At 63.6% G+C, this 49,740-nt stretch carries 38 protein-coding genes and 3 pseudogenes (1 of these 41 only partly in view); 18 read left to right on the top strand and 23 right to left on the bottom strand.

Going from position 1 to position 49,740, the window contains the following annotated elements; translation table 11 throughout:
• Window positions 1-254 precede the first annotated feature (254 nt).
• Window positions 255-2,024, bottom strand: coding sequence for a BCCT family transporter (locus C448_RS12630; protein ID WP_004055376.1), 1,770 nt, complete (start codon window positions 2,022-2,024; stop codon window positions 255-257).
• Between the two features lie 442 nt (window positions 2,025-2,466).
• Window positions 2,467-3,111 (bottom strand): helix-turn-helix domain-containing protein, encoded by a 645-nt coding sequence (locus C448_RS12625; protein WP_004055375.1) that lies wholly within the window; start codon window positions 3,109-3,111, stop codon window positions 2,467-2,469.
• 271 nt (window positions 3,112-3,382) lie between these two features.
• Here C448_RS12625 and C448_RS12620 point away from each other — a divergent pair, with 271 nt between their 5' ends.
• Entirely contained in the window at window positions 3,383-4,396 is a 1,014-nt protein-coding gene (locus C448_RS12620; protein ID WP_004055374.1) for a daunorubicin resistance protein DrrA family ABC transporter ATP-binding protein, read from the top strand.
• Window positions 4,393-5,163, top strand: a complete 771-nt coding sequence (locus C448_RS12615) for an ABC transporter permease (RefSeq protein ID WP_004055373.1) — start codon at window positions 4,393-4,395, stop codon at window positions 5,161-5,163. Before C448_RS12620 ends, C448_RS12615 begins: the two co-directional genes overlap by 4 nt.
• A 43-nt stretch (window positions 5,164-5,206) precedes the next feature.
• Here C448_RS12615 and C448_RS12610 read toward each other — a convergent pair whose 3' ends face one another.
• On the bottom strand, window positions 5,207-7,117 hold the full coding sequence (locus C448_RS12610) for an ABC transporter ATP-binding protein (RefSeq protein WP_004055372.1): 1,911 nt from the start codon (window positions 7,115-7,117) through the stop codon (window positions 5,207-5,209).
• 228 nt (window positions 7,118-7,345) lie between these two features.
• Between C448_RS12610 and C448_RS12605 the strand changes: the two genes are divergently transcribed.
• Window positions 7,346-7,771 carry a helix-turn-helix domain-containing protein gene (locus tag C448_RS12605; RefSeq protein WP_004055371.1) on the top strand — a complete coding sequence of 142 codons (426 nt, stop codon included), beginning with the start codon at window positions 7,346-7,348 and terminating at the stop codon, window positions 7,769-7,771.
• Window positions 7,772-8,002: 231 nt separating this feature from the next.
• Here the strand turns inward: C448_RS12605 and C448_RS12600 are convergent, their stop codons facing one another.
• Window positions 8,003-9,955: an archaea-specific SMC-related protein gene (locus tag C448_RS12600; RefSeq protein WP_004055370.1), complete on the bottom strand. Its 1,953-nt coding sequence runs from the start codon at window positions 9,953-9,955 to the stop codon at window positions 8,003-8,005.
• Between the two features lie 178 nt (window positions 9,956-10,133).
• Window positions 10,134-10,784, bottom strand: a complete 651-nt coding sequence (gene rdfA, locus C448_RS12595; protein ID WP_004055369.1) for a rod-determining factor RdfA — start codon at window positions 10,782-10,784, stop codon at window positions 10,134-10,136.
• A 337-nt stretch (window positions 10,785-11,121) separates the two neighbouring features.
• Between rdfA and C448_RS12590 the strand changes: the two genes are divergently transcribed.
• Window positions 11,122-11,889, top strand: a complete 768-nt coding sequence (locus tag C448_RS12590; protein ID WP_004055367.1) for an IclR family transcriptional regulator — start codon at window positions 11,122-11,124, stop codon at window positions 11,887-11,889.
• A 170-nt stretch (window positions 11,890-12,059) separates the two neighbouring features.
• Here the strand turns inward: C448_RS12590 and C448_RS12585 are convergent, their stop codons facing one another.
• Window positions 12,060-13,400: a glycerate kinase type-2 family protein gene (locus tag C448_RS12585; RefSeq protein ID WP_004055364.1), complete on the bottom strand. Its 1,341-nt coding sequence runs from the start codon at window positions 13,398-13,400 to the stop codon at window positions 12,060-12,062.
• Window positions 13,401-13,614: 214 nt separating this feature from the next.
• A complete protein-coding gene (locus C448_RS12580; protein WP_049916325.1) occupies window positions 13,615-15,213 on the bottom strand; it encodes a thiamine pyrophosphate-requiring protein in 1,599 nt (532 codons plus the stop codon).
• A 146-nt stretch (window positions 15,214-15,359) separates the two neighbouring features.
• Between C448_RS12580 and ddh the strand changes: the two genes are divergently transcribed.
• A complete protein-coding gene (ddh, locus tag C448_RS12575; protein WP_049916332.1) occupies window positions 15,360-16,298 on the top strand; it encodes a D-2-hydroxyacid dehydrogenase in 939 nt (312 codons plus the stop codon).
• A 135-nt stretch (window positions 16,299-16,433) separates the two neighbouring features.
• Here the strand turns inward: ddh and C448_RS12570 are convergent, their stop codons facing one another.
• The gene (locus C448_RS12570) at window positions 16,434-17,498 is read right to left on the bottom strand and encodes an isocitrate/isopropylmalate dehydrogenase family protein (RefSeq protein WP_004055358.1); all 1,065 of its coding nucleotides are present in this window, start codon (window positions 17,496-17,498) and stop codon (window positions 16,434-16,436) included.
• A 351-nt stretch (window positions 17,499-17,849) separates the two neighbouring features.
• Window positions 17,850-20,181 (bottom strand): annotated as a pseudogene (locus C448_RS12565) (NADP-dependent malic enzyme).
• A gap of 181 nt (window positions 20,182-20,362) precedes the next feature.
• Here C448_RS12565 and C448_RS12560 point away from each other — a divergent pair.
• The 3 genes from C448_RS12560 to pyk are packed head-to-tail and all read left to right on the top strand — an operon-like array spanning window position 20,363 to window position 25,016.
• Window positions 20,363-22,258 (top strand): 2-oxoacid:acceptor oxidoreductase subunit alpha, encoded by a 1,896-nt coding sequence (locus tag C448_RS12560; protein ID WP_004055352.1) that lies wholly within the window; start codon window positions 20,363-20,365, stop codon window positions 22,256-22,258.
• A 3-nt stretch (window positions 22,259-22,261) separates the two neighbouring features.
• The gene (locus C448_RS12555; protein ID WP_004055350.1) at window positions 22,262-23,209 is read left to right on the top strand and encodes a thiamine pyrophosphate-dependent enzyme; all 948 of its coding nucleotides are present in this window, start codon (window positions 22,262-22,264) and stop codon (window positions 23,207-23,209) included.
• 52 nt (window positions 23,210-23,261) lie between these two features.
• A complete protein-coding gene (gene pyk, locus C448_RS12550; RefSeq protein ID WP_004055348.1) occupies window positions 23,262-25,016 on the top strand; it encodes a pyruvate kinase in 1,755 nt (584 codons plus the stop codon).
• Between the two features lie 110 nt (window positions 25,017-25,126).
• Here pyk and C448_RS12545 read toward each other — a convergent pair whose 3' ends face one another.
• On the bottom strand, window positions 25,127-26,056 hold the full coding sequence (locus C448_RS12545) for an NAD(P)-dependent oxidoreductase (protein WP_080503206.1): 930 nt from the start codon (window positions 26,054-26,056) through the stop codon (window positions 25,127-25,129).
• Between the two features lie 135 nt (window positions 26,057-26,191).
• On the opposite strand from C448_RS12545, the gene C448_RS12540 reads away from it, so the two are divergent.
• From C448_RS12540 to C448_RS16940, 3 genes are all read left to right on the top strand, one after another.
• A complete protein-coding gene (locus tag C448_RS12540; protein WP_004055345.1) occupies window positions 26,192-27,364 on the top strand; it encodes a glycosyltransferase family 2 protein in 1,173 nt (390 codons plus the stop codon).
• A 32-nt stretch (window positions 27,365-27,396) separates the two neighbouring features.
• Window positions 27,397-27,843 carry a peroxiredoxin gene (locus C448_RS12535; protein WP_004055344.1) on the top strand — a complete coding sequence of 149 codons (447 nt, stop codon included), beginning with the start codon at window positions 27,397-27,399 and terminating at the stop codon, window positions 27,841-27,843.
• Between the two features lie 172 nt (window positions 27,844-28,015).
• Window positions 28,016-28,147 carry a hypothetical protein gene (locus C448_RS16940; RefSeq protein ID WP_275039132.1) on the top strand — a complete coding sequence of 44 codons (132 nt, stop codon included), beginning with the start codon at window positions 28,016-28,018 and terminating at the stop codon, window positions 28,145-28,147.
• A 60-nt stretch (window positions 28,148-28,207) separates the two neighbouring features.
• On the opposite strand, the gene C448_RS12530 is transcribed toward C448_RS16940, so the two are convergent.
• Both C448_RS12530 and C448_RS12525 read right to left on the bottom strand, forming a co-directional pair.
• Window positions 28,208-29,485: a M20 family metallo-hydrolase gene (locus tag C448_RS12530; RefSeq protein ID WP_004055341.1), complete on the bottom strand. Its 1,278-nt coding sequence runs from the start codon at window positions 29,483-29,485 to the stop codon at window positions 28,208-28,210.
• Between the two features lie 119 nt (window positions 29,486-29,604).
• A complete protein-coding gene (locus C448_RS12525; protein WP_004055339.1) occupies window positions 29,605-30,969 on the bottom strand; it encodes a cytosine permease in 1,365 nt (454 codons plus the stop codon).
• Window positions 30,970-31,160: 191 nt separating this feature from the next.
• On the opposite strand from C448_RS12525, the gene C448_RS12520 reads away from it, so the two are divergent.
• Entirely contained in the window at window positions 31,161-32,537 is a 1,377-nt protein-coding gene (locus C448_RS12520; protein WP_004055328.1) for a dihydroorotase, read from the top strand.
• Between the two features lie 152 nt (window positions 32,538-32,689).
• Here C448_RS12520 and C448_RS12515 read toward each other — a convergent pair whose 3' ends face one another.
• Window positions 32,690-33,106, bottom strand: coding sequence for a DUF3830 family protein (locus C448_RS12515; RefSeq protein ID WP_004055326.1), 417 nt, complete (start codon window positions 33,104-33,106; stop codon window positions 32,690-32,692).
• A 220-nt stretch (window positions 33,107-33,326) separates the two neighbouring features.
• On the opposite strand from C448_RS12515, the pseudogene C448_RS12510 reads away from it, so the two are divergent.
• Window positions 33,327-34,820 (top strand): annotated as a pseudogene (locus C448_RS12510) (malate synthase).
• Between the two features lie 135 nt (window positions 34,821-34,955).
• Here C448_RS12510 and C448_RS12505 read toward each other — a convergent pair.
• The 6 genes from C448_RS12505 to C448_RS12480 all read right to left on the bottom strand — a co-directional run bounded on the left by C448_RS12505 (window position 34,956) and on the right by C448_RS12480 (window position 40,786).
• Window positions 34,956-35,402 (bottom strand): universal stress protein, encoded by a 447-nt coding sequence (locus C448_RS12505; protein ID WP_004055325.1) that lies wholly within the window; start codon window positions 35,400-35,402, stop codon window positions 34,956-34,958.
• 95 nt (window positions 35,403-35,497) lie between these two features.
• Window positions 35,498-36,868: a uracil-xanthine permease family protein gene (locus C448_RS12500; protein WP_049916323.1), complete on the bottom strand. Its 1,371-nt coding sequence runs from the start codon at window positions 36,866-36,868 to the stop codon at window positions 35,498-35,500.
• Window positions 36,869-37,081: 213 nt separating this feature from the next.
• Window positions 37,082-37,432, bottom strand: coding sequence for a hydroxyisourate hydrolase (gene uraH / locus C448_RS12495; RefSeq protein ID WP_004055321.1), 351 nt, complete (start codon window positions 37,430-37,432; stop codon window positions 37,082-37,084).
• Between the two features lie 4 nt (window positions 37,433-37,436).
• Window positions 37,437-38,417 carry a factor-independent urate hydroxylase gene (gene pucL, locus C448_RS12490; RefSeq protein ID WP_004055319.1) on the bottom strand — a complete coding sequence of 327 codons (981 nt, stop codon included), beginning with the start codon at window positions 38,415-38,417 and terminating at the stop codon, window positions 37,437-37,439.
• Between the two features lie 262 nt (window positions 38,418-38,679).
• Window positions 38,680-39,183: a 2-oxo-4-hydroxy-4-carboxy-5-ureidoimidazoline decarboxylase gene (gene uraD / locus C448_RS12485; protein WP_004055317.1), complete on the bottom strand. Its 504-nt coding sequence runs from the start codon at window positions 39,181-39,183 to the stop codon at window positions 38,680-38,682.
• Between the two features lie 844 nt (window positions 39,184-40,027).
• Window positions 40,028-40,786, bottom strand: a complete 759-nt coding sequence (locus tag C448_RS12480) for an IclR family transcriptional regulator (RefSeq protein WP_004055316.1) — start codon at window positions 40,784-40,786, stop codon at window positions 40,028-40,030.
• 299 nt (window positions 40,787-41,085) lie between these two features.
• Here C448_RS12480 and C448_RS12475 point away from each other — a divergent pair, with 299 nt between their 5' ends.
• Window positions 41,086-42,786, top strand: coding sequence for a thiamine pyrophosphate-binding protein (locus C448_RS12475; protein ID WP_004055314.1), 1,701 nt, complete (start codon window positions 41,086-41,088; stop codon window positions 42,784-42,786).
• A gap of 48 nt (window positions 42,787-42,834) precedes the next feature.
• The gene (locus tag C448_RS12470; protein WP_004055313.1) at window positions 42,835-43,806 is read left to right on the top strand and encodes an NAD-dependent epimerase/dehydratase family protein; all 972 of its coding nucleotides are present in this window, start codon (window positions 42,835-42,837) and stop codon (window positions 43,804-43,806) included.
• A gap of 18 nt (window positions 43,807-43,824) precedes the next feature.
• Here the strand turns inward: C448_RS12470 and C448_RS12465 are convergent, their stop codons facing one another.
• Window positions 43,825-44,424, bottom strand: a complete 600-nt coding sequence (locus tag C448_RS12465) for an HD domain-containing protein (protein ID WP_004055311.1) — start codon at window positions 44,422-44,424, stop codon at window positions 43,825-43,827.
• Window position 44,425: 1 nt separating this feature from the next.
• Window positions 44,426-45,157 (bottom strand): EthD domain-containing protein, encoded by a 732-nt coding sequence (locus C448_RS12460; RefSeq protein ID WP_049916330.1) that lies wholly within the window; start codon window positions 45,155-45,157, stop codon window positions 44,426-44,428.
• 145 nt (window positions 45,158-45,302) lie between these two features.
• Here C448_RS12460 and C448_RS12455 point away from each other — a divergent pair, with 145 nt between their 5' ends.
• On the top strand, window positions 45,303-46,571 hold the full coding sequence (locus C448_RS12455; protein ID WP_049916329.1) for a M24 family metallopeptidase: 1,269 nt from the start codon (window positions 45,303-45,305) through the stop codon (window positions 46,569-46,571).
• Here C448_RS12455 and C448_RS12450 read toward each other — a convergent pair.
• Window positions 46,565-47,251, bottom strand: a complete 687-nt coding sequence (locus C448_RS12450; RefSeq protein WP_004055305.1) for a DNA methyltransferase — start codon at window positions 47,249-47,251, stop codon at window positions 46,565-46,567. The two genes, C448_RS12455 and C448_RS12450, sit on opposite strands and share 7 nt — an antisense overlap.
• Window positions 47,252-47,351: 100 nt before the next feature.
• On the opposite strand from C448_RS12450, the gene C448_RS12445 reads away from it, so the two are divergent.
• Complete coding sequence (locus tag C448_RS12445) at window positions 47,352-48,356, top strand: LLM class flavin-dependent oxidoreductase (RefSeq protein WP_004055303.1); 1,005 nt, start codon at window positions 47,352-47,354, stop codon at window positions 48,354-48,356.
• Window positions 48,357-49,453: 1,097 nt separating this feature from the next.
• A complete protein-coding gene (locus C448_RS12440) occupies window positions 49,454-49,669 on the top strand; it encodes a hypothetical protein (protein ID WP_004055301.1) in 216 nt (71 codons plus the stop codon).
• Here the strand turns inward: C448_RS12440 and C448_RS12435 are convergent.
• Window positions 49,666-49,740 (bottom strand): annotated as a pseudogene (locus C448_RS12435) (IS1595 family transposase) (it continues 817 nt past the right edge of the window). The gene C448_RS12440 and the pseudogene C448_RS12435 overlap by 4 nt on opposite strands.

Genomic DNA, 49,740 nt, shown 5'->3' with positions numbered 1-49,740 from the left:
CCCAGCCGATGTCGCCGTCGACCGTCGTGGTCTGGGTTTCGGGGATCGACAGCGTGAAGTTCTTCAGCTCGTCGTCGGCCCGAAGCGGCTCGATCAGCTGATGGCCGACCCATCTGACCGTATCGACGGCGGTTCGCGCGATGTTCCTGGCCATTGTCGTCGATGATCATATGGTAGCACGAACCAATAGGTTGACGTTCGAGGCGAATCGTGTGAATCGGTTGGCCCCGCGAAACGGAACGAATCGGTGGTGTTCAGTCGTCCGTCGTCGTGTCACTGCCGTCCGAGACACCCGTCACGACGTCGCCACCGGCGGAGTCAACCGCGACGTCCTCGCGGTCGCTGATCTCCTCGATGTGGTCCCTGAACTCCTCCGATTCCAGGATCTCGTACTCGTTTTGGAGCCCGAGATAGACGGTGTAGCACATCAACAGCAGGATGACCGCGAAGGGGAGCCCCGTCGAGACGGAGGCGGTCCGCAACGCGTCGAGACCGCCGCCGATGAGCAGCAGTGCCGCGACGCCACCCTCGGTGAGCGCCCAGAAGATGCGCTGGGTTCGCGGTACGTCGTGCTTGCCACCCGAGGTCAGGTGATCGATGACCAGCGACCCCGAGTCGGAGGACGTGACGAAGAACGTGATCACGAGCAGTGTGGCGAGGATCGACGCGATCGCACCGAGGGGGTATTGCGACAGCATCGAGAACATGGCGATCGTCTGTCCCTGGCTGTTGAGCGCGCCGACGATGCCGGCACCGCCGAGCTGGGCCGAGAGCGCACTCCCGCCGAACGACGAGAGCCAGACGAACGAGAACAGCGCCGGCAGGATGAGCACGCCGAGGACGAACTGTCTGATCGTCCGCCCCTTCGAGATGCGTGCGATGAACATCCCGACGAACGGCGACCACGAGATCCACCAGCCCCAGTAGAAGATCGTCCACGTCCCGAGGAACTCCTTTGCACCCCCGCCGGCGAACGCGGCCGAGAAGAAGCTCAACCCGGGGAAGTTGACGAGATACGTACCGAGCCCGCTGACGAGGCCGTCGAAGATGTACAGCGTCGGGCCGACGATGATCAGGAAGCCAAGCATGATGAACATGAGATAGAGATTGAGCGTACTCAGCCGCTTGACGCCGCCGTCGAGGCCCGCGGCCACCGACGCGGTGGCGATGAGCGTGATGCCGACGATGAGCGCGACCTGGGGCCATACCCCGACCGGCACGCCCGCGCCGAGCAGTTCACCCGCCACGACGTCGAGACCCTGGTTCACCTGCGCGACGCCGAGACCGAGCGAGGTCGACAGGCCGAACAGCGTCGCGAACACCGTCACGAGGTCGATGACGTGCCCCGGCCAGCCGTAGATGCGCTCGCCGAGCAGCGGCCAGAAGATCGACCGGAACGTGAGCGGCAGTCCGCGGTTGAACGAGAAGAAGGCGAGTCCGAGCCCGACGAGTGCGTAGACCGCCCACGGGTGGACGCCCCAGTGGAAGAACGTCTGTGCGAGCGCCGGGCCGGCCGCAGCGGCCGTGTTCGCCTGTGCGTCACCAGCGAAGAAGGGGGGAACGCCGTCGAAGAACGTCATCGGCTCGGCGACGCTGAAGAACATGAGTCCGATGCCCATGCCCGCGCTGAACAGCATCGCCATCCACGAGAAGGTGCTGAACTCCGTTTCGGCCTCGACGCCGCCGATCCTGATCTTGCCGTACTTACCGATCGCGAAATAGAGGACGGTAACGATGAAGACGTTCATCGCGAGGATGTAAAACCAGCCGAAGTAGGTGTTGATGGCGTTGAAGATGTCCGTATAGATGACGGCAGCTTGATCGCCGAGAAGGATCGTCGCCGCGACGAACAGGACGATCAGCGCCAGCGCGACCGGGAAGACGATCGGATGGACGTCGAATCGACCACCCAGTAGCTGCTTGTTGGTGTCGCCCGGCTCCCGTTCGGAGTCGGGATGGAACAGTTCGACCTGCAACCCTTCCGACATCTCGCCCGTCGCTTCGTCGTGTTCGGCGTCAGCCATCTTCGGTCTCCGGACGATGCTCGTAGTCGGTTCGGTTCGATTCGCATCCGTGTACTGTCATCATATTGTTGTGATCCGCTCGTCGGTGGCTGTGTTCGGTTCGTCCGGCGTGCGCCCCGCCGGCGGTCGAGCGGTCCGCCGACGCGGCCCGCTTCCGTGACTGCCGACTACACTGTGCTATCGGATCGCATAGCTGTTCTTCGCAAGCTACCGTATAAACCTTTCCTCCCATAGTCGGCCATTATTATAACGAACGTTCGTATCAGAGCCTGTCGCCTGCATCGAAGCCGGGGCGGCCGACGACGAATGCGCCCGTTGCGAACTCTCTCCGATTCTCCCCAAGAGCTATGTTATCACGAGCCTATGGCGACTTCGTTTCGTTCCTTGGTAGCTGTATCGATCGATGAACGATCGGTTTCGCTCCCGGTGCGAATCGGGTCGATCACTCCTCGGCGAGTGTGGTTTCGATGAGTGCGGCCGTCCCACGGCGGATGCGACCGCCGACGGCCGTCGGCGAGATGTCGAGCCGGTTGGCCAGCTCTTCGAGCGAACTCGTGCGCGGTTCCTCGAAGTAGCCCTCCTCGTAGGCCGTCACCAGCGCGTCGAGCTGTGGGTCGGTCAGCGCCGTCAGCTCCGCGTCGACCCAGGATTGGTCGCGGAACAGTCGTTGGAGCTCGAACGTGATCCCTGCTTCCTGACAGTACTCCCAGAGCTGCGAGAGCGCCTCGCGATCCTCGAACTGGAGACGGACGGTCCAGCCGGTGCCGTCGCTGGTCGCATCGCGCATCAGCCCGCCGAGTTCGATCGTCTTCGGCGACAGCAGTAGCGTCTCCGGGGTGTGCTCCAGCCGATAGACGGTCCCGGAATCGGCGTCGTTCACCTGCATCCACTCGACGACGGTGTGGTCGCGTTCGATGGCCGCCTCGAACGCTTGCCCGCCGTTCTCGACGTAGAAGAAGAACAGTCCCGTGTCGGGATCCGTCACCGACTGTGACATAACCCGGATCCCCACGTCGGGGCACTCGCGGATCGTCGGCGACAGCGCGAGATCCTCGTGGGCGATGTGGACGATGGCGATGAGACTCATCGGTTCACATCCGGTGAGTCGGGTCGGCCTCGGCGTACCATTCGTGTACGTGGATAGCGGTCACACGGAAGTTAAATATGTGGGTCGATAACACCCAAACCGATCGTCGAGATCGCCCGGCCAGCGGTGGTCGTCCGTTCGCTCGTCGGCTCGTTCTCGGCGGATGAGGGAACGAGAGAACACGAGAAGACGGCCATCGATGGCCTTTCGACGACGCAGCGGATCGAGACAACAGTCTTATACGAACTGAACGGTCAGTTAATGGCGATCGATGGATGCAATACGAGTCGAGGGGTTGACGAAGGAGTTCGACGCGGTCACGGCGGTCGACGGACTGTCGTTCGCCGTCGAGCAGGGCGAGATATTCGGACTGCTCGGCCCGAACGGCGCGGGGAAGTCGACGCTGATCAACATGCTCGTGACGCTGCTCGATTCGACGTCGGGCACCGCACGCGTCAACGGGTACGATATCAACGACGAGACCGGCGACGTGCGCGACAGTCTCGGGATCGTCTTCCAGGAACCGGCGGTCGACGAGGAGCTGACTGGTGCCGAGAACCTCGCCTTTCACGCGCGGATGTACGGCAAGCGAAAGGCCGAGCGCGAGCAACGCATCCCAGAGGTGCTTGAACTCGTCGGTCTCGCCGACGAAGCGGACCAGCCCGTCGAGAGCTACTCGGGCGGGATGCAGCGCCGTCTCGAAATCGGTCGAGGGCTGATGCACGAGCCCGCGGTGCTCTTCCTCGACGAACCCACGACCGGGCTCGATGCACGCACCCGCCGGGACACGTGGGGGTACATCCAGCGGCTCAACGAGCAATCGGACGTAACGATCGTCATCACGACGCACTACATGGACGAGGCGGATTTCCTTTGCGAGCGCGTCGCGATCATGGACCACGGTGAGATCGTCGCGGTCGATAGCCCCGAGAGCCTCAAGGACTCGCTCGGCGGCGACGTCGTCACGCTCGGGTTGGAGAACTCCTCCCGGGAACTGTTCGCCCGCCTCGACGAGCAGCCCTGGGTGCGCGAGCACACCGAGACCGAGGAAGGTGTCGCGGTCACGATGGCCCACGGCGATACGCGGGTCGCCGATCTCGTTCGTCTCGCCGACGAGGCGGGAGCGAGTATCGCCTCGGTCGATCTCCGGAAGCCGACCCTCGAAAACGTCTTCCTCTCGCTGACCGGCAGCACCATCAGCGAGCGCGAGGCGAGCGTTGCCGATCGGCGCGAGGAGGACGGCGAGGACCGTACGACGGCCGAGGCTGCGGAGGTCGCCGAATGAGCCTCGTCGACCCGCTCGGCATCTACGGGCTCTGGCTCCGTGACGTCAAGCGATTCCTGCGGACACCCTCACAGATCATCGGCTCGCTGACGTTCCCGCTGATGTTCCTGCTCTTTCTGGGCTTCGGCTTCAGCGGCGCGGCCATCCCCGGTCTCCCCGAGGGCGTCGACTATCTCCAGTATCTCGTCCCCGGCATCATGGGATTCACCATGCTTCTGGGGGCTTCGTTCGCGGGCCTGGCGATCCTCTCGGACCAGGACGTCGGCTTCCTCAAGGAGATCCTCGTCGCGCCGGTGAGTCGCACCTCGATCGTGCTCGGTCGGATCGCCGGCGGCTCGACGACCGCGATCGTCCAGGCCGTCCTGATCCTCGTGCTCTCGATCCCGCTCGGCTTCGAGCTCGCGGGCTGGCTGTCGATCCCGCTGGCGGCGGTCTTCCTGCTCCTCATCGCGATCACCTTCGTCGGCTTCGGCATCGCGCTGGCCTCGCAGTTCTCCGACAGCGAGGGGTTCGGCCTGATCGTCCAGTTCATCGTCTTCCCGCTCTTCTTCCTCTCGGGCGCGATCTACCCCATCGAGGGGCTGCCCGGCCCGGTGCAGTATCTCGCGCTGATCAACCCGCTGACCTACGGCGTCGACGGGCTCCGGGCCGCGCTGGTCGGTGCCTCGACGTACTCGCCGGTTGTCGATTTCGGCGCACTCGTGATCTCCTCGATCGTGATGGTCTCGGTCGGTGCGTATCTCTTCGAGCGCGTCGAGACCGTCTGAACCGACTGAACGATACTCCCTCTCCCCCCCCCTCTTCACGCTCTCAGTCGTCGTCCGCTTCGATGACCCGCTCGGGCGTCTGCTCGGACTGTGCCTGCCAGAGCTCGGTGTACGCGCTGTCGGCCGCAAGCAGTTCCTCGTGGCTTCCGCGCTCGGTGATGGATCCGTCCTCGATCACGACGATGCGATCGGCGTCCCGGATCGTCGAGAGTCGGTGGGCGATGACGAACGCCGTCCGGTCGGCGGTGAGCCGTGCGAGACTCTCCTGGATCCGTTCTTCGGTCTCGGTGTCGACGTCGGAGGTGGCTTCGTCGAGGACGATGATCGCGGGGTCGTTGAGCAACGCGCGAGCGATGGCGAGGCGCTGGCGCTGGCCGCCCGAGAGTTTGACGCCGCGCTCGCCGATCTGCGTGTCGTAGCCCTCGGGGAGATCGCTGACGAACTCGTGGGCCTCGGCGGCCCTCGCGGCCGCACGCACGCGCTCGTCGAGCCCCGCACCGTCCATCGTCCGTTCGAGCGCCTCGTCGGTGCCGTACGCGATGTTCTCGGCGACCGTCCCCGAGAACAGATACGGGTTCTGCTCGACGATGCCGACCGCCTCGCGCAGCGCTTCGAGATCGTACTCGCGGACGTCGGTGTCGTCGACATGCACTGCGCCCCCGTCGACGTCGTAGAACCGTGGGATGAGCTTCAGCAGCGTCGATTTCCCTGCACCGGTGGCACCGACGAGCCCGATCGTCTCGCCGGGGTCGACGTCGAGCGAGAGCCCGTCGATGACCGATTCGCCGTCGTCGTAGCCGAAGGTGACATCGTCGAAATTCACCATGCCGTCGACGTGCTCGGGGACGTGGCCGTCCTCGGGCGAGGTGATTGCCGGCTCGTGGCTCAACACGCCGAAGACGCGCTCGGCGCTCGATTTGGCGAGTTGGTACTTGTTCGCCGTCTTGCCGATCCGGCGCATTGGCGAGTAGAGCCGCCTGATGTAGAGGAAGACGCCGGCGAACGCGCCGACCGAGACCGCGCCGGGTGCACCCACGATGACGTCGCGGCCGCCGACGTAGAGCACGGCGACGAACACGACGCCGGTGAGCACGCGGAGCGCGGAGAAGAACGCCCGGCGGATCTTGATCGCGCCCACCTGCTCGTCGTGGTAGCGCTCGCTCTGGGCGGCGACGCGCCCGCGCTCGAACTCGTAGCGGTTGAACGATTTGATCACCGGCGCACCGCCCAGGTTGTTCTCCAGGCGGGTGTTGAGCCGCGCGACCGTCTCGCGGATCGCACGGTAGCGCGGTTCGACCCAGCGGAGGAAGGCACCGCTCGCGATCCCGATGAGGGGGACGGGCGCGAGCGCGATGAGCGCCAGCGTCGGCGACTGGATGAACAGGATGATCCCGATGCCGCCGACGACGGCGATCACGCGGATGATCTGACGGATTTCGGTGTTGAGAAACCGTTCCAACCTGTTGATGTCGCTGTTGAGGATCGACAGCATCCCGCCCGTCTGATGGTTGGCGAAAAAGCCCATCGAGAGGTGTTGCATGTGGTCGTAGGCGTCGTTGCGGAGGTCGCGCTGGATCTTCTGTGCCACCGACTGGAGCAGATAGCGCGAGACGAACCGCGTCACCGACCGGATTAGATAGGCGAGCGCCGCGATGGCGACCAGCCGTTCGAGGAGCGCGAGCCGGGGTGCCTGCCCGGCGATGGTCCCGCCCGGCAGTAATCCAGCCTGTACCAGCAGTCCCGATCCACCGGTCGAACTGTCGATGAGATCGATCGCAGCGGCGACGATCAGCGGCGGGACGAGCCGCGCGAACCGCGTCAGTAGCGAGGCACCCACGCCGACGCTCAGGCGCTTCCAGTAGGGGATCGCATACCGAAGGAGGCCGACCATCGGATTGCCCGTGACCTCGTCACGGATCTCCTCGAACCCCCCGAGTTCCTCCTCCGACGACATTGTCGACACCAGCGGACGAACGCTCAAGAGGCCGTTCATTCGACACGACCTCGGTCCCCTCATCGGTGCTCGCTCCGTCGCCAGATAGCAGCGAGCGCTCACGATCCTCCCTGCTCGCTCACCGCCGATTCGCATCAGTAGAAATAATAGAAATGCGAAACTTTCCGCGTGACACCAGAAATGAACAGAAGTACATAGATTTTTGTTGCCCGAGGATTCATCGATCACATGGACAAGCTCGCCGACGTCGACACCGAGGCATTGCAGGCCGCTCTCGGAGACGCTTCGGAATCGAAGGCCGTGAAACGGTTGATGGTCGCACTCGCGTACGCCGACGGCGTCAGCGTCGAAACCGTGAGCGAGCGCTACGATATCCCGCGTGCGACCGTCTACTCCTGGCTCGACCGGTTCGAACAGCAGTCGATCGCGGAGGCGATCACGGACGACTCCCGACCGGGACGCCCGGCGAAACTCGATCCCTCACAACGACGGCAGCTGGCGGCCGATCTGGCCCGATCACCCGCCGAACTGGGCTACGATTCGGCCGAATGGACGCCCGAACGGGCACGGGAGCATATCGAACGGATGTACGATATCAGCTACTCGCTGGGCCACGTCCGTCGATTGTTGCAAGAATCCTCGGCTGGTACGTGAACAGCCGGTCGTCTCGATACCGTTCTTTTCTACTCTTCTTGTTTGTCGGGTTGGATCGAATGGTATTACAATTACTTCTATTTCACTATTGGCGGGATCTATCGGTTTTCGAATGTGTTCGGTACCGTTCGCTCCATCTTCGTCGATCGTCAGCAGTGATCCATCACAATTTCCGACGGCATGCATGATCGTACGAGCGTTTTTCTCGATTCGAGAATCGACGATCGACGGTCAGATTTCGGTCACGCGCTCGTAGTCGTCGTCGAGGGCGGCGGCGTCGTCGGGCAGGAGCGCGACGACGAGATAGTCGGGATACTCGGCGAAGTAGTCGACGAGCCGGGCGATACGGTCCGAATCCACCGCTTCGAGCGAGTCGAGCAGCATCACCGGCACGGTCTCGTGGAGATCGTGGACGAGATAGCCCGCGAGCGCGAACACTAATCCTGTCACCTCGCGCTCGCTCTCCGAGAGGTGGTCGATCGTGTCCTCGTAGGCGGTTCCCGACTGCGTGGTGCGCACGACGTGGAGCTCGAAGACGCTCTTGTCGACCTTTCGACGGCCTTCGCGGACGGTCTGTTCGACGCGCTCGATCCAGATGCGCTCGATGTTCTCGTAATCGAGCAGGTCGAGCACGGTCGCCATGTGGTCGTTGAACCCCTCGACGGCCTCGGTTTCGATGCGCTCGATGCGCGTGCGCAGCTCTTCGAGTTCGTCCTGCACGTCGGCGCGCTGGCCTTCGAGCCGGTCGCGCTCGTCGAGGCGCTCCTCGATGTCGGCGATCTCCGCGACGACCTCCTCGCGATCGCCCTCAACTCTACCGAGCTCGAATTCGAGCTGGTTGGCCTCCTTGTGGAGGTCGAGCAGTTCGGTGTACTCCTCGTTTTCGAGCTGTTCGACCTCGGTTTCGAGGGTTTCGATCTCGTCGGTCAGCGCGTCGCGTTCGGCAGCGAGATCGTCGAGGGTGGTCTCGTGGTCGTCGAGCTCGCCCTCGATCCGGTCGAGACGGCGTTCGAGTCGGTCGCGCTGCTGTTGTTTCTCGTCGAGCGCGTTCCGTTCGGTGACGAGCTCGTCGAGCTCTTCGCGGACGTCGTTGACGTCGGCGAGGGTTTCCTGGCGGAGGCTGCGCAGGCGATCGAGCGTGGCCTCGATCTGGTCGGCGTCGACGTCGCTACCGCAGGTCCAGCAGGTGACGGTTTCGTCGGCAACCAGCTGATCGGTGACCGAATCGTCCCCGTCGGACGACCCCTCGTTGAGGGAATCGAGGCGACCGACGTCGTCGCCGTCGAGCATGTCCTCGTTGAACTGGACGATGCTCTGGAGCTCGGAGAGTTCGCTTTCGAGGCTGCTCTCGCGCTCGCGGAGCCGTTCGATCTCGGCGTCGAGTTCGCTGCGCTCGCCGGCGGGCGCGTCGGGGAGCTCGTCGTAGTCGGCTTCGAGCTCGGCGCGTTCGTCGTGGAGAGCGTCGACGCTCTCTTCGTGAGTGTCGATGTCGTAGCGGACGTTTTCGAGCTCCGAGCGCGTCCGGCGGAGCTCGTCGAGCGTGTCTTCGAGTTCGGCCTTCTCCTCGCGGGTTTCGTCGACGTCGCGGTCGGCGTCGTCGAGCTCGGCCTCTTTGGCTTCGAGCGCGTCGCGTTTGTCCTCGATCTTCTCGTCGAGGCGGCGACGCTTCGCTTCGAGATCGGGGAGACCGTCCTGGAGGGCGTCGAGCTCCTCCAACTGGTCGTCGAGCTCGCGGCGGCGATCCTCCAGATCGCTGATCTCGGCGCGGATGACGTCGGTGTCGATCGGGCGCATGATCAGATCGCGGAGGTCGTCGCTGCGGGCGACCGCCCGGCGGGCTTCGTTCGATTCGAGGAGGAAGGCGAACAGGTCGGCGACGGTCGGATCGTCGAGGTATGGCTCGCCGTCGGTGGCGACGACGCCGTTCTCACGCGTGAGCGTGCGCGTGTACGTGTCGTCGCCGATGGAGAGTTCGACGGTCCCCTCGTCGGCGTCGCCCTTGAGCGAGACGCTATCGCTGCCGAGCCCGGCCATCACGGCCTGGAGCAGCGACGTGCGATTGGTGGCGTTGCGTCCGGTGAGAACGGTCACGCCCGCGGCGGTCTCGACGTCGGTACGGTCGATACCGCCGACGTTCTCGACGTGTATATGAATGTCCCGTTCGGCGAGTTCCTCGGCACTCATTGATCGAGTTCGCAACGCCATGTATAAAAAAGTGACTGCCGACGACCGCGACCGTGAGGTCGCAATCGTGGCAGCACGCGTCGTGCCGGCCTTTTGTCCGTCCGACGATTCGAAACGTGGAGAAAGGGATCGGTAGACGACGGTTCAGTCTGCTATGACAGGATGACTGCTGTCATGGCTACCTGTCGGACGAGTCGGTCGTGCATTCGCAGCCCCCGCGATCGAACAGCTCCGTCACCTGGTACTGCGCGCCGCAATCCTCACAGAGCACACGCACGTCGATGAGAACGTTGAACGCGCCGAGCGTGATGTGGCCGGTGTTGCGCAGTCGCTCGATTTTGCTCTCGACGATCGTCGTCATGCGACGTCTGAGTCGGCGGACGTTCGTGGTTTCGGTCTCGACCGGGTCGTCGTCGTTCGACGAATAGCTCACGTCACGATAGCTCGTCAGATAGGTGTGGATGGCCTGCCGCGAGACGAAATCCGCCGTCAGCCGATCGACGTCGATCCCCTGCTGTTCGAGTCGGTTGGTGGCTTGGACGGCGGCCCCGCTGCTCACGCTCTCGTCGGTCAACAGTCGATAGAGATTCGCCTGCTCGCCGTCGAGTGTGTCCACCGAGGCGTCCCGGAGGACACGAGCGAGCAGCTCCCGGTTGAAGTAGTCCGCCAGCTCGCGCAGGCTCTTGCGCTCGGTCGCCTCGTCCGTCCAATATTCGACGAGCTCGTCGCCCAGTCCCACGAGCTCGTACCGTTGCAGCACCCGTACGATCTTGCTGTTCGAATCGCCGGTCGTATCGTCGCTACTGTCCGGTTCGTTCGCGTCGGTCATTGACTCTGCTACAGCGGCGATCGATAAAAACTCCCTGCTCGTCCGCCGCATATCGTCCCGATTCCTCTGCGGTGTTGTCCAACATCCGAAACCATCCCGGTTGCTCGGTCGGTGACCGACGCTCGATTCCACATTTCGAAAGGATATTGATTGGACGCTGAACCGGACGAACCGCTGGCATCGATCACGCTGCATCGATATCGACGGAAACAGCGCTCTTGTCGCCTATTGTCCGACAGTCAGTTCTCACGAACATCCTGATTCGGCCACCGCTGCACGCTCAGCGAAAGAACAATCGTTTTACGTTGTGATCGATGCGTTCTCATGTGATGAACGCATGAAGCTGGAGGACGAAACGACCGTGAAGACGACGACGAAATCGCTCCGGATCGTCGAGTTCGTTCACGAGCACAATGGGGCGGGGATCACCGAGATCGCCACCCAGCTGGAGCTCTCGAAGAGCACGGTGTACAAACACCTCAGAACCCTCGAACAGGAGCGCTACGTCTACAAGGGCGACGGCGACGTCTACTACGTCGGGCTGCGATTCCTGAGTCTCGGGGTCGGTGCGCGCCGACGGCGACGGATCTACGAGACGGCGAAGCCGGAGATCCAGCGGCTGGCCGAGGAATCCGGCGAGATGGCGAACCTGCTGGTCGAGGAGCACGGCCGTGGCATCTTCCTCTACCGGGCCGACAGCAGCCGTGCGGTGAACCTCGATACGCACGCCGGTCGCGAGGTCTACCTCCACACGACGGCGATGGGCAAGGCGATCCTCGCCTGTCTCCCCGAACGCCGCGTGAACGAGATCATCGATCGTCACGGGCTCCCGGAGATGACCGAACACACGATCACCGACCGCGAACTCCTGTTCGAGGACCTCGACACGATCGCCGAGCAGGGCTGGGCGGTCGATCGCGAGGAACGACTGAAGGGGCTCTGCTGTGTCGCCACGGCGATCACCGATCCCGACGACACGCCGCTCGGTGCGATCAGTGTCTCCGGCCCGCGCAGCCGGCTGAAGGACGGGAAACTCGTCGACGAGCTGCCGGAGCTGATCCTCAACATCAAGAACGTCATCGAACTCAACGTCGCCTACGAGTGACTTTTCTCCTCCGTCACCTGCAGCCCTGATTTCCCAGCGAACCAGCATCCGAGCGCAGCAATCGTTCGCCCAAACGAAACAGCTGTTGAGCATAGCGCAACATCATTCCGACGGATCGGATAGATACCGAGAGCGCGGACGAGTGAGAACGAAGAGAGAGTCCCGATTTCTCAGCGCGTGTCGTCGCTCTCGCCGACCACCAACACCCGGAGGTCGTTGACGTTGGTGCCCGTCTTGCCGGTGTCGACGACCAGTCCGCGCTCGGCGAGATACGGGTAGACGTCGTTGGCCGCCAGCGCTGCCCGTGCCCTCCGTTCGTCATCGAGTGCGTCACGATCGGCGATCGCGCCGGCGACGTCGCTCGCGCCGTCTTTGCCGTCTGTGTCGACACTGGCGACCACCACGTCCGCCGATGTGCTGGTGAGTGCGCCGCTGAGGACGAACTCCTGATTGGGGCCGCCCGAGCCGTCGCCGTCTAGAGTTACGGTCGTCTCGCCACCCGAGAGCAACACCGCCGGCGGCGAGACGGGGTTTTCGGTCGCGAGCGCCTCGTCGGCGATCGCGGCGTGCGTCTTCGCCGCCTCGCGCGCTTCGCCCTCGACCTGTGAGGAGAGAATCACCGGCGTGTAGCCGTGCTCCTCGGCAACCGATCGTGCCGCCGCCAGCGCGGTGAACCCGTTGGCGAGCATGTGGAGTTCGGTCCGCTCGAACGCCGGATCGTTGGCGGTCGGGGTCTCCGATCGTTCGCCATCGTCGCCGTTTTCGAGTCGTTCCTCGATCGCCGCCGAGGGCTGGATGTCGTACCGATCGAGCACGTCACGTGCGTCGGCGTACGTCGACTCGTCCGGGACGGTCGGCCCGCTGGCGATGATGCTCGGATCGTCGCCGACGACGTCGCTGAGCACGAGACTGTGGACAGTCGCCGGTGCCGCCGCGGCGGCGAGCTGTCCGCCCTTGATCGCCGAGAGATGTTTCCGCACGGCGTTGATCTCGTGGATCGTCGCGCCGCTCGACAGCAGGTCGTCGGTCAGCGACTGGAGTTCGGCGAGCGAGACACCGTCGACGGGTGCCGGCAACAGCGCGCTGCCACCTCCCGAGATCAGGCAGAGGACGAGCGTCTCCGCGGTCGCGTCGTCGGCGAGCGAGAGCACGCGTCGCGCACCCTCCTCGCCGGCCTCGTTCGGCGTTGGATGCGACCCCTCGACGACCGCGATCCGATCGGTCTCCTGAGGATCGTTCGTGACGACGACGCCATCGGTGAGTCGGTCGCCGAGTACATCCTCGATGACGTTCGCCATCTGTGCGGCGGCCTTCCCGCCGCCGACGACCACGACCTCTCCATAGTCGTCGAGATCGACGGTCGCATCGCCGATCGTCAGCGCCGATCCGTCGCGATCGAGCGCCTCGCTCATCACGCGCGTCGGCTGTGTCGCCTCGATACCCGCCGCGATGCAGTCGAGAGCCGTCTCGTGGGCGGGCGTTTTCGCGAGCTCCTCCCGGTTTCGTATCATCGGTGTTCCTCCCCGCTCTTCTGATCTATGCGATCCATTCTCCCTCCCGCTCGCCCGGAGTGCTGTCTCGGCGACTGGCTGCCATGCGATGGCGTTTCGCCCCCGTGTATAAAAATCGTCGGTAGCCGACGCGATGCAGCCATCGACGGCTGTCGCTCTCCTCGTCGTGAGCGCTGTGAATAATCGAAACCGCTCGAAAAGTGGTTCGACCCGTTTAGAAGATCGACTTGTCGGTCTCTTTGGCGGTGAGGAACTCGAGGAGGACGGGCGTTCCTTCCTCGGTCTTCTGGACACCGCGCTCGATCGCGTCGCTGATCTCGTCGGGATCCTCGATGCGCTCGCCGTAGCCGCCGAGCGACTCGGCGAAGTCGGCGTAGTGACCCGAGAACTCGGTGTCGTAGGAGGCCATCTCGAAGTTGTTGAGCACGACCTCCATGATCGGGATGTCCTCGCGGGCGGCGGTCTCGAAGTCCATGCCGGTCATGCCGATCGCACCGTCGCCCATGATGTGGACGCAGGTCTTCTCCGGGCGGATGAGCTTCGCGCCCATCATGAGGCCGAGCCCGTAGCCGAGCTGAGTGGTTTTGCCCCAGCCGACGTAGGAGAGCGGCTCCGTGACCTCGAAGAACGGGGCCATGAAGTCGCGTGCGTTACCGGCGTCGTGGGTGACGATCGAGCCCTCCTTGTCGAGCGCCTTGTCGAACTCGTGGACCACTCTATAAGGATTGATCGGCGTCTCGTCGGAGGTGAGTTTCGGCCGCCAGTCTTCGAGCCACTCCTCACGAACCGATTCGATCTCCTGGACGATGTCGTCGCGGCGACCGCGCGATCCGTCGACGCGACCGTTGACGACGTCGTTGAGTGCTTCGAGCGTCAGCTTCGCGTCGCCGACGAGCGAATACTCCGAGGAGACGTCCTTGTCGATGTCGCCCGCGTCGAGCGTCGAGTGGATGACCGTCTTGTCGTCGGGAACGGTGATGCCGTAGGCGGTGTCGGTGAAACTGCAGCCGACGCCGAAGACGACGTCACACTCCTGTAGGAAGTGGTGGAGCTGACCGGGCTCGCTCTTGCTGCCGGCACCGATCGAGAGCGGGTGGTCCTCCGGGAACGCGCTCTTGCCGTTGAGGCTCGTTGCAACTGGGACTTCGAGCGTCTCCGCGAGCTCCTTGAGCGGCTCCCAGGCCTTCGCGTAGTGGACGCCCTGACCGGCGTAGAGGATCGGGTTCTCCGCTTCGAGCAGGACGTCGGCGACCTCATCGACGCCGCTGGGGTCGGGCCCCGAGCGGGTCGTGCTCGTCGGCGTGTAGTCGAACTCCTCGACGTCCTCGGAGAAGACGTCTTTCGGGACCTCGACGACGGCCGGCCGTGGGCGGCCGTTCCGTGCCGTGTTGAACGCGCGCCGCATCGTGTCGTCGACGGCGTCGGGGTCGGTGAGCTGTTCGCAGGTCTTGCTCACAGGCTGGTAGGTGAGGAACGAGTTGAACCGGGGATCGACGTCGGTGTCGGCCAGGTCGTAGCCCGCCGGGATCGCGACGAGCGGTGCCGATTCGGTGTACGCCTGCGCGACGCCCCCGACGGAGTTCTCCGTGCCGGGACCGTGCTGGCAGGCGAATGCTGCGATGTTCTCACCCGAGGAGACACGCCCGATGCCGTCGGCCATGTGCAGCGCGGTGCGCTCCTGTCGTGTGATGATTGTGCGGACGCCCGCGTCCTCCGCCGAGCCGGTGTCGAACAGGGGGTTACTCGGGAATCCGAACAGATACTCTACGCCCTCCGCTTTCAGCACTTCCGCAATAGATTCGTTAACGTTCATGCTAGTACTCCATCGGTCGATGGACATCTACGAAACAACCCGGGGTGCTCATAAGTTTGTCGCATAGCAAGGTTGTTCGCCCGTCCTGTCAGCGATCGTTCCAACAGAGTCAAATGACGCGCTCGTGTTCGTACGGCTGTTCAGCGATGACCGACGACACCGATCTGCAACGGCTCTGCGTTCACGAATCGATCGGCAACAAGATCCCGAAGGAGGGGTTCGTCGAGGCGTTCGACGAGCTCTCGACCCCCGTCGAACTCGTCGGCGACGACGAGAGCTACGACGAGGGCGACGCGGTCGCCTCGTTCAAACCTCGTCCCGAGTTCCTGGACGCCGGCTGGGTACACGTCATCCGCGCGGGCTACGACGCGTTCGACACCGACGAGTACGAGGCGAACGGCACGCCGCTGACCAACAGTACGGGAATTCACGGAACGACCGTCGGCGAGATCGCCGTCGGCTACATGCTCTCGCTCGCCCGCATGCTGCACGTCTACCGCGACCACCAGAACGACAGCGACTGGTACGAACCCGAGTATCAGCGCCCGTTCACCGTCGAAAACGAGCGCCTGTGCGTCGTCGGTCTCGGCACGCTCGGTCAGGGGATCGCCACGCGCGCGGACGCGCTCGGAATGGACGTCGTCGGCGTCCGTCGCTCCCAGGAGTCGGTCCCGGGTGTCTCCGAGGTGTACCACCCTGACGATCTCCACGAGGCAATCGCCGACGCCCGGTTCGTCGCGGTCGCCGTCCCGCACACGCCGTCGACGGAGGGGATGATCAGCACCGACGAACTGGCAACGATGCGCGACGACGCCTACCTCGTCAACGTCGCCCGCGGTCCGATCGTCGATCAGGACGCGCTGGTCGACGCGCTCGACGCCGGCACGATCGCCGGCGCGGGCCTCGACGTCTTCGAGACCGAACCCTTGCCTGAAGAATCGCCGCTGTGGGACTTCGAGGAGGTCATCATCTCGCCACACCGCGGATCGGCGACGAACCGCTACCACCTCGACATCGCCGAACTGGTCGCCGAGAACGTCCGGCGATACCAGGACGGCGAGTCGCTGAAGAACCGCGTCGCCTGATCGACGGCGCTCCATCGGAACACGCCGTGTCTTTTTCGAGAACCGTCACGCCGACAGCCGCGTGGAATCCGCAAGCGCCGGTCGTCAGTCGCGACTCACCGATGACCGATCGTCGAAAAATCGTGGTTGGGAGCTCTACAGCCGGTCGCTGAGATCGGAGACGACGTCGACGGTCTTCGCGTCGCCGCCGAGGTCGGGCGTGCGCGGTGCCGACTCGTCGGCGAGTTGTGCCTCGACGGCGTTCCAGATGTCGTCGGCGGCGGCTTCCTTGCCGTCGCCGAGATACTCGAACATCATCGCACCGGTGAGAACCGACGCGAGCGGGTTGGCGATCCCCTGGCCGACGATGTCGGGCGCGCTGCCGTGGACCGGCTCGAACATGTCGGGGTAGTCGTTCTCCTCGTTGATGTTACCGGAGGGTGCGAGCCCGAGACTGCCGGTGATGATCGCCGCGATGTCCGTGGAGATGTCGCCGAACAGGTTCGAGGCGACGACGACGTCGAACTCCTCGGGCCGGCGGACGAGATCCATCGAGGCGCGATCGACGAGCAGGCTGCTGACCTCAACCTCGGGGAAATCCTCCGAGACTTCTTTGACGATGTCGTCCCAGAAGACCATCGAGTGGGCCTGTGCGTTCGATTTGGTGATCGAGGTGAGATGGCCCTCGCGCTCGGTCGCCGCCTCGAAGGCGCTGCGGACGATGCGCTCGGTGCCCTTCCTGGTGAACAGGCCGGACTGGACGGCGACCTCGTTGCTGAACCCGCGGTGTTCGCGACCGCCGACGTTCGCGTACTCGCCTTCAGTGTTCTCGCGGTAGACGACGAGGTCGATGTCGCCGGCCCCGTAGCCCCGAAGCGGGCTCTCGATGCCCTCGAACAGTTTGTTCGGGCGCTTGCAGATGTACTGGTCGAAGCCCTTCCGGATCGGGAGGAGGAGACCGTTGAGCGTGACGTGGTCGGGGACCTCGGGATGGCCGACGGCACCGAGGAAGATCGAATCGGCCGACTCGATTCGATCGAGCCCGTCGTCGGGCATCATCGCACCTTCGTCCAGATAGCGCTCGGTGCCCCAGTCGTAGGTCGATCGTTCGAGCTGGAAGTCGTGGTTCTCCGCGACGGTGTCGAGCACTTCCATCGCGGCGCTCGTGACTTCGGTGCCGATACCGTCGCCCGGAATGACGGCGATGTCGTACGTCTCCATGCACGCCCGTATCGCGCTCGATTGTAAATAACTGGCGATGTCGGCGACCACCGCGACGACGCCGACGGCGGGTGTTCAGCCGTCCGTCGACGTACCGTCAGATGGTCCCGATCAGCCCGTATCAGTTCACTCGCCGATGCCGTTCTCTTGGGCGTCGACGACGGCGACGCTGGCGAGATTGACGATGTCCTTGACNGGAATGACGGCGATGTCGTACGTCTCCATGCACGCCCGTATCGCGCTCGATTGTAAATAACTGGCGATGTCGGCGACCCCCGCGACGACGCCGACGGCGGGTGTTCAGCCGTCCGTCGACGTACCGTCAGATGGTCCCGATCAGCCCGTATCAGTTCACTCGCCGATGCCGTTCTCTTGGGCGTCGACGACGGCGACGCTGGCGAGATTGACGATGTCCTTGACTTCGTCGCCTCGCTGGAGAACGTGAACGGGTTTGTCCATGCCGACGAGCATGGGACCGATGGCCTCGGCACCACCCAACCGCTGGAGCAGTTTGTAGCCGATGTTGCCAGCCTCCAAGTTCGGGAAGACGAGGACGTTGGCGGGNCCGCTGGAGCAGTTTGTAGCCGATGTTGCCAGCCTCCAAGTTCGGGAAGACGAGGACGTTGGCGGGTTCGTCGAGTTCGGAGAAGTCGTAGGTTCCTTCGAGCATCTCCTCAACGACGGCGGTGTCGGCCTGCATTTCGCCATCGACGGGGAACTCCACAGCCGAATCTTCACGAAGTTTCTGTGCGGCCTCACGCGGTTTGCGCGTACCCTCGTTGTCGACGCTGCCGAAGTCCGAATACGACAGTAGGGCCGCCCGCGGTTCGACGTTGAACCGCCGGGCGAGGTCGGCCGTGTGCTCGGTGACTTCGGCCAAGACATCGGCATCCGGCTCTTGATTGACGGTCGCATCGGCGCAGAAGACGACGCGGTTCTTGAACGCGAGCAGGTAGACGCCGGCCGCGTAGTTCGCGTCGTCGGCGGTACCGACGATCTGGAGCGGCGGGCGGAGCGCGGAGGGGTAGTCGTGCGTCAGCCCGGTGAGCATGGCGTCGGCGTCATCCATCTCGACCATCACGCTGCCGAGATGGTTTTCGTCACGTAGGAGATCTTCGGCCTCGGTGCGGGTGACGCCCTTACGCTGGCGCAGTTCGGTCAGTCGCTCGGCATAGGGATCGAGGTTTGCCTCGTCGGGATCGACGATCTCGGGGTCGAACGCCAGCCCGAGCGAGTCCATCGTATCGGTGATGACTCCCTGATCGCCGATGAGGACGGGGTGGGCAATCCCCTGATCGTCGATCTGGTGGGCGGCGCGGATCATCTTCTCGTCGTCACCCTCGGCGAGCACCAACCGCTTTGGCTCGGATTTCGCTTTGTTCAACACAACGCGCATCATCTCGCGGGACTTGCCGAGACGGGCTTCGAGTTCTTCGGTGTAGTCGTCGATATCGACGTCGCTACGGGCAGCCCCGCTATCGATGGCGGCCTGGGCCACTGCCGGAGTGACCTCGAAGAGAACCCTGGGATCGACGGGTTTGGGGATGATGTACTCGGGGCCGTACTGCAGGGGTTGGTCGCCGTAGGCTTTCACGACGGCATCGGGAACGTCCTTGCGAGCGAGCTCGGCGATCGCGCGGGCGGCGGCGACTTTCATCTCCTCGTTGATTTCGCTGGCGCGGACATCGAGCGCGCCGCGGAAGATGAAGGGGAAGCCCAGCACGTTGTTGACCATGTTCGGATAGTCGGACCGACCAGTAGCCATGATCACGGTGTCGTCGCGAGCTTCTTTGGCGTCCTCGTAGTTGATCTCGGGGTCGGGGTTGGCCATCGAGAAGATGATGGGATTATCGCCCATCGAGCGGACCATCTCCTGGGAGACGATCCCACCGACCGACAAGCCGACGAAGACGTCTGCACCGGACAGGGCATCCCCGAGACTGCCCTCGGGGACGTCACGAGCGAATTCGGTTTTGAACTCGTTGACATCGCCGTGCTGAGCTCTCTCCTCGGTGATGATCCCCGTGGAGTCGCACATCGTGATGTTCTCCTTTCGTGCACCGAGCGAGAGATAGAAGCGTGCGGTGGCGATCGCGCTCGCACCCGCACCCGAGAAGACGATCTCCAGGTCGTCGAGCTCTTTCTCGGCGATGTCGCTGGCGTTCAGGAGTGCGGCTCCGGAGATGATGGCGGTCCCATGTTGATCGTCGTGGAAGACAGGGATCGACATCGACTCGCGGAGTTGCTCCTCGATCTCGAAGCATTCGGGGGCTTTGATGTCTTCCAGATTGATGCCGCCGAAGGTGGGCTCCATCGCTTCGACAGTCCGGATGATCTCCTGGGGATCGTCCTCGTCGAGTTCGATGTCGAAGACGTCGATGTCGGCGAACCGTTTGAACAGCACACCCTTACCCTCCATGACGGGTTTGGAGGCCTGCGCACCGATATCGCCCAGACCCAGAACGGCGGAGCCGTTCGAGACGACACCGACCATGTTGCCCTTCGCGGTGTAGGTGTAGGCGTCGTCGGGATCATCATGGATGTGATTACACGGAGTGGCGACACCGGGCGAGTAGGCCAGCGAGAGATCGCGCTGGGTGCTGGTGGGTTTGGTCGTCGAAATCTCGATCTTGCCGGGCGGGTCCTCGCGGTGGTAGTCGAGTGCGTCCTCGTCCAGTCCCATGTCTGACGAACTCGTCTGAACAGTAAAAAGATACTCATTGCGGCGGCAATTCGCCCGAATCGCCCTCTCGCCCGAGGTCCCGAATCGGCGACTGTCATCATCAACATATGACAACAGATGACAACGCTTTAGTTTCGTTGCTCGGGAGATAGCAGCAGTTGAACCACTCTGGTGGAATCAAATGACAGGAGATGAACTCATCTGGCGGATCGCGGGCGGTTCCGGGGACGGGATCGACTCGACGAGCCAGAACTTCACGAAGGCGCTGATGCGCACGGGGCTGGACGTATTCACACACAGACATTACCCGTCACGGATCCGTGGCGGCCACACGTACGTGGAGGTGCGGGCGGCCGACCACGCAGTGAAATCGCGCGGCGACGGCTACGATTTCCTGCTGGCGCTGGGCGATAGTTTCGCCCGGAACCCCCAGGACGGCGAGGCCTACTACGGCAACGAGGAGGTCAAACCGCTCACGGAGAACCTCGACGAACTGCGCGAGGGCGGGGTGATCGTCTACGACGAGGGGCTACTCGACACCGACGAGGTCGAGAACTTCGACGAGCGCGTCGAGGCAAACGACTGGCACGTCTACCCGCTCGATCTCCGAAGCCTCGCGCGCGAGCACGGCCGCGAGATCATGCGTAACACCGCGGGTGTCGCTGCCACCGCGGCGCTGATCGACATGGACACGGGGATCTTCGAGGAGCTGATGGCCGACACGATGAGCGGCGAGATGCTCGAAACCAACGTCGAGGTGCTCGAAGAGGCCCACGCGGTGGTCAGCGAGATGGAGTTCACCCACGATCTGGAGGTGCCCACCGGGAGCCACGACGAAGAGCAGGTGCTCCTGAACGGGAGTCACGCGGTCGCGTACGGTGCGATCGACGAGGGCTGTCGGTTCATCGCGGGCTATCCGATGACACCGTGGACGGACGTGTTCACGATCATGACCCAGCACTTGCCATCGATCGGGGGCATATCCGAGCAGGTCGAAGACGAGATCGCGGCGGCGTCGCTGGCGATCGGTGCTTCCCATGCGGGAGTCAAGGCCATGTCCGGTTCCTCGGGCGGCGGGTTCGCACTGATGAGCGAACCGCTGGGACTGGCGGAGATGACCGAGACGCCCCTTGTCCTGGTCGAGGCGATGCGGGCTGGTCCCTCGACGGGGATGCCGACCAAACCCGAGCAGGGCGATCTCGAACACATCCTCTACACGAGCCAGGGCGATTCGAACAGAGTCGTCTTCGCACCTGGTACGGTTGCGGAGGCCTACGAGCAGTCCAGAGAAGCGTTCCGGGTGGCCTACGAGTACCAGATCCCGGTCGTGATCGTGATCGACCAGAAGCTTTCGGGTGAACTCGCGAGCGTGCCGGCGAGCCACTTCGATCGCGAGCCCAATCCCGACCTGGGGAGTGTGCTCTCCGAAGAGGAGATCCAAGAGGCACCCCATCACGCATCGGGGACGTTCAACCGGTTCCGTCACGACCCCGAGGATGGCGTGAGCCCGCGAAGCATTCCCGGCCAGAAGGATGGCCGATTCCTGGCGACGGGCAACGAGCACACCCCGCAGGGCCACATCGAGGAGAGTCCGGATAATCGCGTCGCGCAGGTCGACCGGCGCACGCGTAAACTCGACTCGATTCGAGAAGACTTGGACGAACAGGAGCACTCGAATCAGACGTACTACGGGCCGGAGGATGCCGAGCATGGCATTATGGTCTGGGGAAGCCAGCAGGGCAGCGTCGAGGAGGCCGTCGACCGCCTGAACGAGCAGGGCGAGTCGGTGAAGATGCTGGGCGTGAGCGACCTGATGCCCTACCCCAAAGCGGACGTGACGGCGTTCCTCGAATCGGTCGACGAGTGTCTCGTCGTCGAGATGAACATCACCGCCCAGTTCCGTGGGCTCACCCAGAAAGAACTCGGTCGCTTTGGCGAGAAGATGTCGAGCCTGCTGAAGTACAATGGCAACCCGTTCGAGCCGGCCGAAGTCGTCGAAGGGTTCGACATTCAGGTGAACGGCGGCGACGAACCGCCGACGGCACAGACGCGGATCGAGCCGGCAGCAGGTGATTAAGACATGAGCAAATCATTCAGCGCGATCGGACAGGCGGAACAGGGCGAGGAGATCGACCGGGAGGCGTTCACGCCGGGCATCGAGCCGCAGGCGACGTGGTGTCCGGGCTGTGGCGACTTCAGCGTGCTCAAGGCACTCAAGGGTGCGATGCCCGAAGTCGGGCGCACGCCTGATGAGACGCTCTTGGTGACGGGTATCGGCTGCTCGGGCAAGCTGAACAGCTACTTCGAGTCCTACGCGATGCACTCGATCCACGGGCGTTCGCTGCCGATCGCCCGCGCGGCGAAACTCGCGAACCCAGGATTAGAGGTGATCGCGGCGGGTGGCGACGGCGATGGCTACGGCATCGGCGGCAACCACTTCATGCACACCGCCCGCGAGAACCACGACATGACCTACATCGTCTTCGATAACGAGATCTTCGGGCTCACCAAGGGCCAGACGTCGCCCACGAGCCCGAAGGGTCACGAGTCGAAAACCCAGCCCCACGGGTCGGCGAAGGACCCGATCCGGCCGCTGTCGCTGGCGCTGACGTCTGGTGCGTCGTACGTGGCCCGGACGGCGGCGGTGAACCCGCGGCAGGCGACGGAGATCCTGACGGAGGCGATCGAACACGACGGGTTCGCGCACGTGGACTTCCTGACGCAGTGTCCGACCTGGAACAAGGATGCGAAGCAGTACGTTCCGTACACTGACGTCCAGGACTCCGAGGACTTCGACTTCGACGTCCACGATCGTCAGGAGGCCGCCGAGATGATGCACGAGACCGAGGACAAACTCTACGAGGGCGAGGTGCTGACGGGTCGGTTCTACATCGACGAGGATCGTCGCTCGTACGGTGAGGAGAAACGCTCGACGGGCGAGATGCCCGAGGAGCCGCTGGCCGAGCGCTACTTCGACGAGGAGGCCGACTGGGAGCGCAGTTACGACCTCCTCGACGCCCACAAGTAGCGCATCCTGTCGACAGTTCTTTTATGTCCGCGCCGATAGCTTCGGGTAGAACATGCCAACGAGAAACACGAAGATCGTCTGTACGCTCGGGCCGGCGACCGCCGAGCAACCGACGATCGAACGACTCATCGAGAACGGGATGTCGGTCGCGCGGCTCAATGCGAGCCACGGCACCACCGAGAACCGCGCCGAACTCATCGAGACGGTGCGCGCAGCGAGCTCTGCCGTCGGCCGGTCGGTCGCGGTCATGCTCGACCTGCCCGGCCCGGAGATCCGCACCGCGCCGCTCGATGAGCCGATCGAGCTCGAAACCGGCACCGAGGTCCGTCTCTCGGAGGGTGAAACTGCGACCCCCGAGGCGGTCGGCGTCTCGACCAGCATCGGTGCCGTCAGCCCCGACGATCGCGTGCTGCTCGACGACGGCCGCATCGAGACGGTCGTCAGCCGCGTCGAGGGTGAAACAGTTATCGTCGACGTCGAGAGCGGCGGAACCCTCGGCGGACAGAAGGGGGTCAACGTGCCGGGCGTCGATCTCGATCTCGAATCCGTCACCGAGCAGGACCGCCAGGAGCTGACGCTGGCGGCCGACTACGACGTGGATTTCGTCGCGGCGAGTTTCGTCCGTGATGCCGAGGATATCTACGCGGTCAACGAGGCACTGGAGAATCAGGGCGCGGACGTGCCCGTCGTCGCCAAGATCGAGCGCGCCGGCGCGGTCGAGCATCTCGATGGCATCATCGAATCGACCTACGGCGTGATGGTCGCCCGGGGCGACCTCGGCGTGGAGTGCCCGATGGAGACGGTGCCGCTCGTCCAGAAACGGATCATCCAGAAATGCCGTGCGGCGGGCGTCCCGGTGATCACGGCGACCGAGATGCTGGATTCGATGACCCACGCGCGCCGGCCGACGCGTGCCGAAGCCACCGACGTGGCGAACGCGGTGCTCGACGGGACCGACGCGGTCATGCTCTCGGGCGAGACGGCCGTCGGCGACCATCCGGCGCGCGTCGTCGACGCCATGTCGACGATCGTCGGCGAGGTCGAAGCCAGCGACGAGTACGCCGAACGCAACGAGCAGACCGTGCCGAAACCCGGCAGCGCCAGGACGGACGTACTCGCTCGTTCCGCGCGCTATCTCGCCCGCGATATCGACGCGGCGGCGATCGTCGCGGCGACCGAATCCGGCTACACGGCGCTCAAGGCGGCCAAGTACCGCCCCGACGTGCCCATCATCGCCGTCACGCCGTCACGACAGGTCTGTCGCCATCTCGCGCTCTCGGCGGGGGTCGTTCCCCAGTTCGCGCCGCTCACCGAGCGCGAGAAGAGCACGGACGTCGTGGTGCAGAACGCCGTCCAGACGGCGGTCGACGCCGGGGTCGTCGCCAGCGGCGACAGCGTGGTCGTCCTTGCCGGACTGATGACCGATCTCGAGGAGGCGAACACGACGAACATGCTCAAGATCCACGTCGCCGCCGACATCGTCGCCTCCGGGCGCTCGATCGTCGATGGCGTCGCCACCGGACCGCTCCACCACGCGGAGCACGGCGATCTCACGTCGGTGCCCGACGGGAGCGTGCTGACGCTGCCGACCGACTTCGACGACGAGTTCACCGGCGATCCCTCGTCGCTCGCCGGCATCATCAGCGGACACAAGGGCGTCACGGGCTATCCCGCGATCGTCGCCCGTGAGCTCGGCATCCCGATGATCGGCGGGGTCGATCTCGCCGATCTCCCGGAGGACGTGACGGTGACGCTCGACGCCGAGCGCGGCGTCGTCTACGAAGGGGATATCACCAGCACGCGATAGACGGATTTCTCCAAAATCGATCAGTAATTCCGCTGGTCGTCGCTTCGCTTCCCGCCCGAATCGGTATCGGAACAAAAAAAAAGAAACGTGTCCTCTTTCCTCTCTGTCGCTCAGTCGACGCGCGCTTCCTCGCCCGCCAGGTCCTCGATGATCTGCATCACGCCGGAGTTGTCGTCGTCGCCCCGGCCGGTCGTTTCCATCGACTTGTAGAGCTCGTGGGCGATCTCGGTCTGGGGCATCGGCGCGCCGAAGGCCTCGCCGGCGTCGGTCGCGATGCGGAGGTCCTTGTACTGATAAGAGGCGAAGAAGCCCGGATCGAAATCGCCCTGGATCATCGACGGTGCGCGGTTATCGAGCGTCCAGCAGCCCGCCGCACCGCCGCTGATCGCCTCGACGACCGCGTCGAGATCCGCACCGGCCTTCTGGGCGAAGACGAGCGCCTCGCTCACGCCGACCATCTGGGCGGCGACGACGATCTGGTTACAGGCCTTCGTCGTCTGGCCGGCCCCGCTCGGCCCGCAGTGGGTGATCGTCTCGCCCATCGCCGCGAGCAGTTCCTCGTTGGCGTCGAAGACGTCCTCGTCGCCGCCGACCATGATCGAGAGCGTGCCGTCGATGGCACCCTCCTCGCCGCCGCTGATCGGTGCGTCGAGCATCTCCGCGCCCGCGTCCTCGATCGCCGCGGCGAGTTCCTCGGTGACGGTCGGCGAGATCGTCGACATGTCGATCACCGTCATCCCCTCGCTCAGTCCGGCGAGGATGCCGTCGTCGTCACGGACGATCGACTCGACGACCGGCGAGTCCGGGAGACAGGTGATCACGACGTCGGTCCGTTCGGCGACTTCTTGCGGACTGTCGGCACCTTCGCCACCGTAGTCGACGAGTTCGTCGACCGGTTCCTGCGAGCGGTTGTGGCCTACGACGTCGTAGCCCGCATCGACGAGGTTCTTCGACATCGGGAGGCCCATGATACCCAGACCGACGAAACCGATTGTTTCGGCCATTACGTTGCACGCTCGCAGCCAGTCAGTAAAATCCATCGGTCCGCGCGTCGCGTGGGCGGCAGTTCGGCGCTCGGATCGACAACAGTGTTCTCACTCGGCGTGAGTGATCATCAGTAGCGGAGCGCCGGCCGATCACGGGCTTCATGACGCGTGACGCCATCGGCCGCCACGATGAGTCCCTGGTTCGCGTTCGCCGTCTCGACCGTCCTCTGGACAGTCACGCTGCTGTTCTGTGGCGTTGGACTGTTCTGGCTGTACGAAGTGCTCGTCCTCACGCGCCCGCCGGACGATCAACCGCTCGAATACGGGCCGGACGACGTCCAGGTGCGCATCCTCACGATCGACGCCGAGGATGTCGTCCAGCGAACGGTCGATTCGCTGCCGGCGACGCTCACCGATCGACACGTGATCGCCGAGGAACCGATCGCGATCGATGGCGCTGAGGTTCACGTCGTCCCCGAATCGTTCTCCTGTGAGGCGGTCCGGAAGGGTCGTGCGACGGAGTGGGCACGACAGGCACTTGCGTGCGAGCGCGAGTACGTCCTCTATCTCGACGAGGACAGCATCGTCGGGGAGTTCAGAGGGCTGCCCGCTGCGGACGTCGTCCAGTTCACCGAACGCCCCCGCCGGACGAACTCGTGGCTCGCCTACCTCGCGGACGTCTACCGGATGGGCGCACAGATCGAACAGCGGGCGTTCCACCGCCTCCGCATCCCGCTGTTCGCCTGGGGCGGCGGCATCGCCGTCCGGCACTCGCTCGAACAGGAGATCACCTGGGATCGGCCGACGCTCGTCGAGGATACCGCCTTTCTCTGGCAGGCCGCCCGGAACACGACCGTCTCGTACGCGCTCAGCCCGGACAGCTTCGCCAATCAGGCACCACCGAGCCTCGGCGAGATCTTCCAGCAGCGCCGGCGCTGGGCCGCCGGCAACCACCAGGAAGCCGACAACCTCCCGCTGCGATACCGACTGCTGGCGAAGCACCGATCGTACGCGTGGGCGGTCTCGCCGATCGTCCCGTTCATCGCGCTGTTCGCCGCCATGGGCGGTCTCCATCTCGTCTATGGGCTGATCCTCCAAACCGTCTCGTTGACGCTCGGCCTGCTGATGGTCGTCCGATTCATCCTCGGGCTTCATCATTACGAGCAACTCACGCTGCGCTCGCTCCCGTTGATCGCACTCGTTCCCCTGGCCGCGCTCGTTCACTCGGTCGGGGCCACCGCCGGGCTCGTCGCGCCGCCGGACGACTTCCACGTGACCGAGAAGGCTACCGATTCGTCCTCGACCGACCGTGCCGACGCGTCGCCGACGCCGCCTGCCGGCCGCGGCGAGGACGCGTCGTAAGCATTATCAGCGTCTCGCCGGTATTCGAGGCCATGCCACAGGTAGGCCAGACGGCACCGGCGTTCAGTCTGCAGAATCAGGACGGCGAGTCGGTCTCGCTCTCGGAGTTCGAGGGCCAGCGCACGGTCCTCTACTTCTACCCGAAGGCGGGGACGGAGGGCTGCACCATCGAGGCGAACAACTTCGGCGCGGCGTTCGACGAGTTCGAGCACCACGACGCGCAAGTGCTCGGCGTCTCGATGGATTCGGTCGCGGATCTCGCGGCGTTCCGCGACGACGAGGAGCTCCCGTTCACGCTGTTGAGCGACGAGGACGGTTCGGTCGCCGAGAAATACGACTCCGCCGGCGACGGCACCGCGCTCCGCAACACCTTCGTCATCGGCCCGAACGGCGATATCGAGGCTGTCTACGAGGACGTCTCGCCCGGCGAGCACGCAGAGCAGGTGCTCGACGACGTCGCCGCGCGCGAAGTGGCGTAGAGCCGCGACGACGATCGATCCGACACTCGTGTTTTTCGACGAACAACATCGGTAGCGTCCCGTCCAGCCCGTCAGCGACAACGAAACGTCTTTGAGTGATGGTTTCTCACGTGGCGTGTAACGATACGTATTGGCACGTGGTCGTCGGCGAGACGGCCGTCCGGACCGCCGTGTGGCACCGATTCTCGAACTGATGGCGCTCTCGGTCGGCGTCGTGGTCGTACTGCTGGTGCTGACGATCGGCGTAGGATCCCTACCGAGACCGTCCTCGGGCGATACGGACGTGGCCGGCGGCGGTCAGTAATCGAGGCTTCCTCTCGCGGCGCTGGTGGGTGATGTCGGACGAGAGTCGAAATCCGAGTCGTCAGGCCGATCGTGCGAGCCGGGCGATACCGCCGGTCAGCACGCGGGTCGCGGTCGCACAGCTCTCCCAGTCGGTCCATTCGAGCGGGTTGTGCGAGATGCCGTCGCGCGAGGGGGCGAAGATCATCCCCGAGTCGGTGACTTTCGCGACGTGCATCGTGTCGTGACCGGCTCCCGAGTGGAGCTCCATCGTCGAAACGCCGCTCTCGGCGGCTGCCTCGTCGAGTGCGGACGTACAGCGATCGCTCATGTCGATCGGCGCGATGTCGTAGGGGCGCTCGAACGTGGTATCGACGCCACGCTCGGTTTCGAGACGTGCGAGGCTCGCCTCGACCTCGCCGACGATCGTCTCCATCGATTCGTAGTCGACGTCGCGGATATCGATGCCCAGTTCGGCGCGTCCGGGAACGACGTTGACCGCGTTCGGGCTGATGTCGAGCTGGCCGACCGTGCCGACGACGCTGTCGCCCTTCTCGGCGACGACATCCTCGGTCGCCTGCTCGACGTCGAGGACCAGTTCGCTCGCCGCCGCGAGCGCGTCCGTCCGATCCTTCATCGCCGCACAGCCCGCGTGGTTCGCCTCGCCATCGATCTCGACCGAACACCGGATCGTCCCGGTGATCGAACTGACGATCCCGACGGGAACGTTCGCCTTTTCGAGTCGCTTGCTCTGCTCGACGTGGACTTCGAGCCAGGAATCCCACGCGCTCGCGTCGAGTTGGCCGGAGCCCTTCGCACCGATCTCGGTCAGGGCATCGTCGAGCGAGACACCGTCGTGGTCTTCGAGCGCGAGCGCGTCATCGACCGATCGCTGTCCGGTCGCCACCGCCGAGCCGAGAACGCCGTTCGAGAAGCGTGTCCCCTCCTCCTCGGTGAAGCAGACGACCTCGACCGGGCGATCGAGATCGGCATCGGACTCCTGGAGCGCACGGACGGCTTCGAGGGCGCTGTAGACACCCAGCACGCCGTCGAAGATGCCGCCCTCGGGCACCGAGTCGAGGTGGCTCCCCGCGGCGACCGCGGCCGCGTCCGGGTCGGCACCGTCGGGCACCCAGCGACCCGCGATGTTGCCGACCGAGTCGGTCCGGACGTCGAGACCGGCGTCTTCCAGTCGCTCGACGAAATACTCGCGCACCTGCTGGTTGGCCTTCGTTCCCGGGAGCACCGTCCGCCCGTGGCCCTCGCCGATCGAGATCGCACCGTACTCGCCGTTCGTCTCGATGTCGTCGCGCAGTCGATCCTCGTCGACGTGGCGGGACGACTCTGCTGTTGCGTTCATGGTTCGCGTGTCGCTAAACCGTGATCCGGCTTGAATGTGTGGATTGTCGCGCTGATTCGCCGGATCCACCCGTCGAAGCCGGCGTCAGAAAAGTGGGTATCGGCAGGGTTTTCGCTGGTTCAGTCGGCCGTCGGTGCCGGCGACTCCGAGAGATATTCGGTGGTGCGCTCGTCGAGATCGAGCTTCCGGAGGACGACGTAGGTGGCGAAGCCGATCGGGAGCCCGACCATCCAGGAAAAATCGAGCAGCGCGATGCTCGCGAGCGAACCGACGAGCACGCTCGCCAGCGCCGTGATAGAGAATCCCCTGATGAACCAGAACTTCGAGTCGCGGCTCTTGTCGTAGAGCGACGGGATCGAGGCGTTACCCGAGCGGAAGACCCAGTAGTCGGCCAGCAACACGCCGAGCACCGGCCCCAGCGGGACGGCGTAGGCGTTGATCATCAGGAAGTAGATGCCACCCTCCGAGGAGAACAACACCCACGGGAAGGTCACGACCGAGAGCACGCTCGCGATGATGAGCCCGCGCTCCCACGTGGTGCCGATGGCGTCCTGGAGCACGTGGACGGTCGGGATGAGGTTGAGCGTCAGGTTCGAGGAGGTCTGCGCGGCGAGGACGAACACCATCACCGCGACGCCGACCGTCGGGTTCGGTGCCACGTCCATGATGGCGAACACCGGGTTCTGGGTGTTCGTCGTGATCGACGTGCCGAAGATGACGCCCACGAGCGCCATGTAGAGCATCGCCGGGGCGACCCCCAGTAGATGGCCGAGGATGTGGTTCCATGAACCACGTTTCTTTTCGAGATGGCGACTGAGATCGGCCGCGTTGAGCGCGCCCGTCATCGCCGTCCCGACGTGGGCCGCGACGATCGTGAGGAAGGGCAGCCCCCACGTCCCGCCGTACTCGATCGACTGCGTCGAGATGCCCTGCTTCGAGACGACCGTGAACACCGTGTACGCGAGCAGCACGATGATGACGCCGGCGGCGATCGAGTCGAACCATTTGATCGAACTGATGCCACCCCACGCGAGGGCGATGTTCAACAGCAAGAACAGTACGAAGTAGAGCCGGAGGTTGCCGACACCCCACAGCGTCTGCGTGATGCTCTGGATCGCCAGCGCGCCGATCCAGTTGCCGATCCCGAGCCAGATGATCGCGGGAAGCATGCGAACGACGTTCGGAACGACCGCCCCGCGAGTGCCGAACGCGGCCCGCGCCTGGGCGACGAATGGGATCCCCTCGTCGTAGCCCCAGCGGCCGTTAAGCACGAAGAAGACCGCCGACGTCACCGCGCCGATCGTCATCGCGGCTCCGGCCTGCACCACGTTCAACGGTCCCTGCGGGTAGACGGCGAAAAACGCCGTCGCGAACCCCTGGACGATGATGAACGACGCCCACCAGACCGGGATGTAATGGGAAAGACTCATCGAACGATCGCCGTCCGCGATCGGTTCTAGCCCTTCCGAACTCGATTCCGTCATGGTTGCTCCTCGTATGCCATTGCGTACCGTATGTCGAGAAGATCAGTAATATATCCTTTGCTGGCTTTCAAGAAAAACTCCCAAGAAAAATTTTGAAGCGGCATTCGATTCGAACTTCTGCAATCGATTCGACCTACTGGCGAAATCGAACAGGCAAACGGTTTTACGTTGCTGGGTAGAATCGGTGGTCGATGCCGGTTGACACAGTAATTTCGAACGGAACCATCGTGACGAGCGAGAGCGTTTTCGATGGTGCCGTCGCGATAGACGACGGAACCATCGTCGGCGTTGGCGACGAGGAGACGCTGCCGGAGGCCTCGACCACGATCGACGCGTCGGATCGCCTCGTGATGCCTGGCGTCGTCGATCCACACGTTCACGTCGACGACCACGTCTCGCTCGATAGCTACGAATCGGCGACCAGCGCGGCCGCGCTCGGCGGCGTGACGTCGATCATCGACTTCGGCTGGCAGGCGTACGTCAGCGAAGACAGCGCCTGGGACGAGGAGAGCACGATCCGGGAGGGTGTCGAGCGCAAGCGCGAGAAGGCCGAGAACCCGGTGATCGACTTCAGTCTCCACGGCGGCTTCCTGCGCGAGGGTGAGGACGCCTTCGACGAGATCGAGGGGCTGATCGAGGACGGCATCACCTCGTTCAAGATGTACAGCACCTACGAGTTCGGCCTCTCGCACGGCTACATCCGCCGGGTGTTCGAGAAGCTGGCGGATCTCGATGCCGTCGGGGTCGTCCACACCGAGGACCACAGCGTCTGTGAGTCGCTGACCGAGGAGTTCCGGAAGGCCGGACGGGACGATCCCCGCTGGCTCGCCGAGGCACGACCGGACTACGCCGAAGCGATGGCTGCCGACGACGTCGCCAGGCTCGCCAGCGAGACCGGTGCGCAGTACTACGGCTTCCACACGTCCTCCCGAAAGGCGGCGGACGCGCTCGCACGGTATCAGCGCGACGGGAGCAACATCCGTGGTGAGGCCTGCGTCCACCACACCACGCTGACGAAGGAGCTCTTCGACGAGATGGGCAACCTGCCGGAGCTGACGCCACCGTTGCGGACCAGCGACGACAACGACGCGCTGTTCGAGCATCTCCGGGATGGTGCACTGAGCGTCGTCTCGACCGACCACGTCGCCCAGACGCGCGAGCGAAAGGAGGCCACCGAGTGGTGGGAGGATCCGTTCGGGGCCAACGGACTGCAGGCAAGCCTCGCGGTGTTCCACGACGAGGCGGTGAACCGGCGCGGCTTCTCGTACCCGTTCCTCGTCCGGACGATGTGTGCGAACCCGGCACGGACGTTCGGCTTCGCCGAGAAGGGGACGCTCGATCCCGGCACCGATGCCGACATCGTCCTGTTCGATCCGAACGAGAGCTACACGATCACCGCCGAGGACAACGCCTCGGTCGCCGACTACTCGATCTACGAGGGTCGTGACGTGACCGGCCGTGTCGAAACGACGCTCGTCCGCGGTGAGGTCGTCGCCGACGACGGCGAGATCGTCGAGACCGGTCGTGGCGAGTTCGTCCCGCGCGAACGGCCCGACTGGAGCGTCTGAAGCGTACCGTCCGTCGACGGCTGATCGTCGCTCGTTTTCGATGTGCCGATTACACGTATCTGCACGAGCGGTAGCGACCGGATCGAATTAATGAGACGGACCAGTAGGTCGTCGGAATCAAAAACGGGAATCGGTGAACGCTCGTTGCCGGCTTAGACTTCGCGGATGGTGATGTCTTTCTGGCCGTTCTTGAGCGTGTCCTGTTCGAGCTCGTAGAGCTCCTGCTGGGTCGCATCGAGGTTCGCGACGTGGTTGCCAGCGAGTTCGCCGGCCGGGCTCTTGAAGCACGTCGAGCCACACGGGACGAGGATCTCCTTCTCGTTGCGGTAGCCCGGGTAGAGCAGGATGTCACCGCGCGAGGGGTACACAGTATGATTCTCGCGGGGGACCTCCGGCAGTTCGATCTCGTCGATGTTGACCCACGTCGCGTGCCCGCTCCAGCGGACGTGCATCAGGTCCGATTCGAGCGGCAGGAAGTCGCGCATGGCCTCGACCGATTCCGGTGCCTCGTCTTCGAGCAGCTCGGCCGTGTAGACGTCGCCGCCGATGTCGAATTCCAGTTCTCCCATATCTCTGGAACCAACCGCCCCTCTGATAAGGATTGTGAATCGCTGTGACTGACTCTCGCCGGATCGGGAGGATGGCGTCGATTGTGGGGCGATATCCCACAACGACGGTTCGTTCGACGATATCGAAACTTACACGTACTGCTCGAACCACATGATAATTGCAAGATGACTGTCACGGGCCGCCCGATGCTGGACAGTTCTCGATCCACTGGTTACAGAGATGACCACTGATATACAGATGACAGGGAAAACTCACGACAAGCGACTCCACGAGCGACAGTTCGTGCGGACGTTTTTCACCTCGCCGACGGCAGTCGAAGGTGAGGAGGACTCGGCGAAGATGATCCGCAGCGCGAGCGAGCTGCGCGGAATGCAGGCACCGGACGTGTGGGTGCCGGACAACGAGGATGCAACGGCCCCGTCGATGCGCGACGAGGGCGCAGCGAACATCGTCGAAGTGCTCTCGGCGAACGGCACGGAGTTCCCCGGCGAGATCCACCCGCGCGTCGTCTGGCATCGCGACAGTCCCGAGACGCGCCATCAGGGGCTCAAGCGGATGCTGTCGATCGCCGACCCCGAACAGGGAGCCGTCGAGAACCTCGACGGGTTCGTGATCCCTGAGGTGGGCGGGATCGACGACTGGAAGAAGGCCGACGAGTTCATCACGATCGTCGAGCACGAGCACGGCCTCGAAGAGGGCTCGCTGGCGATGTCGGTGATCGTCGAGAGCGGTGCAGCGGAGCTCGCGATGGGCGAGCTGCGCGAGGAGATGGGCAAACCCACGAACAACCTCGAACGGCTGTTCATGCTGGTCGACGGCGAGGTCGACTACACGAAGGACATNAGATGGGCAAACCCACGAACAACCTCGAACGGCTGTTCATGCTGGTCGACGGCGAGGTCGACTACACGAAGGACATGCGCGCGATCACGCCGACGGGCAATCTGCCGGCGTGGCCGGAACTGCGCCACAACACCTCGCGCGGCGCGAGCGCGGCGGGGTTGATCTCGGTCGACGGGCCCTACGACGACATCCGCGACGTCGAGGGATACCGCGAGCGCATGACCGCCAATCAAGCGAAGGGGATGCTCGGTATCTGGTCGCTCACCCCTGGCCAAGTGGTCGAGGCCAACAAGTCGGGCCTGCCCCCCGAGAGTGGGCGATGGCTGCTCGACGACGGCAGCCAGCAGATCGCCCTCGAAAGCGAGGACGGCAAAGAGGTCTACACGGGCGATCGACTCTCGCTCTCCGAGAGTGGCGACGGCTACGTGCTGACCGTCGGGAGCGACGACCGCCATCTCGACGAGGAGGAACTCAGCGAGGAGCTGCTCGACATGGTCGAGTACGTCCCGAGCATGGACGACATCGTCGACTCGATGGAGCAGTTCGAGGAGGCCCGCGACGCCGGCACGGGTGCGATCGCGATGGAGCGCGCCGCGACCATCGAGATCGACGGCATCTCGGNAGTTCGAGGAGGCCCGCGACGCCGGCACGGGTGCGATCGCGATGGAGCGCGCCGCGACCATCGAGATCGACGGCATCTCGGTCGACGTCGCGAACGACCGAATGTGGGATGAGGCGACCTATCAGGCGTCGATGACGCCTGTCAGCCTCTTTCAGGACGTCTACGAGCACCGCCCGGACCAGCACGACGACCTCGAAGAGCTCTACAGCCCCGACGTCGTCGAGCGCGCCACCGACGTCGGCAACTGAACCAGTCCGACTTTCTTTTTCGTTCGCGATTTTTCGGTGTGCGATCCTATCGACTTCTGAGAGTCATCTGCCAGGACGGCGGAGTGACTATCCCTCTTAATTCGTTCTGACGAGGAGTAGGCTGCGCGGGTCGATTCAGTCCGTGCGGATCGTCACGGTGCCGTCGAACTTGAGGAGAACCGACTGGGCGAGATCGCCGAAGAGCGCCTTGCCCGTCGGCGAGCGTTTCCGGCCGCTGATGAAGATGTGGTCGCAGTCGCGCTCGTGGGCGAGCTCGAGGATCTGCTCTTCTTTGTCGCCGAGCATGCCGACGGCCTCGTACTCGACGTCGAGGCCCTCGAACATCTCGGTGCCGATGTCCTCGGCGAACTGTCGTGCGCCCTCGCGTGCCCGTTTGCCGCTGTAGCCGACGTTTCGTTCGGGGATGTCGGCCATCGAGGTGGCGTACTCGCTGAACTGTTCCTCGGTCGTGACGTGGAGCAAGAACAGCTCGGCCCCGACACCTTCGGCGAGCTCGCCGGCTTCTCGAACGAGTTCCTTCGTCGATTCGGTTCCTTCGACGACCACGAGCGCTCGTTGCATGCTACGTGATCCGGGAGATGGGATGGTAAATCTACCGGTGGTGTCGTTATTTAAAATAACTGATTACTTTGGACCGATATCGTGATCGCCGTCGATCAGTCGTCGACTTCCGTGGCGGCGACGTCCGTCTCCGACGAGTTGTCGACGGGGTTCGACTGCGGGAGCAGGACGTTGAGGATGAGCGCGGTGAACCCGCCCATGACGACGCCCGATCCCATCAGCGGCTGGACAACCTGGGGGAGGTTCTGCACGAGTTCGGGGCGGAAGGTGACACCCAGTCCGAGCGAGGCTGCGGCGGCGATGATGGTCGTGTTGCGCTGAGTGAGTGACACCTCGCGGTGGATGATGTTGAGCCCGCTGGTGAAGATCTGTGCGAAGAGGATGAGCGTCCCGCCACCGAGGACGGGATCGGGCACCGTCGTGATGATCGCGCCGACCTTCGGGATGAACCCACCGATGAGGAGGATCACACCACCGATACCGACGATGAATCGGCTGGCGACGCCGGTGAAACTGATCAGGCCGACGTTCTGTGCGAAGGAGGTGTTCGGGAACGCGCCGAAGATGGCCGCGATGCCGCTCATGACGCCGTCACCGAGCAGCCCGCCGCGGATCTGGCTGTTCGATGCGTTCCGTCCCGTCTCGGAGACGATCGCGGAGATATTGCCGATCGTCTCCATTGCCACGATGACGTACACGGCTGAGATGGCGATGATCGCCCCCGGATCGAACGCGATGCCGAACTTCAGCGGTATCGGGACCGCGAACCAGCTCGCCTGTGCGACCGGTGCGAAATCGACCATGCCGAGGAACACCGCGACGACGTAGCCGAGGAGGATGCCGAAGAACACGCTCGCGATGCGGAGGATGCCACGGAAGAACTGGTTCAACGCAAGTATGACCAGGAAAACGAGCGCCGCGACGCCGAGGTTCATGAGCGAGGCGTAGCCCGCCGCACCCGGACCGGAGGACGCGCCGGCCGCGTAGTCGATCCCCGTCGGGATGAGCGTCAGCCCGATGAGCATCACGACGATGCCGTTGACCAGCGGTGGAAAGAGTGGCTTGAACCGCTCGTAGTTCGCCCCGATGAAGACCTGGAGGAGCGAGCCGACGAGCGCCGCGCCGAATATCGTCGCCAACCCGGCGTTGTCGGCGATGAGCTGCAGCGTGCCGAGGAACGCGAAACTCGTCCCCATCATGATCGGGAGTTTCGCGCCGACGGGGCCGGCGGGATAGGCCTGGATCACGCTCGCGACACCTGCGACGATGAGTGCCATCTGGACGAGGAACGTCGTCTCACCGGTTGCGAGCCCGATCGCGGATGCCATGATGAGTGGCACCGCGATGTTCCCGAGCACCATCGCGAGCACGTGCTGGAACGCCAACGGGATCGCTTCCCCAAGTGGGGGTTTTTCCTCTATATCGTAAACGACGTTCGACGCGCTGGTTTCATCTGACTGTGTCATACATTCCCTGACCATGAGTCCCGCTTACGACCACTTAACAATGATGATTTTCACGGATACGCGTTCGATCGACCGTTATCTATATGGAAAATACCTAACGGATCGCCGGCCATGGACCGTCGGCTAGCACCATCGGTGAGCACGGAGTAACGCCGGTGCTATCGGACTGTACCAGCGAAAACGCGACCGTTCGGCATGGTCGCGACTGCGTCGTTAGCTGCCGCGATACGTCGTGTAGCCGCCGGGCGAGAGCAGCAGTGGGACGTGATAGTGCTCGTCGGGCTCCTCGATGACGAACCGGACCGGCACCGTCTCCAGGAACGTCGATCCCGTTTCGCTGCGGCGGTAGTAGTCGCCGACATCGAACTGGAGCTGGTACGTTCCAGCTTCCATCTCGTCGGGTGTCAGGAGCGGCTCGTCGAGGCGACCGTCGTCGTTGGTCGTCCCGTCGGCGAGCGTTTCGGCGTCGCCGTCGGAATCCAGCCGCTGGAGCGTCACCGTGACGCCCTCGGCGGGTCCCTCCCGGCTCGTGTCGAGTACGTGCGTCGTGAGCTCTGCGGCCATCTGTTTACTGCTCTTCGAGGTCGTCGCGGTCCATCGAGAACTGCTGGTAGCCGGTCGGTCGGGCCGGCTCGCGCAGCACTCTGACGTCCTCGTCGCCGTCGATCTCCTCGCGAACGGCGATCCAGGTCTGGTTGTTGGCCTCGAAGTTGACCGATTCGAGCTGCGGGAACCGTTCGAGAACGCGCAGGCCGACCTGGTAGATGAGGTCCTGGATCGACTGCGAATAGACCTCGTCGAACATGACGTGGGCGATGTCGCGGACCTGCTCGGGGGCGACGTAGCGCTGGGGCTCCTCGCCGAGACAGTCTTCCGGATCCTCGTAGTTCCAGAAGATGTCCATCGAGATGTACAGCGTGCGGTCCTCGCGCTCGGGCAGGGTCGTGTGCTCGTCCTGGACGTAGTCCGTGAACGAACTGCCCTTCACCTTGACCAGCTGCAGGTCGGTGATGCCGCTGTTCTGCTCTTCGATCTGCGGGCCGTCGTCGCCGCGGGTGAGGTAGACCTCGCCGAAGCCGGACTCGTTCTGCGAGACGCGGAAGACGAGCTCGCTCGGCTCGAAGTCGCCGTCGTCGGTGGGGACGTCGAGCTCGTCGAAGGGGATCTGGTCGGCCGACAGCTGGATGGCCTCGATCTGGGGGTACTGGTCGAGGAACTCACGGCCCGTGAAGTCGAGGAACCCCTCGACCGTCGCGCCGTCGTACTCGCCCAGCTGGTACTGGACGAAGTTCTTCATCGTGTCCGTCGCGACCAGATCGGTGTTGTCGGCTTCCTTGAAGTTCTTGAAGAACTTGTCGCCCTCGAGTCGGATACGAACGTCCAGACCGAGCAGCGTGTTGTCGCGACCGTCGAACGACGATTCCGGGATCGTCCGGACGTTTTCGAGCGGCGTCGCGTAGGTTCGGTAGATACCGATTTTTTCCTTCCCGTAGTTCATCAGCCGCTCGCCCTCCTCGGGTTCGGGTTCACGGTGTTTGTTGGTCGTCATACGCAGTTGTGTGGTTATGCCACCCACTACAAAAGCTTTTATACTCGATTCATCATGAGGTTTAGGCGTTTCGCCGACCGATCCGAACCGGAGCGAAGCGATCCGATTCGGCCTCTGAAACTACCCGTCACGCACTTCCCGATCGGCGCTGTCGGGAATCGAACGCAACGGGGCGGTCCGAACGGGCGAATCGGCGAGTAAAACGAGCGCACCTCTTTCCCGTAACTTTCTCGGGCCCTCGCGACCCATACGCGAACGATTCCTAGTCCTCCACCATGTCGTCGAGGCGGAGCCGTGCGATCTCGTGGACCTCGTCGAGGGCGGTTCGGAACTCCTCGTCAGTGGTGTGTTCGACGCGCTCTTCCATCGCGCTCCGGATCGTCTCCGGCGACTCATCGTTCACCGACATGATGAACGGGAAGCCGAATTTCCCCTGATACCGGTCGTTCAGTCGCTGAAACGCCTCGTACTGTTCCGGCGTGAGCTGATCGAGCCCGGCGGACGCCTGCTCCTGCTCGGAGGCATCGGTCATCTCGGTCTGCTCACCGAGATCGGGGTGGGCCTTGAGCAGTTCCCGCGTGCGCTCCTCCGAGGCCTCCTCGACGGTCGCCTCGAAGGTCTCCTGCAGATCACCGACCGACGAGAACGGCTGTGCCGACCGGCTCCGCTCGGCCACCCACGGCGACGTCTCGTACACGCTGCCGAAACGGTCCACGAACGCGTCCTCGTCGAGCTGATTCGCTTCCTCCAGTGTGAGTTCGGCCATGACTGCTGCCCGTCGGCTCGCCGGCCAGTTAAAACTCACCCTTCACCAGCGAACGACGGGAGCGACATAATACAGTGTTCGCACGCGTATGGGCACTGGCGTTTCGGCTTCCGATATCCACCTTCGGTTTGTGACCATGATGATGTCTCATTTCGAAACACGTGTTTCTATACCGAACTATCGTCCGAAACCGTCGCCATCACACATCCGATTTGACGTATCGAGGTCTGTTTTCGCTTACCATCCGTGTCCCCGATGTCTTTGAACGTGAGGTATCGAGTCGAAAAAAGCGAACCACGCCGATGAAGCTCTCGAACCTGCTTTCTCGGTCGTCCGAACACGCCACTGCGTGCGTGATGGCGACGCCGATGCGGATTGCTTTCTGCACGACGACGTAGCTGAGGAACCAACTATCAGTTCAGATAGCCTTCTTTTCGGAAATCGAAACACCGATCGTGACGGCCGAGTCGTGTCCCGCTCAGTTTCGGATGCTGGTCGTTCCCATGAATCAACCCGTGTCTCGGCCGTTCACGACCGTTCGGCAGTCGATCGTGGAGCGTACCGCCGCGGATCGATACCCGCCATCGCCCGTCTTCGGTCGGAATGACTCCCTTGAGGCTGTTTTCACTGTTCGAAGCCAGGTCGTGATCCGAGAGTGGGGAGGTACGGCTGTGGAAGACGTGGGGTGGCTTTTTCGCACTCCTCGAATACTATGACAGCATGACTGTCGTCATAGGTACTTGCACGTCATCGGGTGGGGGATCGTTCCGTCGTTCGGTGTTTCGCGGCGTCATCTCAGTCGTCATCGACGTCTGCGGAACATCGGATGTCTGTACCGGCTTGGCTATCCGTGCGAGAGGTTTATCTCGATCTCGTTGACCGCACCGAGGAGCAGTTCGGGAAACTCCTCCGTCAGCGTCTCACCCGCCAGCCGGTTGGCCGGCCCGGAGATGCTGAGCGCGCCGATGGCGACGCCGCGATCGTCGGCGATCGGCGCACCGACCGCATACAGGCCCGGAATGGACTCTTCTCGGTTGAACGCGTAACCCCGTTCCCGAATTCGTTCGAGATGCTCGAACAGTTCGTCGCCGTCGGTGATCGTGTCGTCGGTGCGAGTGGGCAATCCGTAGCGATCGACGATGTTGCCGACGTGTTCGAGCGGACGGTGGGCGAGGATCGCCTTGCCGGCCGCGTGCTGGTGGAGATAGCCGACGTCGCCCTCTCGGCTGTCGGTGCGGACGGACTGTGCCCCGCTCGCGCCGTAGAGATGGATGCTGCGTCCGTTTTCGGCGGTCATACACCACACCTTCTCCCCGGTGCGATCCGCCAGCTCGTCGACTTTCGCGTGCGCTTCGTGATACAGCGGCCGCCCGTTTCGCGCATCAAGACCGAGATCGAGGAATCGGAGCCCGAGCGAATACCCATCGTTCTCGACGAGATAGCCACGCTGCACCAGCGTTCCGAGATGGCGATGGACGGTGCTTTTCGCCCGATCGAGATCGGCGGCGATCTCGCTCACGCCGGCGTCGTCGTGTTCGGCGATGTATTCGACTATCTCGAACGCCGTCTCGACCGTCGTCACCGGATTGGCCACCTCGTGCATGCTTGCTACTGTATCTCACCCGAGTTAGTTCTGTTCCCGTGAGCGAAACAGGTATTCGGATGGTCGGTAATCGAGTTCGTCAACGTCACTGTGGTTGTTCCCGACAGTTCCACGTCCGATGATTCATCGCTGGAGCTGCTCGATCCGTCAACGACGTGGATCACCACACCGACCGATAGAAGGAAGTCGTTCCGTGCGAAGTTTGGCGTACTGTCACATGCATCGATGTCGATCCGGTTTCGCGAGCGCGAATACACACTCACCGGCTCGATACCCGCTGTGGACAGCCATTCCCAGTTATGACAACTGTCAGTACGGAGATCGTCCGGACGCTGGAACGCCTCGACGTCGAGTATCTCTTCGGCTATCCCGGCGGGCGAGCCATCGAACTCCTCGAAGCGCTCGCCGAGTCGACCATCGAGGTCGTGCGTCCGCGCGACGAGCGCGAAGCGAGCGTGATGGCCGAGATGCACGGCCGCCTCCACCGCAAACCGGGCGTTCTCACCGGTCAGGGGCCCTGGATCGGCTCGATCGGCGCGATCGGCCAACTTGAGGCACGCCTCGGTTCCTCGCCGATGGTCGTGCTCACGGAAGCCTCAGAACGCGGCGAGTATTCGACGCTCGCACCCTATCAGCAGGCCCGCGGCGACTACGGCGGGTTCGCGCTGCCGAAGATTCTGGACGGGATCACCAAGGAATGGTGGTTCCCGCGGACGGCGAAAGAGACCCTCAGAACCACACAGCTCGCGTTCAAACACGCGACCGCCGGCCGGCCCGGTCCCACCGCGGTGATTCTCGACGGCGACGCCGTTACCGCCGAAATCCCAGAAACTGACGAGCCACCGACGCTCTGGCCGCCCGAAGAACAGGTCAGAAACTGGGAATCGTGCCCGACGGGGAGCGACGTCGAGCGCGCGGCCGAACACCTCGCTACGGCCGATCGACCGGTGATCGTCGCGGGCAACGGTGTCCACGCGGCGGGAGCCTACGACGAACTCGAAGCCGTCGCCGAGCGCTACGAGGCGGTGGTGACGACCTCCTATCTGGGAAAATCGACCATCGCCGAGACTCACTCGCTCGCGGCGGGCGTCATCGGTTCGTTCGGTCACGAGGGCGCGAACCGGGCCGTGAGCGAGGCCGACACGCTCCTGGTGGTCGGCTGCCGGCTGAACCCGATGGACACCAACTGGGGTTCCGAGTCGTTCGTCCGGCCGGACGAACAGACGATCATTCATGCCGACATCGACAGTCGCAACGCGGGCTGGGTCTACCCCGCCGACGTCGGGCTGATCGGCGACGCAAAGCGGAGTTTGAGCGCGCTCGACCGCGCCGCCGAGGCGTACGCACCTAGCAACGACTGGGCACGCGAACGCGCTCGCGATGCCCGCGAGTCGTTCCGGGTATCCGAATGCAAGTCAGACGACGAACCGATCAAACCACAGCGAGCGGTCGCCGCGATCGACGAACTCGTCGACGAGAACACGCTCGTCACCGCCGACTCGGGCAACAACCGGTTCTGGTTGCTGAACTACCTCAAAACGCCCGCCCGGCGAACGTATTTCGGCAGCGGCGGCGTCGGCGGGATGGGCTGGGCCGGTCCCGCGGCCGTCTCGGCAGCCATCACCACCGATCGGGACGTGGTCGCGGTCGCGGGCGACGGTGGTTTCACGATGACGATGACCTGCGTCGAGACCGCGGTCGAGTACGGCGTCGCGCCGACGTTCGTCGTCCTCAACGACACGAGTCTGGGGATGGTCCGCCAGATGGACGATTCGATCCCCGGCGTTGAGTTCCACGACACCGATTTCGTCAGGGTCGCCGAGGGGTTCGGCGCGGAGGGAACGTGCGTACGCTCGCCCGCGAATCTCGACGGGACGCTCGCCACGGCGAAAGCGGCCGACGTCCCCACGGTGGTCGACATACGTATCGATCCCGACGAGGAGATGGCCGAGAAGCTCCAGTCGTCGTTCTACGAGTCGGTCGGCGGCCTCCACGAATAGTTCAGGGCGGCGCAACGCTTTTGCTGAACTCGTGCGACTGTCGAGGGGATGGGAGCCAACGAGACCGTCCTCGTCACAGGTGGCACCGGCTTCATCGGCGCGTACGTCGCGCGGACGCTCGTCGAGCACGGCCACGAGGTGATCGCCTACGATCGCTCGACGGACCCGCGAATCCTCGAAAAACTCGACGTCGCCGATCGGGTCACGATCCGCCGTGGCGACGTGAGCGACCCCACGGACGTGGTGAACGCGGTCGCCGAGACCGGTGCGACCCGGATCGTCCATCTCGCTGCACTGTTGACGAATGCGGTGGAATCGAACCCCCGGGCCGCCCTCGACGTCAACGTCCAAGGAACGAGCAACGTCTTCGAGGCGGCGCGCGCCCTCGATCACGTCGAGCGCGTCGCGTGGGCCTCCTCGGCGGCGATCTACGCTCCGCCCGCGAACTACGACGACGGCGGCGACTGGTGGGTCACCGAGGACGATCTCGTGGCTCCTGATACGCTCTACGGCGCGACCAAGGAGTACAACGAGCACCAGGCGCGCGTCTATCACGAGGAGCATGGCGTCGACCACGTCGCCATCCGACCCACGATCGCGTACGGTCCCTACCGCGAGACCGGTGGGTCGGCCTTTCTGGCGAATATCATCGAGAAACCGGCTCTCGGTGAATCGTTCGCCGTCGACTACGGCGATCAGGAAGTCGACTGGCAGCACGTCGAGGACATCGCGCAGGCATTCCGGCTGGCGACGTTCACCCCCGAAGACGATCTCTCCCGGCGCGTCTACAACGTCCGGGGCGAACTCGCCTCGGTTCGGGAGGCCGTCGACACGGTCCGGGAGATCATCCCCGATGCCGACATCGAGGTGAGCGACGAGGGTGAACTGCCGTGGACCCAGCGCCTTGATATGAGTGCTTTCCAGGAAGACACGGGTTACGAGGTCGAACACGATCTCGAAACCGGCTTCCGCAAGTACATCGACGTGCTCCGCGAGGAGCACGGGCTCGACCCGCTGTGAGGCGACCGTTTCGCCGGCTCAATCCGTCGTCTGGCTGTACTGCTCGACCCATTCCTGCAGAGTGATGCCCATCGCGGCCTGGGTGATGGCGTTCGAGGAGGCGGCGTTGGCGCTCTTGACGAGTTCGGCCTCCAGCGTGCGTTCGGGCACTTCGCCGAGGAAGTGGGGGATCGCGCGCTGAACGGTGAGAGGGACGCCCACCTCGTGGGCGAGCGCGTAGCCCGAGATCGAGTGGGGAATCACCCCGGAGGCGTAGCGCTCGCGATCGGTTCCCGCGAGCAGTTCGCTGTCCACGTGGTCGACGTATTCGTAGCATTTTCCGACGTCGTGGAGCAGGCAGGCTGCGACGACAACGTCGATGTCGGGGTCGGCGTCGTGGAAATCGCGCTGAATCCGTGCCGATTCGAGTGCGATCTTCGTCACACCACGGACGTGCTCGACGTTCGAGACCTCGTGGATGTTCCACGCGTACGGGATGTCGGCGATCTCCCGCCAGCCACCGCGTTCGAGGCCCAGTGCCCACGCCTCGACGACTCGCTCGCGGAGATCGTCGCTCTCGATGCGATCGAGTTCCGGAAACGCCTCCCGGACCTGTTTCTCGTGGTCCGTTTCGACCATCTCAGTAGCCCTCGACGTCGATTTCGTTCTTCCAGACTTTCTCTTCGCCGATGAAGCGGGGACGACGATCGATATCCAGGAAGCTATCCACGTCTTTCCGGGCCTTAGCGGCGACATCCTGTGTCGGGTCGTAGTCACGACTTCCCTCGCTGCCGAGCGCTTTGTGGAGATCGTCGAGCGACTCAAAATAGAGTTCGGCGACACCGTCGAACTCGGCGTTATCCGGATCGGTGGGATACACTGTCTGATAGCGGACGGCACCCTCGATGTCTTTCGCCAGCGGCGAGTGGGTTTCCTCCCAGTGCTCCCGAAATTCGTCGTGTTCCATCCCGTCCTTCCGAACGAGGAATGCCGAGTGTTTGTAGAGTCCATCGGTCTTCCCATCGACCTCGTCCTTCCAGACTCTCTCCTCGCCGATGAACCGCGGTCGACGTTCGACATCGAGGAATTCGTTCACGTCCTTCCGAGCCTCTGCCGCAACCTCTCGGGACGGGTCGTAGTCACGACTTCCCTCGCTGCCGAGGGCTTCGTGGAGGTCGTCGAGCGACTGGAAGTAGAGTTCGGCGATACCGTCGAATTCGGCGGTGTCGGGATCGGTGGGATAGACCGTCTGATAACGGACGACGCCCTCGATGTCTTTCGCCAGCGGTGAGTGCGTTTCTTCCCAGTGTTCGCGAAATGCGTCGTACTCCATCCCGTCCTTGCGGACGAGCAATGCGACGTGTTTGTACATCTCGTTCGTGGTTCGTCGGCTCGTGCGATAAATCATCGGGGCGGTCGGCGTGGAAGAGGGGGGTTGGAGGAATGAAGGACGCCGTGATGTGTCGTGGGTTGCCGAAACAACGAAGTTTATGTGTCGACTGGCGGAGGATTTCGGTATGTACGAGCGCGATTTCATGGAGGGAACGCGGGGGACTCAAACTGTGGACTGGGAGGAGCGCATCGACGGCAAGCGTCTGCGCGAGGAGCGCTACGAAAAGGCGCTGGAGCGACTCCAGGACTCGAAGCTCGGCTCGATGCTGCTGGTCTCGGACCCGAACATCCGATACGTGACTGGGCTCGCGATGACTGGCGGGAGCGGGGCGGATCACTACACCCTCCTCACCGAAGACGGCGACGTGATCCACTGGGACACCGCCGATCACGCCTCGAACCAGCGGTTCAACTGTCCCTGGCTCGACGACATCCGCTACGCCGCGCCAGGACTGGGCAACGTCCCACGCGCGTCGGGGCGCGACTCCGCGCGCGAGTTCCTAACCGGAAAGATGGCGAGCCTCGTCCAGGAAGCGATGGCTGAGTACGGCGTCGCGACGGAACCGATGGGGATCGATGTCGGCAATGCGGGACTGATCGACGCCTTCGAATCGGGCGGCGTCGAGGTCCGCACGAAGGAGTGCGTCGATCTGATGCACGATGCTCGGAAAACCAAGACGACCGACGAGATCGAGTGTCTGCGGATGGTGGCGGCGATCTGTGAGGCAGGGTTTCAGCAGATCACCGAATCGGCTCGACCCGGCAAGCGCGAGTCGGAGGTCTGGGGCGACGCAGTGCGCGAACTCTGGCGACACGGCGCGATGGCCCAGGGTGGCTACGTGACCAGCGGGCCGAACACGTGGCCGAAACATCAGGCCAACACTACTGACCGGATGATTCGACCGGGAGACATCGTCTACGCCGATTTCTACAACATCGGCTACCTCGGCTATCGCTCGTGTTACTACCGTACGTTCTCGATGGGTGAACCCACTCAGGCCCAGCGAGACGCCTACGAGACCGCCCGGGACAACCTCTACGACGTCCTCGAACGGATCGAGCCGGGTGCGACGACCGACGAGATTGCCCAAGGGTTCCCGGACATGGCGGGCGAGCACGCCGACTGGTACGACGCCGACGAGCGCTGGCAGATGACGACGAACCACTGGGCGCACGGGCTGGGCCTCCAGCTCTACGAGGTGCCCCTGATCTGGCGCGGTCTCTCGCCCGACCACCCGATCGAGATCGAGGAGGGGATGACGATGGCTGTCGAGACGATGGAGCCGGCCGACCGCCAGGGCGTGCGCGTCGAGGAGATGGTCGTCGTCCGCGAGAACGGCGTCGAGATCCTGAGTCAGTGGCCCGTCGAGGAGATCACCCGTATCGACTACTGACTCGGCGCATCGAAGACAAGGCAGTAGCTGTGATCGTAACCGTAGCCGTAAGTGCCGCCCTCGGGGTCGTCGGAGTGTCTATCGTCCTCGTTCTCCCAGCCGACGACGACCTCGCCGCGGAACTCGAACGTCGTCGCGACGGCATCCGCCACGTCCCACGCCAGCGTGGTCACTCTCCCGCCGTGTTTCATGTTGGCGACGTCGACGAGTACCGTCCCATCGGGAACGACGATCTCGCCGACGTGGGCGAACACCGTTTCGATCGCGTCGAGATACTCCTCATACGTCGTTTCGCTCGCATCGTCGTAGTTTGCCAGCGGATCGACGCCCATCGATTCGACCATGTACGGCGGCGAGGTGAAACAGCAGTCGATCGCCGGAACGGCGAGCGATGGGAGATCGAGCGCGCTCGCGTGGCTGACGCGTTCCGGATGATCGATCCGCTCCTCGATGTGCGTGACTCGCTCGCGTTCGTATTCGATGCCGTAGACTTCCCGTCCCAACCGTTCGCCGACGGCAAGCGTGGTGCCGAACCCGGCGAACGGATCGAGTACCACGGCATCCGGAGCGGTGTGCTCGGTCAGGAAATGCGCCACATACGACGGTGGCGTGCGGGGATCACCGTCGGCGGACGACGGGAGCCTCGTCGATTTCTCGTAGGGTAGCGTCAGGAACGTCATGGCCAAAGATCAGCAGCGGTGTCCATCAGCCGTTCGGTATCACGTCCGTCGGGCAGCCACCCGGGGATAGTGCTTTGAGGCCCGGGTGCACACTCCCGATATGAAGCTCGGGACCGGACTGTTCACCGGCCAGCGCCGACCCGACGACGACCGCTCGATGAGCGAGCTCTACGACGAGATCCTCACGCTCGGGCGAGCGATCGACGACGCGGGTCTCGACAGCGCGTGGGTCTCCGAACACCACTTCGCCGAGGATGGCTACCTCTCGGGCACGATGCCGACGCTCGGCGCGCTCGCGGCCGCGACCGACGAGATCGAGATCGGGACGTGCATCGCGCTCGCGCCGCTGTACGACGGCGTCAGGTTGGCCGAGGACGCCGCGACAGTCGATCTCCTCGCCGAGGGTCGGTTGACGCTCGGGCTCGCTATCGGCTCGAATCCCGACGAGTTCGAGCAGTTCGGCGTCCCGCGCGAGGAACGCGCCGAGCGCCTCGCCGACCAAGTGAATCTCCTTCGAGCGGCGTGGTCCGCCGGCCCGCTCGACTACGACGCCGACTTCCACGACGTCACCCCCGACGTGAGCGTGACACCGAAACCCGACGGGGACGTGCCGATACTGCTCGGCGGTGCGGCCAAACCAGCCGTCCGTCGTGCTGCCCGGACCGCAGACGCCTGGTGTGCTCCCTCGAAACTCTCACTTTCAGGCATCGAAAAGCGCGTCGACGACATCCGTAACGTCCGCGAGAAAGACGGTATCGACGGAGAGTTCACGGTGTACGCACTCGTCCACGGCTGGGTTGACGATTCGCGCGAGGCGGCGTGGGAAGCGATGAAACCCGGCTATTTCTACCTCCAGCGGCGCTACGCCGAGATCTTCTCCGGTGAGACTGTCGACGAACTCACTGCCGAACGAAAGCAGAAATTAAAAGAAAACGCAGTATTCGGTACAACCGAACAGGTCGCTACAGAGCTGGAGCGCTACCGCGCGGTCGCCGGCGACGATACTCATATCATCTTTCGCACCTATCATCCCAGTGTCGGCACCGATGCGATGGTCGACTGTATCGATCGGCTCGGTACCGAGGTCGCGCCGATGATCCAGTAAGAAGGATTCGTGATCGAATCTCCGGGCAGTTGTGGAGGTTCTATCGCTTGTACAGGACAGGTCTTGGCGGTCTGATCGAACAAGAAAGTAGGTAGGAAGCAGATGGAGAAGATTTCTGCCGCTGATCGGCAGTGCGATGCACGGTAGTAGTCTCTGTTCGTCTCGATATCCGACCACCGCACTATATTTCCCGGGATCGATGGTTCTGTGATGGATGAAGTCGTGTGGTCGCCGATCTCTCTTGCCAATGTTCGTCGACAGACGCGTGTGCGACAGCGGCGTAATTGCTCTCGAATAACGCGGTTAAGATGTGACGGGAATGGATCGAATCAAGCGATCGTGACTCATCTGAAACTAATCATACATCTGTTAATATTGCCATTTCTGCAGAGCGAGCGATCGGCATGCTGAACTTTCACAAATATATGTTTTGATGGAGGATGCAACAAATATATAATATATGTCAGATACTGCGGGCGGTGATACGAACGTCTGTGGCCGGCAAGTGGTGTCCATCGCTTTCTGGGTAGTTCAGGCAAGCATCGTGGCCAGTAGACGGTCGCGTTCCGGGATGCACGAGCTCCGATATCGGCCGCCTTATATGAGTTTTTCGGCCGTGTTCGACTGTCCATCGCAGAAATCAGCGTGCTTGGCAGAGAGCAAAAGTTATAAATTAGTGTAGTCTAATGTATCTCTTAGGAGGTGGAAAACACGACCAGAAACAGTAGAGTGGTGGAGGCACGCGACGGGGTGATCCGTCGTGTACTCCCGACGTAATGGTACTCTCCGTTGCTACACGCCGGCCCTGGTGAGTTCCTGTATCCACTTGGGCCATGGGCATTGGTGGTTCTACCATGCCACTCGTGCGAATTTATCGATACGTTGCGAACGCATGGACGTTTTCAGTATCGATCCTCCGACCGAGATGACTTCACAAATAAGCTATAGCATCAGCTAAAAACTTGTTTTCTTATATTTTCTATCGGCCAGTTCATAGCACGGCCGTGGTACCGCTTGCGTCTACGACTGCTGCGCAGGTCCCTACCGGATCGGCAAAAGCCAGCGTGTTCAAGTGACGGTGCGTCGTTGGCTGTCGCGTGACCGTCGATCTCGTCATCGCGAATGGAACGCTGGTAACGCCCGATCGACTGCTCGACAGCGCCATCGCCGTCGACGACGGTGAAATCGTCGCGGTCGGTGACGAGCGGACGCTGCCCGATGCCGACGAGCGAGTCGACGCTTCGGGCATGTTGGTGCTGCCGGGCGTCGTCGATCCGCACGTCCACATCGACGGCCGCTCTTGTGTAGATTAGCGGAATACGTTGACGGCGACGCAATCGATGAGACTGTGGATGGGTGCTTGAACAAGATTCAGGGAACGAAG

It is taken from the genome of Halococcus morrhuae DSM 1307 (genome assembly GCF_000336695.1).
Lineage (GTDB): Archaea > Halobacteriota > Halobacteria > Halobacteriales > Halococcaceae > Halococcus > Halococcus morrhuae.
Note: the sequence above shows the minus strand (reverse complement) of the source record. Positions and strands in the feature narration are given on the sequence as shown.

Bases quoted from the DNA above. Each gene is read 5' to 3' on its own strand.
- C448_RS12630 (WP_004055376.1), bottom strand. From the start codon at position 2,024: ATGGCTGACGCCGAACACGACGAAGCGACGGGCGAGATGTCGGAAGGG.
- C448_RS12625 (WP_004055375.1), bottom strand. From the start codon at position 3,111: ATGAGTCTCATCGCCATCGTCCACATCGCCCACGAGGATCTCGCGCTG.
- C448_RS12620 (WP_004055374.1), top strand. From the start codon at position 3,383: ATGGATGCAATACGAGTCGAGGGGTTGACGAAGGAGTTCGACGCGGTC.
- C448_RS12615 (WP_004055373.1), top strand. From the start codon at position 4,393: ATGAGCCTCGTCGACCCGCTCGGCATCTACGGGCTCTGGCTCCGTGAC.
- C448_RS12610 (WP_004055372.1), bottom strand. From the start codon at position 7,117: ATGTCGTCGGAGGAGGAACTCGGGGGGTTCGAGGAGATCCGTGACGAG.
- C448_RS12605 (WP_004055371.1), top strand. From the start codon at position 7,346: ATGGACAAGCTCGCCGACGTCGACACCGAGGCATTGCAGGCCGCTCTC.
- C448_RS12600 (WP_004055370.1), bottom strand. From the start codon at position 9,955: ATGAGTGCCGAGGAACTCGCCGAACGGGACATTCATATACACGTCGAG.
- rdfA (WP_004055369.1), bottom strand. From the start codon at position 10,784: ATGACCGACGCGAACGAACCGGACAGTAGCGACGATACGACCGGCGAT.
- C448_RS12590 (WP_004055367.1), top strand. From the start codon at position 11,122: ATGAAGCTGGAGGACGAAACGACCGTGAAGACGACGACGAAATCGCTC.
- C448_RS12585 (WP_004055364.1), bottom strand. From the start codon at position 13,400: ATGATACGAAACCGGGAGGAGCTCGCGAAAACGCCCGCCCACGAGACG.
- C448_RS12580 (WP_049916325.1), bottom strand. From the start codon at position 15,213: ATGAACGTTAACGAATCTATTGCGGAAGTGCTGAAAGCGGAGGGCGTA.
- ddh (WP_049916332.1), top strand. From the start codon at position 15,360: ATGACCGACGACACCGATCTGCAACGGCTCTGCGTTCACGAATCGATC.
- C448_RS12570 (WP_004055358.1), bottom strand. From the start codon at position 17,498: ATGGAGACGTACGACATCGCCGTCATTCCGGGCGACGGTATCGGCACC.
- C448_RS12560 (WP_004055352.1), top strand. From the start codon at position 20,363: ATGACAGGAGATGAACTCATCTGGCGGATCGCGGGCGGTTCCGGGGAC.
- C448_RS12555 (WP_004055350.1), top strand. From the start codon at position 22,262: ATGAGCAAATCATTCAGCGCGATCGGACAGGCGGAACAGGGCGAGGAG.
- pyk (WP_004055348.1), top strand. From the start codon at position 23,262: ATGCCAACGAGAAACACGAAGATCGTCTGTACGCTCGGGCCGGCGACC.
- C448_RS12545 (WP_080503206.1), bottom strand. From the start codon at position 26,056: ATGGATTTTACTGACTGGCTGCGAGCGTGCAACGTAATGGCCGAAACA.
- C448_RS12540 (WP_004055345.1), top strand. From the start codon at position 26,192: ATGAGTCCCTGGTTCGCGTTCGCCGTCTCGACCGTCCTCTGGACAGTC.
- C448_RS12535 (WP_004055344.1), top strand. From the start codon at position 27,397: ATGCCACAGGTAGGCCAGACGGCACCGGCGTTCAGTCTGCAGAATCAG.
- C448_RS12530 (WP_004055341.1), bottom strand. From the start codon at position 29,485: ATGAACGCAACAGCAGAGTCGTCCCGCCACGTCGACGAGGATCGACTG.
- C448_RS12525 (WP_004055339.1), bottom strand. From the start codon at position 30,969: ATGACGGAATCGAGTTCGGAAGGGCTAGAACCGATCGCGGACGGCGAT.
- C448_RS12520 (WP_004055328.1), top strand. From the start codon at position 31,161: ATGCCGGTTGACACAGTAATTTCGAACGGAACCATCGTGACGAGCGAG.
- C448_RS12515 (WP_004055326.1), bottom strand. From the start codon at position 33,106: ATGGGAGAACTGGAATTCGACATCGGCGGCGACGTCTACACGGCCGAG.
- C448_RS12505 (WP_004055325.1), bottom strand. From the start codon at position 35,402: ATGCAACGAGCGCTCGTGGTCGTCGAAGGAACCGAATCGACGAAGGAA.
- C448_RS12500 (WP_049916323.1), bottom strand. From the start codon at position 36,868: ATGACACAGTCAGATGAAACCAGCGCGTCGAACGTCGTTTACGATATA.
- uraH (WP_004055321.1), bottom strand. From the start codon at position 37,432: ATGGCCGCAGAGCTCACGACGCACGTACTCGACACGAGCCGGGAGGGA.
- pucL (WP_004055319.1), bottom strand. From the start codon at position 38,417: ATGACGACCAACAAACACCGTGAACCCGAACCCGAGGAGGGCGAGCGG.
- uraD (WP_004055317.1), bottom strand. From the start codon at position 39,183: ATGGCCGAACTCACACTGGAGGAAGCGAATCAGCTCGACGAGGACGCG.
- C448_RS12480 (WP_004055316.1), bottom strand. From the start codon at position 40,786: ATGCACGAGGTGGCCAATCCGGTGACGACGGTCGAGACGGCGTTCGAG.
- C448_RS12475 (WP_004055314.1), top strand. From the start codon at position 41,086: ATGACAACTGTCAGTACGGAGATCGTCCGGACGCTGGAACGCCTCGAC.
- C448_RS12470 (WP_004055313.1), top strand. From the start codon at position 42,835: ATGGGAGCCAACGAGACCGTCCTCGTCACAGGTGGCACCGGCTTCATC.
- C448_RS12465 (WP_004055311.1), bottom strand. From the start codon at position 44,424: ATGGTCGAAACGGACCACGAGAAACAGGTCCGGGAGGCGTTTCCGGAA.
- C448_RS12460 (WP_049916330.1), bottom strand. From the start codon at position 45,157: ATGTACAAACACGTCGCATTGCTCGTCCGCAAGGACGGGATGGAGTAC.
- C448_RS12455 (WP_049916329.1), top strand. From the start codon at position 45,303: ATGTACGAGCGCGATTTCATGGAGGGAACGCGGGGGACTCAAACTGTG.
- C448_RS12450 (WP_004055305.1), bottom strand. From the start codon at position 47,251: ATGACGTTCCTGACGCTACCCTACGAGAAATCGACGAGGCTCCCGTCG.
- C448_RS12445 (WP_004055303.1), top strand. From the start codon at position 47,352: ATGAAGCTCGGGACCGGACTGTTCACCGGCCAGCGCCGACCCGACGAC.